At 52.0% G+C, this 57,671-nt stretch carries 46 protein-coding genes (2 of these 46 cut by a window edge); 25 read left to right on the top strand and 21 right to left on the bottom strand.

The features are described 5' to 3' along the window. From ACN06F_RS16675 to ovoA, 7 genes are all read left to right on the top strand, one after another. On the top strand, positions 1–1,147 hold the 3' portion of the coding sequence (locus ACN06F_RS16675; protein WP_433924358.1) for an enoyl-CoA hydratase/isomerase family protein. It extends 311 nt beyond the left edge of the window; the window shows 1,147 of its 1,458 coding nt (coding positions 312–1,458); its start codon lies beyond the left edge, outside the window; its stop codon occupies positions 1,145–1,147. A gap of 33 nt (positions 1,148–1,180) precedes the next feature. Further along, positions 1,181–2,731, top strand: coding sequence for a 3-hydroxyacyl-CoA dehydrogenase (locus ACN06F_RS16670; protein ID WP_433924357.1), 1,551 nt, complete (start codon positions 1,181–1,183; stop codon positions 2,729–2,731). Then, positions 2,728–3,936: a 3-oxoadipyl-CoA thiolase gene (locus tag ACN06F_RS16665; RefSeq protein ID WP_433924356.1), complete on the top strand. Its 1,209-nt coding sequence runs from the start codon at positions 2,728–2,730 to the stop codon at positions 3,934–3,936. Before ACN06F_RS16670 ends, ACN06F_RS16665 begins: the two co-directional genes overlap by 4 nt. Before the next feature lie 598 nt (positions 3,937–4,534). Further along, positions 4,535–5,053: an AmiS/UreI family transporter gene (locus tag ACN06F_RS16660; protein ID WP_095603580.1), complete on the top strand. Its 519-nt coding sequence runs from the start codon at positions 4,535–4,537 to the stop codon at positions 5,051–5,053. Positions 5,054–5,245: 192 nt separating this feature from the next. After that, positions 5,246–5,629: a histone-like nucleoid-structuring protein, MvaT/MvaU family gene (locus tag ACN06F_RS16655; RefSeq protein ID WP_038479048.1), complete on the top strand. Its 384-nt coding sequence runs from the start codon at positions 5,246–5,248 to the stop codon at positions 5,627–5,629. Positions 5,630–5,765: 136 nt separating this feature from the next. Continuing rightward, the gene (locus ACN06F_RS16650; protein WP_120386177.1) at positions 5,766–6,176 is read left to right on the top strand and encodes a DUF1090 domain-containing protein; all 411 of its coding nucleotides are present in this window, start codon (positions 5,766–5,768) and stop codon (positions 6,174–6,176) included. A 488-nt stretch (positions 6,177–6,664) separates the two neighbouring features. Further along, positions 6,665–8,812 (top strand): 5-histidylcysteine sulfoxide synthase, encoded by a 2,148-nt coding sequence (gene ovoA, locus ACN06F_RS16645; protein WP_120386178.1) that lies wholly within the window; start codon positions 6,665–6,667, stop codon positions 8,810–8,812. A 6-nt stretch (positions 8,813–8,818) separates the two neighbouring features. On the opposite strand, the gene ACN06F_RS16640 is transcribed toward ovoA, so the two are convergent. After that, a complete protein-coding gene (locus ACN06F_RS16640; RefSeq protein WP_231657878.1) occupies positions 8,819–9,898 on the bottom strand; it encodes an ADP-ribosylglycohydrolase family protein in 1,080 nt (359 codons plus the stop codon). A gap of 213 nt (positions 9,899–10,111) precedes the next feature. On the opposite strand from ACN06F_RS16640, the gene ACN06F_RS16635 reads away from it, so the two are divergent. After that, positions 10,112–10,465, top strand: a complete 354-nt coding sequence (locus ACN06F_RS16635; protein ID WP_433924355.1) for a hypothetical protein — start codon at positions 10,112–10,114, stop codon at positions 10,463–10,465. Between the two features lie 30 nt (positions 10,466–10,495). On the opposite strand, the gene ACN06F_RS16630 is transcribed toward ACN06F_RS16635, so the two are convergent. Together ACN06F_RS16630 and ACN06F_RS16625 are read right to left on the bottom strand one after the other, a co-directional pair. Beyond that, positions 10,496–10,972: an NYN domain-containing protein gene (locus ACN06F_RS16630; RefSeq protein WP_095603585.1), complete on the bottom strand. Its 477-nt coding sequence runs from the start codon at positions 10,970–10,972 to the stop codon at positions 10,496–10,498. Between the two features lie 33 nt (positions 10,973–11,005). After that, complete coding sequence (locus tag ACN06F_RS16625; RefSeq protein ID WP_120386180.1) at positions 11,006–11,887, bottom strand: LysR family transcriptional regulator; 882 nt, start codon at positions 11,885–11,887, stop codon at positions 11,006–11,008. A gap of 253 nt (positions 11,888–12,140) precedes the next feature. Between ACN06F_RS16625 and ACN06F_RS16620 the strand changes: the two genes are divergently transcribed. The 3 genes from ACN06F_RS16620 to ACN06F_RS16610 are packed head-to-tail and all read left to right on the top strand — an operon-like array spanning position 12,141 to position 15,864. Then, entirely contained in the window at positions 12,141–13,304 is a 1,164-nt protein-coding gene (locus ACN06F_RS16620) for a M20 metallopeptidase family protein (protein WP_038479028.1), read from the top strand. Positions 13,305–13,318: 14 nt separating this feature from the next. After that, on the top strand, positions 13,319–14,743 hold the full coding sequence (locus tag ACN06F_RS16615) for a YfcC family protein (RefSeq protein ID WP_095603588.1): 1,425 nt from the start codon (positions 13,319–13,321) through the stop codon (positions 14,741–14,743). 14 nt (positions 14,744–14,757) lie between these two features. Next, positions 14,758–15,864 carry a mandelate racemase/muconate lactonizing enzyme family protein gene (locus ACN06F_RS16610; protein ID WP_433924354.1) on the top strand — a complete coding sequence of 369 codons (1,107 nt, stop codon included), beginning with the start codon at positions 14,758–14,760 and terminating at the stop codon, positions 15,862–15,864. 240 nt (positions 15,865–16,104) lie between these two features. Here ACN06F_RS16610 and ACN06F_RS16605 read toward each other — a convergent pair whose 3' ends face one another. The 3 genes from ACN06F_RS16605 to ACN06F_RS16595 form a co-directional block, all read right to left on the bottom strand. After that, complete coding sequence (locus tag ACN06F_RS16605) at positions 16,105–16,992, bottom strand: LysR substrate-binding domain-containing protein (RefSeq protein ID WP_038479019.1); 888 nt, start codon at positions 16,990–16,992, stop codon at positions 16,105–16,107. Positions 16,993–17,066: 74 nt separating this feature from the next. Next, positions 17,067–18,923: a TRAP transporter permease gene (locus ACN06F_RS16600; protein ID WP_433925131.1), complete on the bottom strand. Its 1,857-nt coding sequence runs from the start codon at positions 18,921–18,923 to the stop codon at positions 17,067–17,069. 156 nt (positions 18,924–19,079) lie between these two features. Next, positions 19,080–20,090, bottom strand: coding sequence for a TAXI family TRAP transporter solute-binding subunit (locus ACN06F_RS16595; protein WP_433924353.1), 1,011 nt, complete (start codon positions 20,088–20,090; stop codon positions 19,080–19,082). Between the two features lie 456 nt (positions 20,091–20,546). Here ACN06F_RS16595 and ACN06F_RS16590 point away from each other — a divergent pair, with 456 nt between their 5' ends. The 3 genes from ACN06F_RS16590 to hglS are packed head-to-tail and all read left to right on the top strand — an operon-like array spanning position 20,547 to position 26,283. Beyond that, positions 20,547–21,800: a 2-aminoadipate transaminase gene (locus tag ACN06F_RS16590; protein WP_433924352.1), complete on the top strand. Its 1,254-nt coding sequence runs from the start codon at positions 20,547–20,549 to the stop codon at positions 21,798–21,800. After that, on the top strand, positions 21,797–24,925 hold the full coding sequence (gene ydiJ / locus ACN06F_RS16585) for a D-2-hydroxyglutarate dehydrogenase YdiJ (RefSeq protein ID WP_433924351.1): 3,129 nt from the start codon (positions 21,797–21,799) through the stop codon (positions 24,923–24,925). The genes ACN06F_RS16590 and ydiJ overlap by 4 nt, the downstream gene beginning before the upstream one ends. Beyond that, positions 24,922–26,283, top strand: a complete 1,362-nt coding sequence (hglS, locus tag ACN06F_RS16580) for a 2-oxoadipate dioxygenase/decarboxylase HglS (protein WP_433924350.1) — start codon at positions 24,922–24,924, stop codon at positions 26,281–26,283. The genes ydiJ and hglS overlap by 4 nt, the downstream gene beginning before the upstream one ends. 63 nt (positions 26,284–26,346) lie before the next feature. Here hglS and amaA read toward each other — a convergent pair whose 3' ends face one another. From amaA to amaB, 3 genes are all read right to left on the bottom strand, one after another. Beyond that, positions 26,347–27,639, bottom strand: a complete 1,293-nt coding sequence (amaA, locus tag ACN06F_RS16575) for an L-pipecolate oxidase (RefSeq protein WP_433924349.1) — start codon at positions 27,637–27,639, stop codon at positions 26,347–26,349. 55 nt (positions 27,640–27,694) lie between these two features. Then, a complete protein-coding gene (gene nhaC, locus ACN06F_RS16570) occupies positions 27,695–29,152 on the bottom strand; it encodes a Na+/H+ antiporter NhaC (RefSeq protein WP_433924348.1) in 1,458 nt (485 codons plus the stop codon). Positions 29,153–29,220: 68 nt separating this feature from the next. Beyond that, positions 29,221–30,714 carry an L-piperidine-6-carboxylate dehydrogenase gene (gene amaB / locus ACN06F_RS16565; protein WP_433924347.1) on the bottom strand — a complete coding sequence of 498 codons (1,494 nt, stop codon included), beginning with the start codon at positions 30,712–30,714 and terminating at the stop codon, positions 29,221–29,223. 124 nt (positions 30,715–30,838) lie between these two features. On the opposite strand from amaB, the gene ACN06F_RS16560 reads away from it, so the two are divergent. Continuing rightward, positions 30,839–31,726: a LysR substrate-binding domain-containing protein gene (locus tag ACN06F_RS16560; protein ID WP_433924346.1), complete on the top strand. Its 888-nt coding sequence runs from the start codon at positions 30,839–30,841 to the stop codon at positions 31,724–31,726. Positions 31,727–31,877: 151 nt separating this feature from the next. Here ACN06F_RS16560 and ACN06F_RS16555 read toward each other — a convergent pair whose 3' ends face one another. After that, the gene (locus ACN06F_RS16555; protein ID WP_231657893.1) at positions 31,878–32,024 is read right to left on the bottom strand and encodes a PAS domain S-box protein; all 147 of its coding nucleotides are present in this window, start codon (positions 32,022–32,024) and stop codon (positions 31,878–31,880) included. Between the two features lie 479 nt (positions 32,025–32,503). Here ACN06F_RS16555 and ACN06F_RS16550 point away from each other — a divergent pair, with 479 nt between their 5' ends. The 7 genes from ACN06F_RS16550 (at position 32,504) to ACN06F_RS16520 (ending at position 41,954) form a co-directional block, all read left to right on the top strand. Further along, entirely contained in the window at positions 32,504–35,608 is a 3,105-nt protein-coding gene (locus ACN06F_RS16550; protein WP_433924345.1) for a bifunctional diguanylate cyclase/phosphodiesterase, read from the top strand. Positions 35,609–35,877: 269 nt separating this feature from the next. Beyond that, positions 35,878–36,204 (top strand): hypothetical protein, encoded by a 327-nt coding sequence (locus tag ACN06F_RS16545; protein ID WP_198349294.1) that lies wholly within the window; start codon positions 35,878–35,880, stop codon positions 36,202–36,204. After that, complete coding sequence (locus tag ACN06F_RS16540; protein ID WP_433924344.1) at positions 36,204–39,074, top strand: DUF1761 domain-containing protein; 2,871 nt, start codon at positions 36,204–36,206, stop codon at positions 39,072–39,074. Before ACN06F_RS16545 ends, ACN06F_RS16540 begins: the two co-directional genes overlap by 1 nt. Further along, entirely contained in the window at positions 39,071–40,003 is a 933-nt protein-coding gene (locus ACN06F_RS16535) for a hypothetical protein (RefSeq protein ID WP_433924343.1), read from the top strand. Before ACN06F_RS16540 ends, ACN06F_RS16535 begins: the two co-directional genes overlap by 4 nt. Beyond that, positions 40,004–40,843 carry a hypothetical protein gene (locus tag ACN06F_RS16530; protein ID WP_433924342.1) on the top strand — a complete coding sequence of 280 codons (840 nt, stop codon included), beginning with the start codon at positions 40,004–40,006 and terminating at the stop codon, positions 40,841–40,843. 24 nt (positions 40,844–40,867) lie between these two features. Next, positions 40,868–41,395: a hypothetical protein gene (locus ACN06F_RS16525; protein WP_433924341.1), complete on the top strand. Its 528-nt coding sequence runs from the start codon at positions 40,868–40,870 to the stop codon at positions 41,393–41,395. A 352-nt stretch (positions 41,396–41,747) separates the two neighbouring features. Further along, the gene (locus ACN06F_RS16520; protein WP_038478993.1) at positions 41,748–41,954 is read left to right on the top strand and encodes a cold-shock protein; all 207 of its coding nucleotides are present in this window, start codon (positions 41,748–41,750) and stop codon (positions 41,952–41,954) included. 135 nt (positions 41,955–42,089) lie between these two features. Here ACN06F_RS16520 and ACN06F_RS16515 read toward each other — a convergent pair whose 3' ends face one another. Next, complete coding sequence (locus ACN06F_RS16515; protein ID WP_038486363.1) at positions 42,090–42,500, bottom strand: GNAT family N-acetyltransferase; 411 nt, start codon at positions 42,498–42,500, stop codon at positions 42,090–42,092. Between the two features lie 330 nt (positions 42,501–42,830). Between ACN06F_RS16515 and ACN06F_RS16510 the strand changes: the two genes are divergently transcribed. Further along, the gene (locus ACN06F_RS16510; protein ID WP_038478990.1) at positions 42,831–43,727 is read left to right on the top strand and encodes a LysR family transcriptional regulator; all 897 of its coding nucleotides are present in this window, start codon (positions 42,831–42,833) and stop codon (positions 43,725–43,727) included. Positions 43,728–43,739: 12 nt separating this feature from the next. Here the strand turns inward: ACN06F_RS16510 and ACN06F_RS16505 are convergent, their stop codons facing one another. Both ACN06F_RS16505 and ACN06F_RS16500 read right to left on the bottom strand, forming a co-directional pair. Next, positions 43,740–45,245: an AbgT family transporter gene (locus tag ACN06F_RS16505; RefSeq protein ID WP_433924340.1), complete on the bottom strand. Its 1,506-nt coding sequence runs from the start codon at positions 45,243–45,245 to the stop codon at positions 43,740–43,742. 60 nt (positions 45,246–45,305) lie between these two features. Then, a complete protein-coding gene (locus ACN06F_RS16500) occupies positions 45,306–46,460 on the bottom strand; it encodes a M20 metallopeptidase family protein (RefSeq protein ID WP_433924339.1) in 1,155 nt (384 codons plus the stop codon). 362 nt (positions 46,461–46,822) lie between these two features. Between ACN06F_RS16500 and ACN06F_RS16495 the strand changes: the two genes are divergently transcribed. Continuing rightward, positions 46,823–48,139, top strand: a complete 1,317-nt coding sequence (locus ACN06F_RS16495; RefSeq protein WP_433924338.1) for an MFS transporter — start codon at positions 46,823–46,825, stop codon at positions 48,137–48,139. A gap of 191 nt (positions 48,140–48,330) precedes the next feature. On the opposite strand, the gene gltS is transcribed toward ACN06F_RS16495, so the two are convergent. The 8 genes from gltS to mapR form a co-directional block, all read right to left on the bottom strand. After that, positions 48,331–49,497: a sodium/glutamate symporter gene (gltS, locus tag ACN06F_RS16490; RefSeq protein WP_433924337.1), complete on the bottom strand. Its 1,167-nt coding sequence runs from the start codon at positions 49,495–49,497 to the stop codon at positions 48,331–48,333. A gap of 130 nt (positions 49,498–49,627) precedes the next feature. Next, positions 49,628–50,548 carry a formimidoylglutamase gene (hutG, locus tag ACN06F_RS16485; protein ID WP_433925130.1) on the bottom strand — a complete coding sequence of 307 codons (921 nt, stop codon included), beginning with the start codon at positions 50,546–50,548 and terminating at the stop codon, positions 49,628–49,630. Positions 50,549–50,574: 26 nt separating this feature from the next. After that, a complete protein-coding gene (locus ACN06F_RS16480) occupies positions 50,575–51,285 on the bottom strand; it encodes an IclR family transcriptional regulator (protein WP_433924336.1) in 711 nt (236 codons plus the stop codon). A gap of 210 nt (positions 51,286–51,495) precedes the next feature. Then, positions 51,496–52,347 (bottom strand): diguanylate cyclase domain-containing protein, encoded by an 852-nt coding sequence (locus tag ACN06F_RS16475; protein ID WP_433924335.1) that lies wholly within the window; start codon positions 52,345–52,347, stop codon positions 51,496–51,498. 102 nt (positions 52,348–52,449) lie between these two features. Next, positions 52,450–52,572: a DUF2474 family protein gene (locus ACN06F_RS16470; protein ID WP_433924334.1), complete on the bottom strand. Its 123-nt coding sequence runs from the start codon at positions 52,570–52,572 to the stop codon at positions 52,450–52,452. A 44-nt stretch (positions 52,573–52,616) separates the two neighbouring features. Then, positions 52,617–53,624 (bottom strand): cytochrome d ubiquinol oxidase subunit II, encoded by a 1,008-nt coding sequence (gene cydB / locus ACN06F_RS16465; RefSeq protein WP_120386195.1) that lies wholly within the window; start codon positions 53,622–53,624, stop codon positions 52,617–52,619. Positions 53,625–53,641: 17 nt separating this feature from the next. Next, positions 53,642–55,054, bottom strand: coding sequence for a cytochrome ubiquinol oxidase subunit I (locus ACN06F_RS16460; protein WP_433924333.1), 1,413 nt, complete (start codon positions 55,052–55,054; stop codon positions 53,642–53,644). A gap of 273 nt (positions 55,055–55,327) precedes the next feature. Continuing rightward, a complete protein-coding gene (gene mapR / locus ACN06F_RS16455) occupies positions 55,328–56,737 on the bottom strand; it encodes a GntR family transcriptional regulator MpaR (protein ID WP_433925129.1) in 1,410 nt (469 codons plus the stop codon). A 309-nt stretch (positions 56,738–57,046) separates the two neighbouring features. Here mapR and ccoG point away from each other — a divergent pair, with 309 nt between their 5' ends. Next, positions 57,047–57,671 carry the 5' end (the start) of a cytochrome c oxidase accessory protein CcoG gene (gene ccoG, locus ACN06F_RS16450; RefSeq protein ID WP_433924332.1) on the top strand. The gene runs 836 nt beyond the window's last position, so the window shows 625 of its 1,461 coding nt (coding positions 1–625); its start codon is at positions 57,047–57,049; the stop codon falls past the right edge of the window.

Raw genomic sequence — 57,671 nt, 5'->3', positions numbered from 1 at the left:
GGAAGTTGCCCTGGGGTGTCACCTGCGTGTTGCGCTGCCCAACACGCGAGTAGGACTGCCTGAAGTCAAACTTGGTCTTATACCCGGTGCAGGGGGGACACAGCGGTTACCTAGGCTGGCAGGGGTTGAAACCGCATTGGATATGATGACACAAGGTCGCTTTCTTGATGCGCAAGAAGCCCTTGCCAGCGGTATTATCGATAGATTAAGTGAAACCACCGACGTGCTGGAAGCAGGCTTGCAGGCCGCACAACGGGTTATCAGAGAAGAGCAGGCAACCCGGGTAACGCGAAACTTGCCAGCGCCACAGCCCGCTCCTGGCCTGATCCGCGCAAAACGCGCTCAGTTGGAGGACGAGGCAGGTGAGTTATTTTCACCGCTGCGCATTGTGGAGGCGGTTGACTACTGCACAACTGCCGCCTCCTTCCAGAAGGGTGTTCGCCGTGAACGCGAGTTGTTTCTAGCCTGCATGAGCTCGCCACAGCGCGCTGCGTTGATACATCTGTTTCTTGCTGAGAGGCAGGCATCCCAGGTGCCTAAGTTGTCAGGCGATGTCGAGCCTCATCGCCATATTGCATTACTGGGTGAGCACCCTCTGTTTGAACATTGGGCACGCCGCGCTAACAAGGTGGGTATTGGCGTTGCAGACAGGATTCTGCCGGAAACAACTTTGTGTCTGATGGGTTGCTGTCACCTGGGAACTATATTGCCACCACAGATTACTGGGGTAGCAGTGCTGGATTTGAATGAACCCATTCCCGAAAGAGCTGATATGACGTTAATAACGTCGTCACTCAGCCACTTTGGTGAACTGGTGCGACAGCAAGCGTCAGCGCACGAGCAACAGCGCGCAGCACTTACCTTAAAAGCGTTAAAGCTCCCGCTGGTTGTCAGCTCTGGCGAGAGTCTTGTGCTTGCTATGCACGCGGCTATTCAGGCATCCCCGGATACTGACATCCAAAACGTATTGGAGCGATTCAACCACGATTCAAGGCTGCGTTCAGCGAGTTACCGCTCATCGGATATCGACCTTCTTGCCGTTGAATTCTTTGCTTACCCGCGCCATCTGGGTGGTCCTTGTTACCAAGCTTCACTCGCTGTTCAAGGCCTCGCCGACAGCAGCGCAGCCGATGAAGCCTGCTATTGAATAACAACTAACACGCTAGCGAAGAGAATGTTTATGGCCAATGACGCATCACTCCAACCGCTCAATAGAATCGGTGTGGTTGGTACGGGAACCATGGGGCGCGGTATTGCTCAACTCACAGCTGAAGCAGGGTTAAACGTGGTTTTGTTTGATGTCAACGCAGAGGCTACCAGAGATGCAGTTACGTTTATCAGTACGCGATGGCAGCGCCAGGTGGACAAAGGACGGCTGACTGAAGAGCAATGCCGGAAAAATGTGCAGCGCTTGATTCAAGCGACAGAACTGACCGACTTGGCGAATTGCGATGTTGTGATTGAGGCGGTCGCAGAAAAGCTCGCTCTCAAGCAGTCTCTGTTCCGTGAGCTAGAAGGTATTGTCGGCTCACAGACAGTGTTGGCCACCAATACCTCATCGCTTTCCGTCACCGAGATTGCCTCCGCCTGCCACTTGCCTGAACGCGTTATCGGTTTGCACTTCTTTAACCCGGTGCCCTTGATGAAACTCATTGAAGTCATCCCCGGGTTACGTACCGCCGTTGATGTTCTTGCCCGCTCGCTCACCCTAGGCAAGATGATGGGGCACTTTACCGCTCAAGCCACCGATACGCCGGGCTTTCTGGTCAATCATGCGGGGCGCGCTTTCAGCACCGAGGCGTTACGCATTATTGGCGAAGGAGTGGCAGACCACGCCACGATCGATCGCATCATGGTGGATCAAGGCGGCTTTCGCATGGGGCCTTTCATGCTGCTCGACCTGATCGGGCTCGATGTTTCTCATGCGGTCATGGAGTCTATCTACCAGCAGTTCTATCAAGAACCACGGTGCCGCCCTTCGCCGCTCACTCGTCAACGTCTGGCCGCTAACCTGCTGGGTCGTAAAACCCAAGAGGGGTTTTACCGCTATGGCGATTCGGGCGTAGAAGTGCCTCCTGAACCAGCTATTGACGACGCGCCACTTCGACCAGTGTGGGTCAGTCAGGACGACCTAGGTGGGGCTCGCGCTTTACAAACCCTGGTGGAAAAGGCCGGCTGGCCACTGGAAAAGGGGGCTACGCCTTCAGAACAAGCCTTGTGTCTGCTGACACCGCTTGGGGAAGACGCCACACACTGCGCTCATCGGCAAGGTTTGAATGCTCGCCAGTGCGTCGCTATCGATACCTTCGCTGGTTTAGACAAGCGCCGCAGCCTTATGGTGACACCGATTACCGACGCCGCTGTCGTTCAGGCAGCTCAGGCACTTCTCCATCACGATGGCACGCCGGTCAGCACGCTGAATGACAGTACCGGCTTTGTGTTACAGCGTATGGTGGCTTGCATCGTCAATATCGGTGCGGAAATTGCCCAGCAGCGTATAGCTGCCCCGGCCACCATTGATCGAGCAGTCGAATTAGGGCTCGGCTACCCGTTGGGCCCGCTGCGTTTAGGAGATCACTACGGTGGCGAGCGGGTACTGACGATCCTGAATAATCTCCAGTCCGCGACCGGTGACCCACGCTACCGGGCCAGCCTGTGGTTAAAGCGGCGGGTAATGCTGGGCGTCGATTTAACCACGGATGAAGGACTTAACTACGGAGAACAGCAATGAACGAGGCTTATATCTACGATGGCCTGCGAACACCGTTTGGCCGTCATGGAGGCTGCCTGGCGGCCGTCCGCCCTGATACGCTTTTGAGCCATGTCTTAAGCGTGCTGGTAGAACGCAACGCTTTCAAGCCAGAGCAATACGAAGATGTCCTGGCCGGATGCACCAATCAGGCAGGGGAAGATGCTCGTAATGTGGCGCGTCACAGCGCGTTGTTGGCAGGTTTGCCGATGGAGGTGGCCGGGCAAACGGTGAATCGCTTGTGTGGCAGCGGTTTGGCTGCAGTGATGGATGCCGCTCGCGCGTCAAGGCTAGGCGAAGGAGAGCTGTTCCTGGCAGGCGGTGTTGAGTCGATGTCGCGAGCGCCCTATGTGTTGGCTAAAGCTGAAAATGGCTACGCCCGTAATCAGCTCATGTTTGATTCGGTGATTGGCGCACGTTTCCCTAACCCGCAGATCGTGGAGCGGTTTGGCAATGAAAGCATGCCAGAAACCGCCGATAATATTGCGCATGAGCTAGCGATTAGTCGTGAAGCGAGTGATAGCTTCGCGGCGAACTCTCAGACGAAATACGCACGCGCTTTGAGTGAAGGGTTTTACCAACCGGAAATTATGGGGGGCAGTGTTCCTCAGGGGCGTAAACAACCTCCCCTCGAAGTCAATACTGATGAGCACCCTAGACCCAGCAGCGGCACCACGAAACTTGCCCAGATGCGCCCGCTGTTTGAACAGGGTGTAGTGACGGCTGGCAATGCATCAGGCATCAATGATGGCGCGGCAGCGCTGATTATTGGCAGTCTGGGAGCAGGTGAGCGTGCTGGAGTACGTCCGCGCGCTAGAATCGTTGGTGGCGCTGTGGCCGGTGTTGCACCTCGTATTATGGGGCTTGGGCCAGTACCCGCCAGCCACAAAGCGTTGGCCCGCGCAGGGCTGTCACTTGAACAGATGGATGTTATCGAAATCAACGAGGCCTTTGCGGTTCAGGTGCTTGGCTGTGCTAAGCAGCTTGGTTTAGCCGCTGATGACAGCCGATTGAATCCTAATGGCGGGGCGATTGCGATTGGGCATCCGCTGGGCGCGTCCGGCGCCCGACTTGCCTTGACAGCCATGCGCCAACTCGAAGTCGTCAATGGGCGCTATGCGCTGATTACGATGTGTATTGGCGTGGGGCAGGGTATCACCATGATTATTGAACGCTATCGTGACTAGTAATTTCTATCGCTTCTCGACGCGGCACGGTACAAACAAACTCGCCATAACGTAGGACTATCACGCTCAGTTGTTTCCCCCTCCACTCCTTCCCCCCCTACACGTCCCATAATGTGCTGTTCTGGCAGCTCTTGCAAAGGGGCGGTGGGGCTGGGCATAAAAGGCTTATATACCGTGCCTTTAAATCAAGTAAGGTGAAAGAGCACAAGCATCGGCAGTTGAAATGTGTTGTTGCGAATTATTATGAAGATATGACACTAATTTCAATGGTTGCTCACGTAACCCCTGCTATACTCCCCCGGTTTTAAAAATAGAGTTTCTTGGTGCCATTTCGGTCTTTCTTAGCTCGCATGATGTGCTGCTAGACCTTGGTTGTCGTTTGAATAAAAGTGAATCGTTCTATGAAAATAAAATAAAAAGAAGCAGTTACAGGATCACACGTCGACGACCATGTTAATTGGAAGTTACTTTCTTTTTTAAAACGCTGATGTGTCTGGCGAGGAGGTATGTAGATATTTATTAAATATGCAGTGGAGCAGTAGAAAAAGAAAACTAAAAACGCCAGAAAAATTAAAAAATAACTACAGGAATGGTTGTGATGATTTTAGGGCTTACCTTGCTATATGTCGGAGCAGTACTGTTTGTGAACGGAATATGGCTGCTAGGAAAGATTGGTGACAAAGAGGTATCTGTTATCAACATCATGGTTGGTGTGTTGAGCTTCATTATTGCTGTCTATTTGATTTTCCGAGAACCGGATAATTCTGCTGCAATTAGCACGGGGGCATTTACCTTGTTATTTGCTTTTACTTATCTTTGGGTTGGAGCTAACCAGTTTTTAAAGGCGGATGGAGCAGGTCTTGGATGGTTCTGCTTTTTTGTTAGTATTACAGCGGCGTTTGTTGGAGCAAGCTCTATCGCCGATATAGGAATTAACTTTGAGCTGTGGAATACATTTAGCTGGTTTGCATGGTCTGCTTTGTGGTTCAGCTTCTTTTGCTTGCTAGCATTAGCGAAAAAAATACAGCATTCAGTTGCAATTTATACACTATTTTGCGCAGTTTTTACGGGTTGGATTCCTGGCGTTCTGATATTATTAGGGATTATTAATGCATAGCTGTTCGTTACTAAACGTAAATAATACTTAAAATTTTTTGAGAACACCTATATTATGAAATCACACGGTATATAATCGTTTAATAATCACACCTGCTCGTGAGTACGCCTGCCATGCTGAAGTAGCACTCTTAACATGTTTTACTGTGCTATCAGTATATGGCAAAGAAATTAAAACTAAGGAGATGAATACATGGCATCAGTATTAAGCGACTACATCAAGAAAGAGCAGATGTTAAAGCAGCTACAGGAAGAGTTGCAAGCGCTTGAAAACAATAGTGAATTGAAAAAAGAGCTGGAGTTCAACGAGAAATTGCAAGCGCTTATGACAGAGCATGGCAAGCTAGCCCGCGATGTATGCGAAATGCTTGACCCATCATATCGCTCCGCATCTGTTAAAGGCACCAAAATAAGCAGTACCGATGGCCGCAAGAAGCGCCCTCTAAAAGTGTACAAGAACCCACACACGGGGGAGGTCGTTGAAACGCGTGGTGGCAACCATAACGTCATTAAAGAGTGGAAAGCTGAATTCGGCAATGAAGAAGTGGTTAGTTGGGTGGTAGAAGAACGCGCCTAATCTGTTCATTCGTCGCTCGCACGGTTCCACCGCGAGCGGCGTATATTTACTAGCTGGAAATGATCTCTATATCTTTATAAGGTCGATATTTTTTTACGCTTACCTTGTAAAGCACGTAGAGTGCTAGGAGCGAGTAATGAAAAAAACATGGCTTTGTTGTTTAAGTTTAGCTGCAACAGCAGGAGTTTTACTGCTGCCAGCAGCGCACGCAACAGAAAGGTTGTGTGAAGATAAAGCGACTGTCCTACGACAACAGCTGGAATACGCTCAAGCACACGATAATCAGCATCGTGTTAGAGGATTGCAGCGTGCATTGCACTCCATCGAAGAGAATTGCACAAATGAGCAAGTGATTACAGAGGCTGCCGAAGAGGTTCGAGAGAGCCAGGAAGAGGTACGTGAGCGTGAGTTAGCACTTGAGGAGGCTCTCAGAGAGGGCGACGAAGACGATATTCAGAAACGGCGTGAAAAATTAGCAGAAGAAGTACGTGAGCTTGAAGAGCACACACAAGAACTGAATTTGCTGCAGCAACGTATTAACGAATAGTCTGCATCAAGACTGAGTGTAAGCTGCAGCGATGCGCTTATTCCAAGCAGCCTCTTTTTACTACCGATGAAAGGAGGCTAACGTTTTTTCATCTGTAACATTACCTTGTATTTATCCCTCCTTCTCTCTCCCTGCATTTTGAATTCTGCATCAATGGCTCAGATCTCTGCATATTGATGCTGGATCAGACCTTGCCATTACTCTTCACGTTCTTAAACAAGCATCTGTTGAAGGCAGTGATGCTTCATTGATAGATGTGTCGCCACCCAGTGTAAAGCCTTCTTTTTATTGAAATGTAAATGTACAAAATGCGCTATGGCTAACTTTTTGTATAGCTAGACTAGCTTTTGTACAAGTTTATGGTTTTTAATGATCATAGGTATCTGCCTCGTGCAAATGCAATTCAGCGGTGGTGATAGAGAGTCCACCATACCTGGGCGGGGTGCGAGAAAACTTATGTTTTTAAAGATAAAAAGGTGCTCCAAGAGATGACTTCCACCAATTCCCAAGCTGGGCTGAAGGAATCGACATCATTCGGCCTTTTCCCCCGCACTGTGACGCTGGCTGGTAATGATCCTGACGCGACACGTCGGGATATTGAGACCTGTTTTACCGCGACGTTTGACCGCTATGAGTCACTTTTTACTACATTAGTGAGCGAGGAAGCGTACGTTCGGAAGTCCATCCCTCTTAGGCATCCACTGATTTTCTACCTCGGACATACCGCGACGTTTTTCGTCAACAAGCTAGTGCTGGCTAAACTCCTGCCCACTCGTATCGATCCCAACATGGAGTCTATTTTTGCTGTTGGCGTCGATGAGATGAGTTGGGATGACCTGAATGATGACCACTATGAGTGGCCGTCAGTCAGTGATGTTATGAGCTACCGCAACAAGGTTCGTGCGGCGGTACTCACCTTGATTCGAGAACTACCGCTTTCGTTGCCAATTGATTGGGACAGCCCGTTTTGGCCCATTGTCATGGGCATTGAGCATGAGCGGATTCACCTGGAAACGTCGTCAGTATTAATCCGTCAGCAGCAGCTTCATCTGGTGACTCCCCAGAGAGAATGGGAGCCGGTGAGCATTAGCGGAGAGCCACCGGAAAACAGCCTGATCACAGTGCCAGGGGGAGGGGTAACCTTAGGCAAGTCCTTTGACGACCCTTGGTACGGCTGGGATAACGAGTACGGCCATCACAAGGCTGAAGTGGATGAGTTCAAGGCTAGCCAGTTCTTGGTGAGTAACAGTGAGTTTCTTGAGTTTGTAGAAGCTGGCGGCTATTTGAGCGATACGTTTTGGTCTGAAGAAGGGTTGAGCTGGCGCAAATTTGCTAAAGCGACACACCCCACTTTTTGGGTGTGGAAAAACGAATGGTGTCTACGCTTGATGACAGAAGAAGTGGAGATGCCTTGGGATTGGCCTGTTGAAGTCAACTTCCATGAAGCCAAAGCCTTCTGCAACTGGAAAAGTGAGCAGATCGGCCAGCCTGTACGCATGCCAACAGAGGATGAATGGCATCGCTTGGTTGAAGAAGCCGGTGTCACCGAGCTAAATAGTGGTTCGCCCGCCAATGCCAACCTGCATCTGGATCATGGCGCTTCCTCCTGCCCAGTGACTCGTTTTCAGCACGGTCAGTGGTTTGATGTCGTGGGCAACGTCTGGCAATGGGTGGAGACCCCGACCTATCCATTCCCTGGGTTTGATGTTCATCCGCTGTACGATGATTTCACAACACCGACTTTCGACAATCAGCATAATCTGATTAAGGGCGGCTCATGGATATCGTGTGGTAACGAAACGCGCCTTAGTGCACGCTATGCGTTCCGGCGCCATTTTTTTCAGCATGCAGGTTTCCGCTATGTGGTGTCGGATGCAGAGGTTACGCTGCCCAGCGCCTATTATGAAAGCGATGCTCGCATGGCTGAGTATGCAGAGTTTCATTACGGCGATGACTGGTTTGGCGTTGCCAACTTCCCACAAGCATTGGCCAACCGTGCGTTGGTCAGCCTGTCGGGCAAGCAGAAGAAGCGCGCCCTCGATCTAGGGTGTGCCAGTGGGCGCTCCAGTTTTGAGCTGGCCCGCGAGTTTGAACACGTTGATGGCGTGGACTTCTCGGCTAACTTTATTCGCCAGGGCGTGGAGATGGCCGAGCAAAAAGTGTTGCGTTATACCCGTGTGGAAGAGGGCGAACTAGTCAGCTACCAGGAGCGTACGTTAGCGAGTCTGGGGCTGGAAGAGTCGGCGAGCCGCGTTAGCTTTCATCAAGGTGATGCGTGCAATCTCAAGCCGCAGTTCAGCAATTATGATCTTGTGCTGGCCGCCAACCTGATCGACCGACTTTACAAGCCTGCACAGTTTCTGCAAACGATCCATCAGCGCATCAATGTAGGCGGCATTTTGATGATCGCCTCGCCTTATACTTGGCTGGAAGAGTACACGCCCAAGGAAGAGTGGATTGGTGGGTTCAAGAAAGATGGTGAAAACGTTAGCACGTTGGATGGCCTTAAAGCGCTGCTTGAACCCAATTTCCGGATGATCAGCGCCCCTGAAAAAGTGCCCTTTGTGATCCGTGAGACCATGCATAAATACCAGCACAGCCTCTCGGAAGTCACGCTATGGGAGCGTCGTGCCTAGCGAGGTTTAAAAAAGACCCTCAATGGCCCGGTTAATCGACGCATGTTCGGTTAACCGGGCAAACAAATCTTCATCGGCTTCGCCGTTGATCAGCCCCAGTAATACACCTAGCACGGCACCTCTGTGCACGTTGTCACCGCCAATTTCTGCATTGATCTGTAAGGCCTTAAGGGGGGACTGTTGGTGTTTGCAGGCAAGATATAGCACCGCAGGCCAGGCGTCAGTAATATAACAGGCTGTGGATAAAATACTTCCGACGACTTCGCGTTCGCTATATTGGCTAGCAACGAGTTTTGTCAGATCACGTTTTGATAAGCCACGCGTGCCCTGTAGTAGCATTTCCTGAACCGAGCTTTCGTGTTCGCGGAATAGTAAACCGTCGATCAGTTCAACGTAGGCGTCGCAAACCTCGGCGAGAAAGTTGTCCGGGTGTGTCAGAGCGAGATGCTGTCGGCAAAGCTTACGTGTATCTGTCAGAGAGGTGCCCTTCATACGTTCGCCAATTACCAGCGGGGCAATTGTCACTAAGCCTCCAATGGAAGGCGTATCGTGAGTCACCGCACCACACTGTTTGGGCGGCAATCCCTTTTCAAGATTTGCAAAAAAGCCGCGGTGGTAAGATTCGGCATAGGTATCCGGGTGGGCTGGTGTCTCTGCCGTCATCATGCGGATATAAGCTTGAAGGAAGGTGTCACTATTATAGTGCTGCTCTGGCGCCGTCATGGTTTTCATTAGCGCTAACGCACAGTGTGCATTGAGCGTGTTATCTCCAGGAGCCATGCCCTGGTGATAATGTACATTTGGGCGATCCCAGTACGACTGCTTTCCTTTCAGAATGACACCGCCAACAATCTCAGGCTGTTGACTAATCGCTGCACGTTTGCGACCACCGCCACTGGTAGAGTGCATCGACATAATCGAGGAAGGGTGGAATTTAGGAGGCGCTTCAAATGTTTTTATCCCACCTGGAAAAGCGCTATCGATATCGTGAACGTTATAGAACCAGTGAACGGGCATGGCCAGTGCATCGCCAATAAATAGGTTTTTAAGCGCGGCAGTCGCTCTTGCTAACACAGTGTGGGTCATGGGCTGGCTCTTTAGCGTTATGTTTCGCTGTGAAAATGCAGTATTAAGCAACGCAAGACATAAATTGAGCGTTAACATTACCGCGAGCCATCGCGAATATAAAGTATGTACAAGAAATAGAGAGGATGGCGGGAGTACAGTCCGCCTGCGAAGCTAATACTGGCCACGCCTATAGAGATCAAAAAGACAAACAACAGTGAAGGGAGCATCGCAATGAAATCACTTCAAAAACGCCTTGGCCTTATGGTAGCTACGCTGCTGATGGTAACTCTTATCAGCGGATGTCGCGGGCAACTAACCGTAACGGTGCCATTGCCCATGCTGGTGAACAACCCAGCTGCCTTTGATGATAGGCAAATCGTGACCCAGGGCGTCGTGCGGCATTTCAATGACCCCCTTCATTATTGGATCGAAGACGAACAGCTTAATCGGGTTGAGATATTTCCCCACCAGGAAATAGCGCCCTATTTAGATGAAAGTGTGGAGGTAGAAGGCCAGTTTCACTTCTCTCCGAATGAGGGGCGGCGGCTTACCCTCACGCGGGTCGATCAGTTACTAGGCGAATAACCTCTGTAGTTAAGCGACGCTATTAGCAACCTAACGTAGCAAGAGCGAACGATCTATCGCTATAAACTCACTGGCCTCATTTATTAATGATGCTGCCGTAAGTTGGGGAACACCATAAACCTCAACTTTTTTACCATGCTTAACGCGTATTTTGTTGACTAAAAGATCAAAGTCTCCATCGCCGGACACTAATACAATAACATCTGCTTGTTCTGCATATTCCATTGCATCGAGAGCAATGCCAACATCCCAGTCACCTTTCGCAGAACCGTCTGAACGTTGGATGAACGGTTTCAGTTTTACATTAAAACCAATTGCTCTGAGTATATTTTGAAACTCCCGTTGCTTTTGGTCACCTCTGTCGATGGCATAGCAAAAAGCAGCCACAACGTCTCTTCCTGCGGTTACTTGTGCCCAAAATTTGTTGTAATCAAAGTTCTTACCATACGCTTCTCGCACGGTGTAATATACGTTTTGGATATCAACAAATATCGCAACTTTGGTCATTAGATATAATCTTTTTTGTCGTTAATGATGAAATCAATGTGATTCTTCGGCGAGCAGGCATAGTGTTTTTACTGCCGCTGGCTGACGCCCCTTTTGCCAAGCAAGCATGAGATCCGTGGCTATTGGCAAGTCGTCTAATTCATAGGCGACAATGTCTTCGTCCCCTAGTGCCATGATGCTCGGCATAATCGCATACCCCATTCCCGTTGCGACCAAACTGCGAATAGTGATGTCATCGCGACACTCCTGAACAGTATTGGGTACGAAGCCAACCTTCTGAAAGCACCTATCTAACCGGTCGAAGCTGCCAGGTGTTGAGGTTCGGCTAAATCGAATGAATGGCGCGTCGTGAAAATCCTTAAGCGAGGTCGGGGTAGTCGCTATGAGAGGGTGGCATCGACTGGTGAAGACCGCCATACGAAAACTGGCTAATGGATAGTAATCTAGCCGTGGCTCATCTTCTCGTTCAATGAATAGAATGCCTGCATCGAGCCGACCCGCCAGAATCGCCTCTGCCTGAGGACCTGACAACATTGATTCCAGCGTTAACTGCGTTGATGGATAGCGTGAGCGAAATCTGCTGATAAGTGCTGTGATGCTAGGAATATAGGGATGTATGGTGCTAATCCCGAGCGAGAGGCTTTCGCGATAGCCATTGGCAATATCGCGTGTTTTTTTCGCGACACTTTCGAGTTCTGACAGTAGACGCTGCCCGTTGGCATATAGGTAATGCCCCGCTTGGGTCAGAGATACCCCTTTGCGGTCACGATAAAACAGGACTGCCCCGATATCGGCTTCAAGTTGATGTATCTGTCGCGTCAAGGCGGGCTGAGCGATGGGTATCTGCTTGGCTGCAGACGATATCGAACCCGCTTCGACCACCGCCAGGAAGTACCTTAGTTTTTTTGTGTCCATATCCGCTCCCGGAGACGTCACGATGCGCGTCTCATTTCATACAGAAAATACAACTAAAGCCTCATCTCATAAAGGTATGACGCTATCGGGAAGAAGTATTTTATTCGTACTAAGCGTTACAACATACTCAAAAACAATCTGGCTAAGCGTATAGCGGCGTACGCGGCTCATGTTGGATAAGCATGTGTTATCGCAAACGCCAGATGGCGCATTTCTCCCAGGTTTACCACTTTACAACAAGGTTTTACCTCTCATGACGTTATCAGCCATTGAGCTTGAGAAAATGATCACGTTTCGTAGGGAGCTCCACCAGCACCCAGAGTTATCTGGTCAGGAGTCTATAACCGCTGAGCGTATTGCAATGATGCTACGTGACTTGGGGGTAGATGAGGTGCATGAGAAGATAGGCGGCCACGGTGTGGTCGGCGTCATCCAAGGCACCAGCAAGGGGGCAACCGTTGGGCTTCGAGCCGACTTCGATGCCTTGCCACTCGAGGAAGCTAATCAGTTTTCGCATCGTTCCAGCCAGTCAAATGTAATGCATGCATGTGGGCATGACGGACATACGGCAATGCTGATGGCCGCTGCTGCACAGTTGGTTAACCAGCGCCCAGCTCAGGGAAATATTGTGTTGATTTTTCAACCCGCCGAGGAAATTGGTACTGGTGCTGAAGCGATGCTTGCGGAGGGGCTTCAGGAGAGATTCTCTCTTGATGCAATATTTGGACTGCACAATTGGCCAGGTGTAGATGCCGGGCGTTTTGTTATCCATGACGTCCCTCACATGGCATCAAGCGACGACTTTGAGGTGACGTTCCACTCTACGGGTGGACATGGAGCGATGCCTCATCTCACAACAGACCCCATCGTCGCGGCCAGCCTATTTACAACCGCCATTCAACAGATTGTCAGTCGTAATATTGACCCCCAGGACATCGCTGTTATCAGTCTCGGCAGTCTGCAAAGCGGCCATGCTAGCAATATTATTCCGGCGACTGCTCGGCTGACGGGTACCGCGCGCTGCTTTAAACCCGAGCTACGCAAACGCCTTGAGAAGCGGATTAGCGACGTGGCAGAAGGGGTTTCCAAGGCAACAGGATGCGACGTCACACTCGATTACGTTCCTTCAACACCAGCGGTTGCCAATGACCGCGGTTGTGCCCAACTGTGCCGCGATGTGGTGGTGCAGCGTTGGGGGCATGAACAGCTGGTAGAGCACCCAGTCAGCATGGGAGCTGATGATATGGGAGCTTTTCTTACCCATATTCCTGGTGCCTATGCATGGATTGGCAATGGTTCAGGGCCACAAACACCGAAACTTCACCAGCCTGACTATGACTTTAACGATGCCATTCTGTCGATTGGAAGCGACTTCCTGACAAATGTGGCAATGCAGTTTCTCGATAACCATCAATAAACTGGGGACACCCCATGACACCTCTCGAAAAAACAATGACACACGAGAAGAGTTCACGACCAACATTTCGCTTCCCGCATATTTTTGTCGTGTTATTTAGCTTTATCTGTCTCGCTGCTTTATCAACCCACTTTCTTCAGGCGGGTAGCTATGAGCGTGTAACCAATGAGCAAGGGCGTACGGTTGTAGTGCCAGACAGTTATGCGGCGGTGGAAGCGCAAGAAGCTGGCTGGTTAAGTCCTTTCATGGCGGTCTTTGAGGGGATGGGGGAAGGCAGTAGCATCATCTTCTTTATTTTTATCTCGGGGGGCGCGTTTGGCGTTCTAAAAGCAACCGGGGTCTTACAAAAAGTTGTTGCCAGTATCAGTAATGCGCTTACTGGACGTGATCTCATTCTTATACCTTTACTGATGCTTTTATTTGCGATGGGAGGAGCAACCTTCGGGCTCGCAGAAGAAACAATTGCCTTTATCATTATCCTCGCACCGTTACTGCGTATGCTGGGGTATGACTCTATTACGGCCGCAGCGGTACCACTGGTAGGTGCTGGTGCTGGTTTCTCTGCAGCGTTTATGAATCCTTTTACCGTTGGCGTTGCTCAGGATATCGCTGAACTCCCGATGTTTTCTGGGATGACCCTGCGGGCCTGTTACTGGCTAATATTCGTCAGCGTCAGTATTGCTTTCGTCACTCGCTATGCGGCCAAAGTGAAAGCTCACCCCGAAGCGAGCCCTGTCTTTAATAGCGACCGCCGCCAATTTGGCAAACCGCAAGCCAATGAGGATCCAGGCGCGTTATCGGTTGCCGATAAACTCGTCCTCGCTACTTTTGTAGGCACTATTCTCGTTATTGCCTATGGGGTGATACGCCATGGCTGGTATATCGGTGAGATGTCCGGCGCCTTTCTCTTGATGGCTATTTTAATCGGCGCATTTGCGCGTATGAATCCGAATAAAATTGCCGACCACTTTGTTGAGGGCATTCAGGAGATTGCGATGGGGGCACTGGTAGTGGGCTTTGCCTTTGGCATCCTGGTGATTCTGAGAAATGGGGATATCCTGGATACGATTCTTTATCATCTCGAAGGGCTGCTGAGCGGAATGCCCGCAGTGGTTACTGCGGTATGTATGTTTTTTGTTCAACTTGTCCTGAACTTCTTAGTCCCTTCTGGCAGTGGCCAAGCAGCACTGACAATGCCTCTAATGGTACCTCTTGCAGATCTTGTGGGAGTGACCCGTCAGACAGCTGTTCTTGCGTTTCAGTTTGGTGATGGCATCTCCAATATACTTACTCCAACGTCGGGATATTTCATGGCAGGGCTTGCGGTAGCAGGTGTGTCGTGGAGTAAGTGGATCAAATGGATACTTCCATTAGCGATTCTTCAGCTGGGTATGGCAAGTCTGATGATTACTTTGGCTCAGATCTTTTCCTGGACATAAATAAGGCATCAATAATGCGTATTAACAAAATCACGGTATATGGTGTACGTCTTCCACTTAAGCAACCGTTTAAAATTGCCTATGACACTTATCACGATATCGCCAGCCTGATTGTCAGCATCGAAACTGCTTCTGGCCAGGTTGGCTGGGGTGAAGCCGTGGTAGATCAGCATGTGTCTGGAGAGACGTATCTTAGCGCCCGAGAAATCATCACCCGTGAGCTAGCGCCGTTACTAATGGGCGCCGACGCCAGTGATATTGCGCAATTCCATCATGTCGCCAACCGTAAAATTCGCCATAATCCCTCGGCTAAAGCATCTCTCGATATTGCGCTTCACGACCTGGTGGCGCGTGAGTGCGGAAAGCCGCTTTATGCGCTGCTAGGTGGGCGTAGCCATGCTAGATTGGAACTTCCATACGTTATCAGCATGTTAGCGCCGGAGGAGATGGCGCGTCAGGCGAAAGAGGCTGCTCGACGCGGTTATCAGTCCATCAAAATCAAACTGGGCGATACGCCGGAACATGATGTTGAGCGGATTGCACGGGTTAGAGAAGCACTAGATCGATCGATTGCGCTGCGTGTAGATGCCAATCAAGGATGGAGTGCAAAGCAAGCACTTCAGGTCATTCGGCATGCAGCGCCCTATCAAGTGGATTGGTTTGAACAGCCCGTCGCTATGGAGAATCTCGCAGCTATGGCACGTGTGACTCAGTCAACTGATGCGATGATTATGGCTGATGAGCCTATTCATGGTGTTAAAGAAATGCTGGATGTGATTCAACTGAACGCCGCTGACATGGTTAACATTAAGTTAATGAAATCCTCCGGCTTACGTCCTGCTATGGCGATGGCAGAGGCCGGAATGGCGGCTGATATACCCTGCCAGATCGGCTCTATGGTGGAGTCCTCGATCGCGACGCTCGCGGGTGCCCACCTAGCGCTGGCGCATCCCAATATTATTGCGAATGACTTGGTGGGGCCCGCCATGATTGGCGAAGATGTTGCCCAGATGCCGGGAGATGAAACGCATATTGTGTTGGACGAATCACCTGGACTTGGCGTGACTATCGACAGGAGTCGAGTGCGGGATCTCAGCGAATTTGTCGACACCATTGACTGAACCAAGATGTACGCTCGGGTGGGAGTGACGTAAGAAGATGTTCTCTTCTTTGGTGCTTCTGCCCGAGAGTTATCAATGCTGTTATAAAATCTCAAGCGTATGAATATATAAACATATTAATAGCGTTAAGCTTTTTATAGGCGTTAAGCTTTTAATAGGGATTAAATGAGGTAATTGTTTGGCAAAAAGCAATGGCTAGTTGTTTAGCTAAACATAGCAATGCGTAGTATTGTGCCAGTATCAATCACTAAACTGGGTAACATGCTCTACAAAGCGTCGCACTTTGGCGAGTTCCCCCAAGTGTTCAGGGTAAACAAGATAATAAGCACTCTCACTAAGCAACCGATATGGCCAAGCGACTGCCAGTCGGCCACCTTCCAGCTCTTCATCGACGGTAAAGTGAGGAACCAGGGCGACCCCACCGCCTGCCATTGCCGTTCGCACCAGCATAGGAAAGGTCTCGAAGCGGGTGCCATGATAGCTACGGTCAGTGATGATCTCTTGGTTTGCAAACCAATGGTGCCACGCGTCAGGGCGTGTTGAGAGATGCAGCAGCGGCAGTTGTGTTAAGTCATCGACTGACTGAATGGGGTGCCGAGCGAGCAGCTCTGGGGAAGCAACCGCGACCATATCCTCATCAATAAGCTTATGGCAAGCAAGGCTTGGCCAACTGCCATGCCCATAAAACAGAGCAATATCGATATCTTGCTGCTCAAGATCGAAATCTTTTACGCGGTCATGAAACTCCAAACTAATGCCTGGATTGGCGGCTAAAAAGGTGGGCAACTTATTGGCCAACCAGCGGCTACCGAAGCTAGGTAAGGTGGCGATTTTAAGAACCTCGCTATTACCGCTGTAGGTCATTATCGCTTGCGTCGACATCTCAATTTGAGTGAGCACTTTGCGTACGTCACTTAAAAAAATGGCCCCTTCTGGGGTTAGCAGCAGGCTGCGTCGCACGCGACGAAATAGCTTGTGTTGCAAGGTGGCTTCGAGGTGCGCGACTTGTTTGCTGACAGCACTTTGGGTGAGGTTTAGCTCGTCTGCTGCGCGAGTAAAACTCATATGGCGTGCGGCTGCTTCAAAGCATTGCATAGCCGCCGTAGAAGGAAGATTACGTGATGCCAAACCTGGCGCTCCTGATGACCTGAAAGCCGCCCCGGCGACTAAGCGCCGGGGGGAAGCTAGGTTTTTATAGTGGCTCATTGGGCGAGCGTTGCAGCCTCCTGGGATTTATCAGGTCGGCGCGATTGAAGCCAGCCCACTGTCACCATGGCAAGCAAGCCTAAGCCGCTGGTTAGCAACTCGGGAACCACCATGGCAAGCCCTGCGACTAACAGTACCAGACGCTCCCCGAAGAAGGAATCACGCACAAAGTAACCGAGTAGTGCGCTGCTGACGCCCATAATCCCTACGAGTGAAAAGAACAACGCGCTTAAAAGACCTAGCAGCGTAGGCTCGACTAATACCAGCACAGGATTATAAATGAAGGCATAAGGAATAATAAACGCACCAATCGCCAATTTAACTGCTGTAAAGCCGGTCTTCATGGGGTTGGCTTGTGCAATGCCCGCACCTGCAAACGCGGCTAAACACACGGGAGGTGTAATATCGGCGATAATGCCGAAATAAAAGACAAACAAATGCACTGCCATTGGCGGAAGGCCGAACTCATTAATCAGCGCTGGTGCGGCAATCGTAGCAGTGACCACATAGTTTGCTGTTGTGGGTAACCCCATGCCCAAGACAATACAGGCAATCATCGTGAACAACAGCGCAAGTATCAAAACGCCATCCGCTAAGCTAATAATGCCAGCAGCAAACTTTGACCCCATTCCTGTCATGCCTACCACGCCAGCGATAATGCCTGCGCAAGCGACCGCTGCGATCACTGGCAGTGCCACGCGCGCCCCTTTTTCAAAAATAACCAATATATCTTTTAACGAAGGGCGTGTTTCTTTGCGCGCCAAACTGACAGCAAACGCACATGCGATACCCAGTAGCGCTGCTCGTTGAGCGGTAAAGCCAACGCTAATAGTCGTAATAATGACGAGCAAAGGCAGCAACATGTAGCCTTTTGACAGTATGAGCTTACGTTTGCTGGGCAATTGATCTTTGGGAAGGCCGAGAATGCGATGACGTTTGGCTTCGAAATGCACCCCGATAAAAATACCCGCAAAATAGAGAATGGCGGGAATCAGCGCCGAGAACATGATTTCGCGGTAAGAGACGCCCACGTACTCCACCATGATAAAAGCCGCAGCACCCATTAAGGGCGGCATGATCTGCCCGCCGGTAGAGGCTGACGCTTCGACGGCTCCTGCTACTTCGGGCTTGAAGCGGGCATTTTTCATCATAGGAATGGTGAAAGAGCCAGAAGCCACGGTGTTGCCGATAGAGCTTCCCGAAATCATACCCTGAAGCGAACTTGCTATAACGGCGGCTTTGCCAGCCCCACCCGTAAAGCGCCCGGTTAACGCAAAGGCTAAGTCATTAAAGAATCGGCCGACGCCGGTATGCATCAGAACAACGCCGAAAAACAAGAACAAGAAGATAAAGCGCGCCGATATTTGCAGGGGCGTACCAAAAACACCGCTTTCCCTAAACCATAAGTAGGGAGACACCTGCTCAAGAGAGAAGCCCGGATGAGAAAGCAAAGGGCTGGGGATCAAGTTGCCAAACAGCGCATAGAGAATTGCCAACGTCGCCATGACAACAATTGGCATACCAACAGTACGGCGAGTTGCTTCTAGTACAAACAGCACGCCGAGTGCGGCAATCGTTAGGTCAACGGCTGAATAGCCCGTAATCCTGGCACGCAGGACTTCTTCATAAAACAGGATTTTATAGTAGGCGGCAAAGGTGGCTACGAAGGCGAGTATTACGTCGTACCACGGTACGCCATTACGCCTGCCCGCACCGCGCGTTGCAGGGAATAAGATAAAGATCATCCCCAAGGCAAGCCCTAAGTGGACGGCGCCTTGCTGCTGTGACGGTAGCGTACCAAAATAACCGGTATAGAGATGAAAGCACGTCAGTGATACACCCATGAGGGTGATCAGCCAGCCCCACTTGCCTAGCTGTAGTGCAGAACGTACTTGTGACTCACGATCATACTTTTCTAAAAGCGCCGCTTCGTCAGGAGTTTTTTTTTATCCACGATTAAACCTCATACATATAACGCCGCTGGCTTAGCCAGCGGCGAAAAGGGAACATCAATCAGTTAGATCACTTAGGCTGTCAATATTGGAGCGTTCACGGGTGATAATCTGAATGACTTCAGGGTAGATGTGCCCGATAAAGGCGACGTTATCAATCGCGCCACTTTCGAACTCTCCGCGTCCGGCAACGGCATCTTGTGCCGGTGCGTGTACGGTCATTCCGAGATCCATACCGTTATCACGAATGCTCACTAAGTTTTCGATTGAAGCGCCAGTTTCAATATTGGTGAAGTTATAGTTTTCCAGGTAACGGTTCCAAATGGTGGCCATCTCACCGCCTAGTGGGTAGTAAGTGCCGCCTTGGCTACCGGTACCTAAAATAAACTCTTCTTTGGCTTCAGTTTCGCCAAGCTCCGCAACCGGGTTATTTACGGTGAGGCCTTGCTCTTCGTAATATTTTTTAGCACCGGGGTGAATGGGGAGACCTTCTGAACCATTGAGTGCATTTTCAAGGGTAATGAACGCAGATTGGGAGTGCGTGTTTTCTTCAGCATGTTCATGCATTAAACGCGCTAGTTCATAACCCAGGTCTTCATCAATAGTATTTGTGTTACCAACTAAAATAGCATAGGCCGTAATAGTGTTTACATCTTCACTTTGAAAAGCATAGCTATTAGCGGGAATCGTAAAGCGCTTATAGGCACTGTTCTCTTCAATATAGTCAATAGCGTCATCGCTTAAACTAATTAGGCGCGCATCGCCGCTCGAGGCTTGTAAGTTCTCGATACTGCCAGAAGGTAAACCAAGAATACCGATAGAAATATCGATGTTGCCATCTTGCACACCATCGAGTGCAGCACCAAACCCTTCTTGATAGGTATTGTACTTATCGCTACCAATACCGTAGGCATCAAAAAGTAGTTGGGAAACGCCTTGAGTGGTACTGGCAGGGGGGCCAATAGCGATATTAGGTTTGCTGTCGCCACCACAACCCGCCAACAGAAGAGTCGCACCTACGCCACATAGCACTTTTGGTGATAGCACTTTAGAAGTAATGTTTTTCATGTTAACTCCTGCTAATTAAATTATTTATAATAAAATTCTGCTTAGCAATTCTCGCAAGCCGACCGTCTGGGGATCGATCAGTGAAAATGGCGCGAAAAAATAGCTGGCTATTGTTCACGTATGCAGCCTGACAGACAAAAGAAATTAAGTTGCGTACGCATTCCATTTTGTCATGCGATTCAGCATTAATAAATACTTTTCATAATCAATGGTTTGCAATTTATGTCAGTACGTTCGGCGTGATGCTATTTTTAATATTTTTTTATCTTTTTTAGTGTCATAGGTGCCAGCAACGCGTGCCTGTGCTAGGCGGCGACCGTTCCCGCTTTTAAATCAATCGGCTATTTTCTATGCATTCCTATTGGGCATGCATTTAGCGTTTTTTTTCGTTTGTGATCTGCTATTTGAACCTGTTTGATAAGGGAACATTTGGCAATTTCAGGAGCGTTTACGACGATGGACCTTCCCAACGTCAGCAGTGCATTAGGCATCCTCCATCCCGTTTGCATTACTAAAGGGCGTAATGCAGAGGTATGGGATGAAGCGGGACAGCGTTATATCGACTTTATTGGCGGTATTGGTGTGCTTAACTTGGGGCATGGCCATCCAGCGGTGGTCGAGGCCGTCAAGGCTCAGGTCGATACCCTTATGCATTCAGCGTTTAATGCCTTGCCGCACCGTGGCTACCTCTCTGTCGTAGAGCGACTTGATCAGTTTGTGCCGGTTTCTTATCCGCTGGGATGTATGTTGACGAACAGTGGTGCGGAAGCGACTGAAAATGCTCTGAAGGTTGCCCGTGGTGTCACGGGTCGCCAGGGCGTGATTGCCTTTGACGATGCTTTCCATGGCCGCACGTTGGCGGCGCTCAATTTGAACGGCAAAGTTAAGCCCTACAAAGCCGGTTTAGGCGCGCTACCTGGCCCGGTTTATCACCTGCCGTTTCCTAGCCAGGATAGTGGGATATCCGCTGAACAGTCGCTGGCGGCCCTAGAGCGTGTATTTGACGTAGAAATTGCCCCCAGTGAAGTGGCGTGTGTCGTCGTTGAACCCATTCAAGGGGAAGGCGGTTTTCGCTTACTTTGTCCCCAGTTTGCTAAAGCGCTGCGGGAAATCTGCGATCAGCACGGTATTTTATTGATTTGTGACGAAATCCAATCAGGCTTCGGACGAACCGGTAAACGCTTTGGTTTTAGTCACCTCGGCATCGAACCCGACCTGCTTTTACTAGGAAAAAGTATTGCCTCAGGTCTTCCGCTTGCCGCCCTAGTAGGGCGTAAAGAGTTAATGGATGCCTTACCCAAAGGCGCGTTGGGAGGCACCTATTCAGGTAATGCCGTGGCTTGTGCAGCTGCATTGGCAGTGATGGATATCATGCAAGACGAGGCGCTAAGTGCATGGGGTAATGCCCAAGAAGCGGCGATTGTGAGTGCTTACCAACGCTGGAAAGCAAGCGAGCGTTTTCCCATGCTAGGAGCCATGACCGGTGTTGGCGCGATGCGCGGTATCGTCTTTGAAGACACCGAAAACGCCACGGGGGGAGAGCACTTAGCTAACCTGTTGGTCGCGGGACGTAATGCTGGCGTTTTGTTAATGCCCAGTGGTCGCAAGCGTAATGTCTTACGCTTATTGCCGCCATTGACCACTGAACCAGACGTCATGGCAGAAGGGCTAGGGCTCATCGAGCAGGCGCTGGAGACGCTCAAGGCATGATCGCAATGGTCAGCGAAGTGGCAGTGCGAAGTGGCTATGTGGCGTTTCTCGACGCCTTGCGCGCCCGTGGCTTCGAAGGCGAGATTGCCCCTGACTATGCCAACCGCACGGTGCTGGCAACGGATAACTCGATTTACCAGCGCCTGCCCCAGGCGGCGGTGTTTCCTAAGCACGCGGAAGATCTTGAGCGCCTAGCTAAATTGGCTGCTGAGCTGCCCCACCGCGATATCGTGCTCACGCCTCGGGGCGGCGGTACTGGTACCAACGGCCAGTCGTTGACCGACGGTATCGTAGTGGACGTTTCCCGCCATATGAACCAGATCCTAGCGATTGATGTAGAAGCACGGCGAGTGCGCGTTCAGGCGGGCGTGGTGAAGGATCAACTCAACGCGGCGCTGAAGCCCCATGGGCTGTTTTTCGCCCCGGAACTGTCCACCTCTAACCGCGCCACCATCGGCGGCATGATCTCCACCGATGCCAGCGGCCAGGGCAGCTGCGAGTATGGCAAAACCCGTGATCACGTGCTGGAGCTGGATACGGTTCTGCTGGGAGGTCAACACCTGCATAGCCGCCCGCTTAGCGCTGACGAAGAGCAGGCTGAGTGCCAGCACGAAGGTATTTTAGGTCGCGTGCATACCACCGCGGCTGAAATTATCGACCAACAGCGTGAACTGATTGAGGCGAAATTTCCGCCGCTCAACCGCTGCTTAACCGGCTACGATCTGGCGCATCTGCGGGAAGCAGAAGGCCAGCTGAACCTGAACAGCCTACTGTGTGGCTCGGAAGGCACGCTGGGCTTTTTGAATGAAGCGGTGCTCAATGTGCTGCCGATTCCCAAGCACGCCACTTTGGTCAATGTACGTTACGCCAGCTTTATGGACGCGCTACGCGATGCCAAGGCATTGATGACGTCCAGCGCACGCCCCACCTCGATTGAAACCATTGACGACACCGTGCTGCAGCTGGCGATGGAGGACTTTGTCTGGGACAGCGTGGCGGCGTTTTTCCCCGCCACCGGCAGCACGCCAATTCGTGGCATTAACCTGATCGAGTTTAATGACGATGATCCTGAACGCTTGGCAGAACGGGTGCGGGCGTTCACGGACCATTTGAGCCAAGACCCCACGGTAGAGCGTTTAGGCTACACCCTGGCGGAAGGCCGTCCGCAGATCCAAAAAGTTTACGCCATGCGCAAACGCTCGGTGGGCTTGCTGGGCAATGTGCAGGGCGAAAAGCGCCCAATTGCGTTTGTCGAAGATACCGCCGTACCACCAGAGCACCTGGCTGACTTTATTAGTGAGTTTCGCGCCGCACTGGATGCCCGCAAGCTCTCCTACGGTATGTTTGGCCATGTCGATGCGGGGGTGCTGCACGTGCGCCCGGCACTGGATATGAAAGATCCCGAACAGGAAAAACTGATTCGTGAGATTTCTGATCAAGTGGCTGACCTGACCCAGAAGTACGGCGGGTTGTTATGGGGCGAGCACGGCAAAGGCGTGCGCTCGGAGTACGGCCCCAAATTCTTTGGTGAGCTCTACCCCAGCCTGCAGCGCGTTAAAGCCGCGTTTGATCCGCATAACCAGCTAAACCCCGGCAAGATTGCGTCGCCCGCTGAAGGCAGCGAATTAATCGCCAAAGACAGTGACCCAGAGCTATTAACGATTGATGGCGTCACCCTGCGCGGTCAGTTGGATCGCACCATTGATGAGCGGACGTGGCAGGCCTACGACGCAGCGGTGTACTGCAATGGCAATGGCGCCTGCTATAACTATGATGTTGATGACCCCATGTGCCCTTCCTGGAAGGCTACCCGCGACCGTGTGCATTCGCCTAAAGGCCGTGCCAGCTTAATGCGTGAGTGGTTGCGTCTGCAGTCCCAGGCTGGGATCGATGTAGTGGAAGAGTCGCGCAAAAAGAAAGCCGAAAACGGCTGGGGCTTTATGAAAAGCTTTCCGCTGCGCGTCGCCAATACGCTCAGCCGCAAACAGCACCACGACTATTCTCACCAAGTTTACGACGCCATGGCGGGCTGCTTGGCGTGTAAATCCTGTGCCGGCCAGTGCCCGATTAAGGTCAACGTGCCACAGTTCCGTTCGCAGTTTTTAGAGGTCTACCACGGCCGCTATTTACGCCCGCTGCGCGATTACATCATCGGTGGCACTGAGTTTATGCTGCCCACGCTTGCCAAGGTAGCGCCGCTGTATAACACCCTACTCAGCCAGCGCTGGGTCGATAGCCTGATGCGTAAAGGGCTGGGAATGAGCGACTCCCCGCAGCTTTCCCGCGCTAGCGTCAAAAAGCAGCTGCGTGCCTGGGGCGTTGCCGAAGCCACGCCCACCTCGCTGGCACTTTTGACCGAGCAGCAGCGTGCCAACAGCGTGATAATTGTCCAGGATGCCTTCACCAGCCACTTTGAAGCCAAGCTGGTGATGGACGTGGTGGAATTGCTGTCGCGGCTGAACCTGCGGGTGTTTGTGATGCCGTTTTCTGCCAACGGCAAACCGCTGCAAGTGCAGGGCTTTTTAGGCGCCTTCGAGCGTACGGCGGAAAAACAGGCCAAGCGCCTGCGGGCGTTGGCAGAGTTCGACGTACCGATGGTGGGCATCGACCCGGCGATGACGCTGACCTACCGCCAAGAGTACGTGAAAGTCTTAGGTGCCGAGCAGGTCCCCGAGGTGTTCATGCTGCAAGAGTGGTTGGCCACGCGTATGAACACGCTAGCGCCTCGCCCACTGAACCTAACCGATCCTGGCTTTAAGCTGCTTTCCCACTGCACCGAAAAGACCAACGCTCCAGGCAGCCCCAAAGCTTGGCAGCAGGTGTTTGCGGCATTTGGTTTAGAGCTTGAGTTAGCCACCACAGGGTGTTGCGGCATGTCGGGCACTTACGGGCATGAAACCCGTAATGTCGAAACCTCCAAAACCATTTATGCCCAATCCTGGCAGCCCCAGGTGGAAGCCGAGGAAAACGCGGACAAGCTGCTCGCCACCGGCTACTCCTGTCGCAGCCAGGTGAAGCGCTACTCAGCGCAAACTTTGCTACATCCGCTTCAAGCGCTATTGGCGCAATTGAGGTCGGTATCTCATCCTTATCCCAACAATATGCAAGAGAGAGCAACGAAATGACTCAGCCGAGCCTTCTTTCAACCAATGAAGTGCGTGACCGTTTCTCTAAGGCAATGTCGGCCATGTATCAAGCCGAAGTGCCGCAGTACGGCACGCTGCTTGAACTTGTCGAGCGCGTTAACCAAGAAACACTTAGTCAACAGCCTGAACTGCATCGCCGCCTGGAAGCGCAGGGCGAATTGGCCCGTTTGAGCGTAGAGCGCCACGGGGCTATTCGCGTGGGAACTGCTGCAGAGCTTTCCATGCTGCGCCGCCTGTTTGCTGTGATGGGTATGTATCCGGTGGGCTATTACGACCTTTCAGAAGCGGGCGTACCGGTTCACTCAACCGCCTTCCGGCCTATCGACGATGATGCGCTGGCGATGAACCCTTTCCGTGTTTTTACCTCGCTGCTGCGTTTAGAGCTTATTGAAAGCGAAGCGCTGCGCCAGCGTTCGGAAGAAATTCTGGCTAAGCGCGATATCTTTACCCCAGGGGCGCGCGAACTTATTGAGCGTCATGAAACCCAGGGTGGGTTAACCAGCGAAGAAGCCGACCAGTTCGTCAAAGAAGCGCTGGAAACCTTCCGTTGGCACCAGGATGCGACGGTCGATCTGGAGACTTACCAAGCGCTACATGATGAGCACCGTTTGATTGCCGATGTGGTGTGCTTCCGTGGGCCGCATATCAATCACCTGACGCCACGCACCCTGGATATCGACGAAGTACAGCGCCGCATGCCGGAGATGGGCATGAATCCCAAAGCCGTCATTGAAGGACCGCCACGTCGTGAGTGCCCCATTTTGCTGCGCCAGACCAGCTTTAAAGCATTGGAAGAATCAATCCGCTTTGCCGGTGACGCGCAAGGTACTCACACCGCTCGCTTTGGCGAAATTGAGCAGCGTGGAGTAGCGCTAACACCGAAAGGCCGTGCGCTTTATGACCAGTTGCTTACGGAAGGCCGCAAGCAAACCACAGGGTTGGATAACGACGCACACCAAACGGTTATGCAAAACGTCTTTGCCAAGCTCCCTGATAACGACGAGGCCATGCGGCGTGAGGGGTTAGCGTATTTTCAGTATCATCTGACCGAGAAAGGTCAGGCCGCCAAAGACGTTGGCAATGCCGATATTGAGGCGTTAATCGCCCAAGGGCTGGTGGAAGCACAGCCGATTACCTATGAAGACTTTCTACCAGTGAGTGCGGCGGGTATTTTCCAGTCGAACCTGGGTGGTGCAGAGAGCGAAGCCTATGCTGGGAATGCCAATCGCGATGCCTTTGAAGAGGCATTGGGTGCCCAGGTGACCGATGAGCTATCGCTCTATGCAGAGCGTGAAAATGCCTCTAAAGCGAAGGTACTGGCAAGTTTAAAAAGCTAATCTTTCGTTTATAAAGAACGGCAGCACAGGAATGTGCTGCCGTTTTGTTACGTAGTAATGCCCCTAGATCAGCACCCGTAGACACTGACCCGCATGATATAGCGAGAAACCGCCTTCATAGGCACAGCTCCAAAGCGGGCGGGCTTTGATGGGTTTGGGCTGCGACAGCGGCAGCGGCAGCAGGCTGTCATCATCGTTTGCAATGTAATGGGCAAAACCTTGGCCGACCACCGTGCCGGTAGTGATGCCGCGTCCGTTATAGCCAGTGGCTGACAATATCCCAGGGGCCGGTTCAAAAATACGTAAGGTGTGGTCCGGTGTGAACGCGACCTTACCTGTCCAGGTATATTCCCAGCGAACGTTGCCGAGCCCAGGGAAGTAATGATCTTTTATGGTATCGGCCCAGCGGGTTAAGTAAGCCAGCGGTTTGCCTTCACCTTTCCCCAGGCTGCCCAACAGCAAGCGGCCTGCCTTATCTCGCCGAATGCTGCTAAGTACCGTGCGAGTGTCCCAAGCGCCTTGCTTCTCTGGCAGTATCGCATCGGCGGCTTCGCCCGTCAGGGGTTCTGACGCCAGTTGATAATAGTGGCCGGTAAAGAAGTGTTGTCGAACTTGATTCCAGTCGTCTTCGGTATACGCATTGGTCGCCATGACGACTTTGCTCGCGGTCACGCTGCCATCTTGAGTTAATACCCGCCAGCGGTCTTCCTGTCGCTCGATGCCTGTTACGGGACTTTGGCAGTAGAGAGTGGCCCCAAGATCCGCTGCCGCACGTGCGAGGCCTCGCGTATAGGCGCAGGGGTTGATAGTGCCCGCGCGCTTATCAAGCAGCGCGGTATGTATCTGAGAGGTTCCCGTCATCCGCTCGCATGCCTCTCCTTCGATTAACGTCACCGGCGCCCCACGGTTTTGTAACTGGTCCCGGCGGCGTGCGAGCTCTTGGCAGCCTTTGGTGTTATGGCCAAGGTGCAGGGTGCCTGTGCGCGTTGCATCGCATTTAATGGCATAGCGCTCAATAATGTCGAATACTTTTGCTGGGGCGCCGCCCAGAATAGTATTAACGCGTTCGCCTTTTTCTTCACCTAGCGCGGCCACGATGTCATCGGGTGGAATCCAAAGTCCGGCATTAACCAGGCCAACGTTGCGGCCTGAACCACCCGTGGGGATATCTCCCGCCTCCAGCAAAATTACCTTGATGCCTTTTTCGGCCAAATGTAACGCGGTGGACAGACCCGTAATACCGCCACCAACAACACAGACCTCGGCCTCTTCCTGGTTCGCTAACGCAGGATAGTGTACTGGGGTTTCCGCGCTCGTTTGCAGCCAAAGGCAGCGCTCGGAGAGGGTCGTTTGCATCTTATAGTACCTCCTGAAAAGAAGCGCAGGTCGGCCATAGGCCGACCCTGTATGGCTATGAAGTAGGTTGGGAGGAGTAGTTGTTTTGAGGTGTATGGGGCGAGTTTTCAGCCGCGCTCTCGGGGGATTCACGAGGAATAAAGCGGCCAGTTAGCGCCCACAGCAGGCCGAATAAAGGGGATAGCCAGCAAGCAAATGCAAAGGGCGCATATGCTAACGTGGGTACGCCAATCGTCGAGGACACAAATCCACCGCCCATGTTCCAGGGAATCAACGGCGAGGAGAGCGTGCCATTGTCTTCAATGGTGCGTGACAACGTCGAGGTCTTATAGCCCATGGCTTGATACTGGCCTTTCAGCAAGCGACCGGGCAGCACCAGCGTTGTATAAACATCGCCAATAATAGTGCTTACCGCCAGCGTTGTGCCGGAGCTTGTTGCCACTAAGCTGAAGCGACCTTTAATGAGCCGCATGAGCTGCTTAATAATCGCGTCAACGGTGCCATAGGCTTCTAACATGCCAGCAAAACCCAGCGCGAAGAACGTTAGCGTTACCACCCAGGTCATGGAGAGCACACCGCCACTGCTGAGTAGAGCATCAATCGCCGGATTGCCAGTATCGCTGCTAAAGCCATTTTGCATGGCATCAAACACGGCATGAACGGTTTCGCCCTGAACGCCGATAGCCACTAAGCCGCCTATCGCAGCGCCGGTGAAAATAGTCGGGAAAGGTGGGAATTTGGCAAGCGCTAAACCGATCACAACAAAAGGCGGAATCAGCGTTACCCAGGAGAGCGTAAAGGTGTCATCAAGAGCCCGACGAAACGTTGCAATATCGGTACTTCGTTCAAGCTGGCCGCCATAGCTAGTGCCGAGCCATAAATAAAGCACCAGCGCGACAATCATAGCGGGCACCGTGGTGGCCATCATGCTGCGTATATGGCTCCATAAATCGGTTTCACATACGGCAGGGGTTAGGTTGGTAGTCTCTGATAAGGGCGACATTTTATCGCCAAAGAACGCACCGGATACCAGCGCCCCGCCCGTTAGATACATAGGAATGCCCAGCCCTTCGCCGATGCCCATTAGGGCAAGCCCGAGCGTTCCTACTGTGCCCCAGGACGTGCCTGTGGCAAGGGATACCAAAGCACTAATGACGCAGGTCGCGACAAGGAAGTAAGAGGGTGAAACCAGCTGAAAACCGTAATACATCAGCGTGGGAACGGTGCCGGAAAGAATCCAGGTGCCAATCACCATACCGACCGCTAATAGAATAAAAATAGCGGGCATCCCCAGCTTAACCACCTCAAGCATTGAGGCTTCCATTTTTTGCCAGGGTACGCCACGGATGCGTCCGCACAGGGCACAAATCATTATCCCGAAGGCTAAAGGAATATGCGGGGTAAAGTCAGAGAAGATAAAAAATTGCAGAATTAGAATGGCGGTAGTGGCCAGCAGCGGTAATAGCGCCATCGCGAGGCCCGGCGTCGGGCCGATTTGGACATCGTCACGCATACATCACCTTCATTTTTTATGTTTTTAGTAAGGGCCCTGCAGGGAAGGGCCCTTATAGAGGGGAAGGGTTAGTCGAACTTAATGCCTTGGGCCAGTGGGAGTTCACGAGAGTAGTTCACGGTGTTAGTTTGGCGACGCATATAGCTCTTCCAAACGTCGGAGCCGGACTCGCGACCGCCGCCGGTTTCCTTCTCGCCCCCAAACGCACCGCCAATTTCAGCCCCGCTAGGGCCGATGTTGACGTTGGCGATGCCGCAGTCACTGCCAACCGCGGAGATGAAGGTTTCGGCTTCGCGAACATCGGTGGTGAAAATACACGATGACAGGCCCTGGGGAACGTCATTATTGGTAGCAATGGCCTCATCCAGCTCTTTGTAGGTGAGGACATAGAGAATGGGCGCAAAAGTTTCGTGCTTGACCAGATCGTTTTGCTCGGTCACTTCAACAATGGCAGGCTCGACGTAGTAGCCTTCGTTGCTGTTGGCGATCTCTACACGGTTGCCACCGAACACCTTCGCACCTTGTTCACGCGCTTTAGCCAGCACGCTTTGCATCGCATCAAAGGCTTGATGGTCAATTAGTGGACCAACCAAGTTACCTTCAAGCGGGTTGCCGATAGACACCGCGCTATAGGACTTCTTAAGACGCGCTAAGATTTCGTCTTTAATGGATTCATGAACGACTAAGCGGCGCAGTGTCGTGCAGCGTTGCCCAGCCGTACCTACCGCAGAGAAGAGAATGGCGCGAGTCGCCATATCAAGATCTGCGCTCGGCGCTAAGATCATGGCGTTGTTGCCACCCAGCTCAAGAATGCTGCGACCGAAGCGCGCTGCCACTTGTGGGCCTACTTCGCGACCCATGCGGGTGCTGCCGGTAGCGCTGATCAGCGCAACGCGAGTGTCATTGACCAACTGCTCGCCAGCGGCACGCTCACCAATAACCACTTGGCTCAGGTGCTCGGGGGCTTCATCGCCGAACTCTTCAATAGCACGCTCTAACAGTGCTTGGCAGGCCAGCGCCGTTAACGGTGTTTTTTCGGAAGGTTTCCAAAGCAAGCTATTGCCGCATACCAGCGCTAAGGCTGAATTCCATGCCCAAGGGGCGACGGGAAAGTTAAACGCTGTAATTAGGCCAATCGGGCCTAACGGATGCCAGCTTTCACGCATATGGTGACCGGGGCGCTCGGAAGCGATGGTCAGCCCAAAAAGCTGGCGAGATTGACCAACGGCAAGGTCGCAAATGTCGATCATTTCCTGAACTTCGCCAAGCCCTTCCTGGAGAATCTTGCCACACTCCCAGGTGACCAGCTCGCCGAGTGATTCCTTGTGCTGGCGCAGTTGATCCCCAAACAGGCGCACCAATTCACCACGACGGGGGGCAGGCACGCTTTTCCAGGCTTGAAAGGCTTTTTCTGAGTTCGCAATAGCAGTTTCAATATCGCTGTTAGAAGCCGTTGTAAGACGACCAATTTCGCTACCATCAATCGGCGTTGTAACAATCAGGTCGCCGCCTTGATACTGTTCTTTTGCGACGCCCATTTTTTCCATCAGGGAATGAATCATTGCTTCACCAAATATTAAGTTGTGAGTAAATTGGTTACAGGGCCAGTATTGCCAAGCTTGCGGTAGCTCATCAAACGATGTTTGTGAAAAACATCATTCCTTAATTTCACCAAGTGGGATTGCCATGCGTCGTCGAAACTTACCTTCTTTGACCAGCTTGAATTGCTTTGAGGCAGCGGCGAGGCACCTCAGTTTTACGCGGGCCGCGGATGAGCTGAGCCTGACGCAAAGTGCGGTGAGCAAGCAGGTGTCACAATTGGAAGTAACGCTGCAACATCCGTTATTCAGGCGGGTGAGAAAGCGCCTGCACCTGACGCCAGAGGGGGCGGTCTATCTTGGCGAAGCGCGTAAAATACTAGCCCAAGTCGAAATGTCTACGCGTTATATGCAGTCTTATGGCGTAGAGGCAGATGTACTGAATATCGCCACGTTACCCACCTTTGGGGCGCGTTGGCTTATCCCCAGACTCAACGGGTTCCGCTTTAAACATCCCAATATTAATCTCAATATTTCTAACCGTACCGAACCGTTTGATATGCAAAAAGAGCGCATAGAGGCGGCGTTCTTTTTTGGCCATGGTGTATGGCCGCGGGCTGAGTGTATAAAGTTGCTGGATGAAGAGGTGGTGCCTGTCTGCGCGCCTTCCGCCATGGAGCAGACAACCGTTCGCGACCCATTAGACTTAACAGGCATGGTGTTGTTACAGGTTTCTACTCGGCCCGAGGGGTGGCATGACTGGTTTGAAGCACAAGATCTATATACGGAGCACAGCTACCATGGGCCAAGATTCGATACGTTCTATATGGCGTTAAGATCTGCCCGCGCGGGCTGTGGCGTCGCCCTAGTGCCAAAATTCCTTGCTCAGGAAGAGCTTGATGAGGGGAAGTTAATCATTCCTTGGCAGTTCTCGCTTAAAAGCCAGGATGCTTACTACATGGCCTACCCAGAGCATATGGTCGACGTTTATAAGCTGCGCGTTTTTATTGAGTGGATACGAGCTCGTTTGGATTAGTTGTTAGTTGTTAGTTGTTAGTTGTTAGGGCGACGGGTAAATAGTCGGGCAGGCGCTTTAGTTCTTCTAAGGGCATGGGGCGTGCGAATAGGTACCCTTGGAGTAGGTCACAGTGGCGGCGAGTGAGGTCTTCTTGCTGTTGCTGGGTAGGTTATTGAAAGGAGTGCGCAATAAACGGGTTAAAATGTGCCCCTATTAAATGAGATGCTGGGTATCCTGTGATACTTTCAAGTGCTTTATTGCAGCGTTGAAAGTGTCCGTTAAGGTCAAATTCATAAACGCCACCAGGGTGATTCACAAACAGGGAGCGGTGCCACTCAGAAAGTGTGCGCCGGATCGAAGCGCATAATGTAAACCAGCGCGTCAGGCAGCATCAATTTTGCCTATTCAATTAGCGCGACCAGCGTTGTGGTGAGTGGCGCTCCGGCGGCGGTCAGCTCGTGGATTTCCTGCTGGGCCTTCTAGTAGCGGAAATTCATGGTGCATAACGCGCCCTTTTCATGCATGAGGCTCAAGGGCCGTATGACTGTATTTATGTTTAATTCTGACGCGTAGCTATTCAACTCGTACCATGTAACTAAACATAAGTGATAGCAACGTAAAATTGCTCCTCCTTTATGCTAATTCTCGCGATATCCGACTAAAGCTATTGCATTGCTTGCCGATACTAAAAGACGCCAAAAAAAATGTAAGGAAGTCTCCCATGCGTCATGAGTTCAGGCCGTCATTATTTTGCCCCTTAGCAAACCTTCAGCTCTGTTTCATTGAGGAGTGTTAATGGTTGCACCATTGCCACCGAATGAAGCAGACCGTTTGCGTGCGATGTGGCGCTATATCCGTCATAACCAGGCTCCTGACGCTGTTTTAGATGCTATTACTCGTTCTGCCGCCAAGTTTTTTGACGTTCCAATTGTGCTGATCGGCTTGGTTGAAGAAGAGTGTCAGTGGTTCAAGAGCCAAGTGGGCCCCGAAATTGCCAATATCCCCCGTGACGTCTCGTTCTGCGCTTATACTATTTTGGAAAACGAGCTTTTGGAGGTGGTGGATGCCACTGTGGATGCCCGTTTCCAGAATAATCCCTTAGTCACCGGCCCGCCTTATATTCGCTACTACCTGGGAGCGCCGCTAGTGACGCCCGACGGGTTTTCTATTGGCACGCTGTGCCTGATAGATCACCGCCTAAGGGCCATAGGTGACGAGCATAAGCGTCATTTGCAGACCTTAGCCCACCAGGTCATGAGTCATCTGGAATTGCAGCGGCTTCAGCGTCTTGAGCGACTTATTAATCACGCGGGGCTGGGTGTTTGGGAGCTCGATGTAAGCTCCAATACGATATGGAGTAATGAGGCGTTTCTACGCTTGCATGGCGCTTCGCCGTTAACACCTAGTAGCCGCTTTGAGCTCGCAAGTCACTATTTGCCTGAAGATCGCGACACACTGGAAAGCGGGTTGGGGAGAATCATTCATCAGGGCACTCCTTTTGACGCCTGCCTACGTTTGAAAGCCCCCGGCGAAACGGCGATTACCTGGGTACAGTTAACGGGTGCCTCTATCGACGATACGGTGCCTGCCCGTCATATTGCCGGTACCCTGCAGGACATTACGCTCCTTCAGCGGAACAAACACGAACTTGAGTGGCGTCACCGTATCGACGATCTAATCACTCGCCTGCAAGCGAGCATTATTGCTGGAGATAATATTTCTGATACGTTTTCAGGTGCGCTAGAGGCGCTGCTGTCGCTAACAGAGAGTGAATACGGGTTTATTGGTGAGGTGTTTAAGGATGAGAGCGGAGAGCCGTTTCTTAAGACCCACGCCATTACTGATATTAGTTGGGACGACGCTTCACGGACACTTTACCGTAAGGCACAAGCGCACGGTTTAGTGTTCTCTCAGTTAGACTCACTCTATGGTCATGTTCTGCGTACTGGCAAGCCGCTGATTAGCAATCGGCCTTCCCATGATCCAAGGCGTGGCGGACTGCCTAAAGGGCATCCTTCCCTCGATACGCTGTTGTGTCTGCCTGTCTCGGTGGAAGGCGAGATGGTTGCTATGCTGGGACTTGCCAACTGTGCTAAGGGGTATAGCAATGAAACGCTTACGTTGCTTGAGCCTTTGCTCCGGCCACTTGGTCAACTGATTCACGGCTTACGCTTGCGCCGTCAGAACGACGAAGCCTGGAAGCGCCTGGAGCTATCCTCCAAGGTGTTTTCTAGCAGTCGTGAAGCGATCATGATCTCGGATAGCGATAACCGCATTATTGAGGTTAATGAAGCATTTGAACGAATTACCGGCTATACCCGTGACGAAGTGCTTGGCAAGAACCCTCGGGTCTTATCGTCAGGGCGCCAAACGCCTAGCTTCTATCGGTCACTGTGGGCATCGCTGAACGAGAAGGGATATTGGCAGGGTGAGGTGATTAATCGACGCAAAAACGGCGATCCATTGCCAGAGATGCTGTCAATTTCAGTGGTACGCAATGAAACTGGTGACACTACCCATCATGTTGCCGTTTTTTCCGACCTGACGCGCATCAAGCAGCATGCGGATGAGCTGTTTCGAGCGGGGTATGTGGATCGCCTGACCGCGCTGCCTAATCGCCGCCACATGATTGAGCTTATGCATGAGGCACTTGATAGCAGCAAGCCAGATGAAACCCTGGCAATAGCGGTACTCGACTTAGACGGGTTTCAGGAACTCAATTTGAGATTTGGTCGAGCGGGGGCTGATCGAATCCTGGTGGTTTTGGCTGGACAATTAGTCGATGCGCTAGGGTCAGGTGATCTTATCGCTCGTATTGGGGGGGATGAGTTTGCTTTTCTGCTGCACCGATTTGAGGGTGGTGTTGAGCGTTTAAATCTTATACTTCAACAGGTTACGAAACCATTGACGATGCCTGAACTAGGGGGTACAGATAAGGCGCCGCTGAGACTGACTGGCAGCCTAGGCGTTACTCTCTTTCCTGCTGATCACAATGATCCTGACACCCTGTTACGTCACGCCGACCAAGCGATGTATCGCGCCAAAATGGCCGGTGGTAATCGTTTCGTCCTATTCGATCCTGAGCGCGAACAAGAGCTTAAGGACCTTCAGATCCGGCGCGGACAAATTGCACGTGCACTTGATGCAGATGAGTTTGTGCTCTTTTACCAGCCGCAGTTTGACCCAGTCTTTCAGCAGGTCACCGGTGTGGAGGCGCTGATCCGCTGGCAGCACCCCGAGCGCGGGCTGCTGGCCCCCGGTCAGTTTCTACCCGCGATTTCTGGTAGCGAACTAGAACTGAGCTTTGATGCATGGGTGCTCGAAACAGCGCTGAAGCAGATGGAGGAGTGGCATGCCAGCGACATCATGCTGGAGGTATGCATTAACCTAAGCCCCCAGTCACTCACTCGAGCCGATTTCTTCGATACGCTGCAGGGTGCGTTGGCCGCACACCCAGATGTGTCGCCAGCACTGCTATGCCTTGAGGTACTGGAGTCTGCTGCGCTGGACGATTTGCAAGCCGCGACACAGGTCATGCGTGCCTGTCGCTCGCTAGGGGTGAACGTTGCCTTGGATGATTTTGGTACGGGGTATTCGTCGCTGACCTATCTACGTGATCTGCCTGTGGATGTGGTTAAAGTAGATCGCAGCTTCGTTATCAACATGTTGGAGCGCGATCATGATTTGGCCATTGTTGAGAGCGTTGTGTATCTGGCTAAACGATTCAATAAAAAAGTCGTCGCGGAAGGGGTTGAGAGTAACGCTCACGTCAAACGACTGACAGAAATGGGCTGCCATTTGTTGCAAGGATTCGGTATCGCCCGTCCCATGCCGGCAAAGGCGTTGCAGACGTGGTACGAACATCCCTCAAAAATGCTCAAAGAACTCAACCTTACCTGATAGCTAGCGGCCAGAAGACAGCGCTACGACAGGATATAAACGTCCATCAGAATGAATTAGCAAAAGGAAATAAAATGTTAATTTAACTGAAAAGTAGCGTTGACTTATACAGGGCGGGTCTGTGATTATAAATAATAATTAATATTTCAAAAAACTCGATAGCGGGAGTGAGCGTGTTTTCATGCCGAAATACAGCCGTCATTTTCGGCATATTAGCCAGTTTTTCCTGCGTTCAAAGCTATTATAGCCAGCCAGTTTATGCAGATAGCTTGGATGATTTCGCTGCACAGCTGTTATGTCGTGATGAAGCTGATTGTCCCTCCTCGCAAAGCGCAGTACCCCGCACTCCCTTAGTCATCGAAGGCACCGTTCTGCCTGATGATGCTGCCCGTGGCGTTGATGAAGAACAGGCCTTTTTTATTCAACAGGGCGCTTATTTGAATCAAACGGGCGCCCTGGTATCGCTTGAAGGCAGCGCTATCGTTGTAACGCTGCCAGAGCGCGGTCAATTAAAAACAGGTAGCGGAACGACAGTGGTAACAGCGCCTCGAACAGCCCCCGTCATTATCACGATACCAAGCGAACAAAGAGAATAATGCGTCATTACTTAAAAAATGGGAGGGCTTGGCTTTGGCTGCTCTTCACACTCAATATTGCCTATTTAGTTTATGAATTGGCGTTTAACAGCCGCTTGGTAGATGCATCGGTTGCCCGCTTATCGAACGGCGACATTAGAGCGTTAGAGCTAGAGGGGCGGATACTGTCGGGTATCGGACTTAGCTTGCTGCTACTACGCCTGATCACATTAAAAAATAAGCCAACCAAGTTGTTTATAAAGCAGGTGACGCTGGCGATTGCCATTGGCTTCCCTGTTATGTTTTTTGGCCAGCGCATCTTAGTTGATGTATTGATTGATCGCACTTCTGCCGAGCAGCGCATGGATGCTCAGCATCTTCTGCTGATGAAACGGGGTCTTGCCACTAACTCACTGCAGTTGGAAGGTATTGCGTTTGATGAAGAAGATCTCGATTCACCTCATACGCGTAGCTTTCTTTCTGTATTAGGGCTGATGACGTTTGTCTCTCCCGCCTTTGTTGATGATCTCAAGGCAGAGGCAGAGCGTATTATCCATCAAGTGGCGACAAATGAAGCGAGTAAGGAGCTACCTGAAAGCTACCAAGGCTATGAAACGCTACAAGAGTCTACTCGTGGTGCATGGGACGCGTATAAAACGATTTCGGATAATTATTGGGCGGCCCAGCAAGAGATCTCCAGCTACGCTGAGCAAGCGTGGCTAGATGTGCAAGAAGACCTGTTAAGTCAATGGCGAAATAACCAAGTAGAAGGAAGCGAAGAGGCTTTCACTCGCCAGGTGCTAACACTACAGCGCAGTTTGGCAACCTATTTTAATGCTCGGCAGCAGTGTGAAACTGGCCGTTTCAGAAATGAGTGTATTGTCCGAATTGAAGAGATCTATCGCGAAGAAGTCGTTAATAACCTGGGACAGTATATTGCCCCGACGGACTGGTGTTATGCACCCGAAGTCGCGACCCAAAATGTTCGTCGTGGTAACCGCTTCGTTACGGAACAACGAACCGTTCAGCGCTGTGAAGACCTCTCTTACGAGCATTTGAATGGGAAGCTAGCCACCGTTTTAGGTGCGCCTGCTTCTTACGAACACTTCGTGGCGAGTGATGACGTTGCTGCTCAGGTAAGGCAAGCAATGCTGGCACAGGGTATTGAGCTACCCAGTGATTGGCGCGCGAATGACCGGGAGGGATTTCTTGAGGCGATTATTGCAGAGCAGTCTCACGAGATAGGCGAGCAAGCAGATCAGTCCATGCAACAACATTTAGGTGCATCGCTACCACTTGATTTGAATGCCGACGCCTTTATTGCCTCTCAGCCAATTCAGGATCAACTACACGAGGCGTTACAACCGCGTGATGAGCAGATGGTCATCACGTTAGACCTGACGCCAGAGCAGTTCAGAGACCAGGTGCTGTTACCGCACTATTTAGCGTATGCCGAGGCGGAGCGTCAGCGGTTATATGATGACGCTCAACTGCTCGCGAATGGTCAGTCTAGAGAAGAAGAGGGTAAACAGTACGTTCGAGCACTTATTGTGCCACCTATTGCGATGGGCTTTTCACTGTTTTTTGCGTTAGTGAATGCGATTGGTTTGGCCGCAAGTATTCCTGTTCTCATGGGTTCCAGACATCGCTGGTTACCCCACGCGATCAAAGTGGGTGGGTTGGTGATTGTTGTAACGGTGCCTATGTTGAGTAGTGCGGCGGTGACGCAAACCCCAACGTACCGTTATTTTAACGAAGAATTTCAGCGCTCAATGACTACGGGGGGCGCGTTATTTGCCACCTGGGTAATCCACACCCAGCCAGTGATCTATTCGTTAGGGCGCTTCGCTGCTTACCTTGCGCCTCCATTGGTAAGCGGGCATTCCAACGCGATAGAGCGTCTTGAAAGTGATAACCAGGAAAGTGAAGCAACAACATCTGGCTCTGTTGAACAAGCTGCGGTGGAGAGGCCAGCTGAGCCATCGGCTTCTCCCTATTCTCCCTCTGCCGCCGAAGAAAACAGCACTCATGTGGCGTTGCCAGAGAACGGGAGGCCGTTAGGTGTGATGCATCTAGACGTCTCCACATCGCTAGAGAGCCAGCTATCAACACTACGCAACAACTCGCCCCATCACGCGGCACTTATTGATGTCCAGCAGCTCAGTGACGGCAACTGGGCGATCCATCGTTCTCCGGTGATCACTGGCGAAGGTACCTGCCTCACCAATTTCTCAAGAGCGATGGATATTAGTCGAGTAAATAGTCTTCAGTGGCGAGCCGCCAGGCATGGCGACTGTGGTAGCAACGCGATTGCGAAACGCCCCGTTAGTATTCCTCTTGCAGCTGATTTTGCTCGTGTTATCCAGCGAAATGAAGATGGCATCGCGTTATGGGTGCATTTCCAACCTACGCTCTTGGGCGAAGTTAATTGTCATGCAGTACGTCGTGAGGCCGACCAAATTGCCGATGTGCTAGGGGCCCATCGGTTTACCGCTGCCGCCAGTACGCCACAGGTACTTAGCTGTTTTGCGCGGAATGAACGTCAGTATGGCCTTGCTTATTTCGGGCCTGAGTATGGCGAGCCCCAAGCAGAAGGGGATAGCCAGCTTCGTCGTATGAGCTTGGCAGACGTTCAGCGCCTGCGTGAGCGCGCCAGGGGTGTCGGCTATCGTCCTCAAGCCTTAACGCTATCGGAAGCTGCGTTGGAGGGCATTCAGGGCGTGCTGACCAAGGGAGACTGGCTAGTGGTTCATCACAGCCATACCAATACCGACGTATCCACCTTTTCACAAACTCACGACTTACGCTATGGCGTTTTTGGAGCGGGACAATTGCCAGCCAGTGGGGCGGGCCAAACGCTAGACGTGATAGTGACAAGGAACCATGAATGATCATGAAAAAAGCGCTGACATGGGCAGGAGCCATCGCGGTCGGAGTTACAACACTCTCTGCTGCGCATGCTAACGATTTGGTGGTCGAGCCCTTCGCACAATCAGCATTAACGGAAGAGCAAAAGCAAGCCTGGCAATATTACATTGCCCAGGAAAGTGCCCAATATGGTTGCCAATACGGCGATGATATTCGCTTACAGGAAGACCCCCGGGGAACCTTGCAGGCATTAGCCAATGGCGACGATATGGACCCTCTCCAGGTGACATTACGCACATTTCTATTTGCCGGTGAGAACGTTCAAACGCTGTTAGCACGCAATATGGTGATTGCGAGCATGGAATGTAACCCTGTTTATTACTTTGATGGGGAGCTAATTGGCCATCCGGTACTGCCCTTTGAAGAGCATCTCGACATCTTGCTTTCTAAGTTAAGGCAAACACCAGAGTTAAGCGCGCACATGGAATTTTTGCGCGGTACCAAAGCAGCGGCGATTGATGCGCGTTGGTTCTGGGCGTTTTATCTATTAGATGGCGACCACTATCGGTTATTAGGCCAGAACGTTGACACTATTCAACAAGTCGCGCGCATGTTTGTCGGCAGCTTAGGCAACGTGATGGAAGAAAACGCGTTTTGGTTGATATACGACAATGTGTTTAGCCAAGGTATTTACGTTGAAAATACCAACGAGTGCCAAGGTGAACAAGCCGAGCCTAATGCCAACATTGTGGTTGATAAAAACATTGCCTGGGAAATGGTTGAAGCCTTTTACCGAGAAGAAGGTATTTCAAGCCGAGGCAGTTGGCGGCCAGTCGTTCAGCAGGAGGGAGATGGCTATCAATTGGCTGAATCAACCACCATTGAAGACCCCATCAACCCCTATTTTAATGTCAGTCGCCGCGTCACTATACAGCCACAGGAGTGCCAGTAAATGTATTTTAAGGCCCTATTTACCGCCGGGGTAATATCGCTGTTTTCACTGCCCACCAGTGCATTCGCCCAGGTTGCTTGCCAAGACGATGAGCGGCTCTATTCATTTGCTGACTATGTCGATGAACGGCAGGCAGGCACGTCTGAGCCTTTGCAGTTAACTGTGGCAACATTTTTAAACCTGACGCCCAGGGCGAGAGACGTGATCGGTGACAATTTACGCTTACTCGATAGTGAGTGTCGCCCGCTGCAGGTCAGCCAAGGTGAGCCGCCATTTCGAATCGAAATGCCTTTCTCGACGCTGTATATGGGCTTTTACGATGCTGTCCTAAGAGGGGATGAAAGAACACAGCAAATCCTGCTCAATAGCTTCCGTGCTGAACCTGTCGACCCTATGGAGTTCATTAGTTACTTTACGGTGATTGATAGCGGCAACGAAGAGCTGATGGAACGCTTGGCAAGAAGTGCGGGAATTAATATTCATACGGCTTCTTGTGACGCTGAAACAAAGTACTTGCACTTCGCTGATCTGTTTGTACGTTTTGGTGGAAGCGTTTACGGCGAACATGGCAAAGCGTGGTTTGTTTCTGGAGGTAGAGGCCTAATCTCATCTGTAGATACTGAACTATCTCAGATTTTTACACCGCTGGAAGGAAGTTATTGTAAAGTATCAAAAAATTCTGTTCTGTCAGTGGCTGAAGCTGCTGGTGCTATAACGTTTAATATTGGCACTCACAATGAAGATATCTTGAGTAGACGCGGTAGTCACTTTATTCAAAAGCATCAAGAATGGCTTGAGCTAGGAGCCCCCGACGCCGTGCCTGCCAGTCTGTTCGATTAAATATAAATTAAAAAAGGGAACCGAATGAAACGTACCTATAAGCCACTGCTTGCAACAGTTCTAGGGTGCGCGCTTTTCTACGGCGGCACTGCGGCAGGCTCAACAGTAGATTGGACGCCCTTACTTGCGTCGTGGGAAGACGGTTGTGCCCAATCTGAGGAGTGGAGCGAACTACGCCGTAATCTGGTGACTTACCCAGATGGCTCTCTCTACCCGGAGGTTAACGAGATTGTTCTGCCGACTGTTTATAAAGAAGCTCTTGGAGAAATAGATTTCTTTGAGCGCAACCGAGATTATAGCGGCTACCGTTTAGCAGCAAAAAACGGTGAGTACTACGGCCTGCCAGTTGAAAGCTTCGTTTTTTATCTTGGAAACTCAAACGGCATTAGCGTGCTTTTGGTTGAGTTTTCAGCGCCTATTGACGAAGTGCAGGAAAGGCTTTCAAGCGTTGATTATTCCTTGGTGAACCATGACAGCGGCCCCTATCAGGCGCAGTTGATTACTGACGAAGAAGTGGGAAAAGCCATGCTGATGTGCGATTTAAGCGTTTGAAGAAAATTTTTTAAAATTGTTTTAAAAGAATGGCTGGCTATATGCCAGCCAATAAGTTTGTAAGTTGCTGTAATGCATGTTTTAAATCCTCAATATATGATTAAGCTTTATTTTATGTTCAGGATAAACACCTCAATATAGAGGCTGTTGTTACCTTATTTAGCTCTTTTTGGTATTAGCTGTTGACGTAAGTAATATAGAAGCGCAGACTGATTGCAGTTGGTTAGCAAGTCGAACGTTGTCAGCAGTATCGAAGCATTTTAGCGTTGAGCCTGGTGAAAGTCTCTTGTTCTACCCTCTGTAACTCGGGTATTTCCCCGGCATTAATTTCGCTAAATCGAGGATTTCGATCATGGCAACTGGTACCGTAAAGTGGTTTAACGACACTAAAGGCTTCGGCTTTATTTCTCCTGAAGTTAGCGGCGACGATCTGTTCGCACACTTCTCCGAAATTCAAGCAGAAGGCTTTAAATCCCTGCAAGACGGTCAGAAGGTTTCTTTTGACGTAACTCAGGGCCAAAAAGGCCTTCAAGCTTCTAATATCAAGGTTGTGGAATAAACTCCCTACCGAGATATTAGCTACCGGCTAAGTCGGTAAGCTTAAAAACCCCGCCGTGTGCGGGGTTTTCGCGTTTGTTTATAGAGTAGTCTAAAAAGAATATGCTGAGTTATTAACCGTTATCTTATGAGGGGGCTAAAATTCCAGGCTTAGTCTAAGCATATCTTTGTGCTGAATTCCATTTTCAATGATAGGCTCAGGGTAGTTCTTCAAGAAAAAATCTTTATCAATACAATTAACCCTAAAGCCCTGCCGTTGGTAGAAGGTCAGTTGATAGCCGAATGTACCCGTTCCTACCTCTAAGCGTTGCGCACCAGATGCCTTTACTTTTTCGATAACATGCCTGAGAAGTTGTGTACCAACACCGTTCTGTTGAACCGATGGTGAAACGGCAATGTTCATCAATTCCAGTGCTCCCTCAGAAATCGGCTTGATAACACAAACTCCAACTACCGAACCCTTGGCACAGGCGATGAAGCATCTTGATTGATATAGGTAGCTTTTGATGGCTTCTTCGCAGGGATCCGCTAAAAGAAGTAGCTCCATTGGCACCTCAGAGGGTGTTATCTCAGCTATTTGCAACGATGCATGCTCCTATCGCATTCAGAGTAATTTTCATTCTACTCTTTGTGTCCATGTTCCATGTCTTTATGTGAGCGTGTGGGTGATTTTTTGACTTAATAAGGTTTTAGGGCACACGTTCTGGCTTAGATAGGCACGCATGGTCTGCCACTATAAAATCACATTATTTATATTTCGAAAGTAGCATAAAAAAGATGGGAGCAAGCTGCCTTAGATAGGGGCATTTTGTTGCTATTGGTTTGAAAAAGCTGGTGTGCGAGCTCATCGGCACGAGGTTATTCACACGAGATCATCATGACCCTACTGGATAAACGTGCGTTTTACTTATTTGAGGTAAGCAGTTGCGGTGGCATTCGTGCGGCGGCGGAGCATCTGCATATCAATCCCTCTGTGGTAAGCCGCCAAGTACGTGGGTTGGAGAGAGAATTGGGCATGGCGTTGTTGGAGCGTCAAGGGCGGCATGTGACGTTGACCGAAGCAGGCCAATTGGTAGTGGAAGGATTTCTTGCTCAGCGGCGGTTGAATTCAGAGCTGGGAGATACGCTGTCTCGGTTACGCAATTTACAGTCGGGGAAGGTGGTAGTCTCGGTAGGTGATGGCTTTGTGGATAGCTTTATCAACCACGTGATGCGCCGTGTTTCCGAGCATTATCCCGACGTGCTGATCGAGATTAAAACAGGGATTTATTACCCCCGAGAACCCCATGAGATGGTGGCCAGCGACGAGGTGGATATTGCTATTACCTACGGCCCCATTTCAGACCCACGGTTAGTAGTGCACTCTTTTGAGCGGGGGCCGTTGTGCGCGCTGGTAGCACCATCCCACCGGCTTGCCCGCCAAGATAGCGTGTCGGTCACGGAGTTATTACAGCACAAATTGATTTTTTTACCGGATGCCTCGGGCTCGCAGCAGTTCGTGAATGCGCTATTTGGTGCTGCCGGGCAGTTGGCTACGCCTGCCTATCGTTGCAACCTGCATTCGGTGTCTCGAAGGTTGGCATGTGCGGGGATTGGCGTGTCGTTTATGACGGCTGCTGCTGCACGCAGCGAAGTAAACGCTGGTTTGCTGAAGGCGATTCCCATTGACCACCCTATGGCCGCTAGTAGCCAAGGCAATTTGGTGCGTAGAGTCGGCAGAAGGCTTTCGCCCGCTGCCGACTATTTGTGGAAGTTAATGATGGCGATGCAGTGACGTACTGAAGTATCAGTTAGCCATCATGTATACGCCTGGGCCAATTGGCCAGCCCATGGCCAGCCAGAACATCAAAAACGCTGACCAGGCGAGCAAAAAGCCTATGGCTAACGGCAGCATGGTGGCTATCAACGTGCCTAGCCCCATATCTGGCTTATAGCGCTGCATATACACCAGTGCTACCGAAAAATATGGGCTCATAGGGGAGATGATGTTCGTGCTGGAATCGCCTATGCGGAACATTGCCAATACAAAAGCTGGATCGAAGTCGATCATCATCAGCATCGGCACGAATACCGGGGCCATTAATGCCCACTGAGCGGAGCCGCTGGTCATAAAGACGTTCAGCACTGCGCTCATCGCAATAAACGCGCCTACTAGCGGTAGCCCGGTAAATCCGGTGCTTTGCAGAATATTGGAGCCTTCAATAGCAATAAATTGCCCCAATTCTGACCAGCGGAAATAAGCAATAAACTGCGAAATGGCAAAGAACAGTACTAGGGTAGGTGCTAAGTCACTGGCAGACTCCGCCATGCGTTGTGGTACATCACGGCTGCTGGTGATCTTGTCGGTGGTGATGCCGTATACCAAGCCAATAGTGACGAAGTAGCCAAACATCAGTGGCACGAGTGAGCGCAAAAAGGGCGAGGGGATCAAGCCGCCCTCTTCATTGCGCAGTGGTGATGCCTCGGGCACCACGGCAATTAAGATCAGCGCTAGGTAAATCAGTGTGGCAATACCTACCCGCTTTAGGCCGCGCTTTTCTGCGTCGGTTAATGCCGGTTTTATAATGTCAGTTTTAAAGTCTTTGCTTATCGGTAGGGTGCGTTGCAGCCTCGGCTCTACGATCTTATCGATGACTAACGTGCCAACAATTGCCAGCACAAACACTGAGCAGGCCACAAAGTAGTAGTTATCAACAGGTGAGACGTAGGCGTCTGGGTCTACCAAGCGTGCGGCCTCCGTGGTTATGCCAGCAAACAGCGCATCCCCGACGGTAATGAACAGGCTGGCATCAAACCCGGCGCCTGCCGCTGCGTAGGCGGCAGCTGCACCGGCGATTGGGTGACGGCCCACCGAGTAGTACACCATGGCGGCTAGCGGGATCAGGATCAGGTAGTTGGCATCGGAGGCAATACTGCCGCAAATACCTGCCATAAAAACGCAGAAAGTGAGCAGAGCGGGTGGTGCTTTCGCCACGCTCACCTGCATCAAGGTCGACATTAAGCCCACTTTATCGGCCAAACCAATGCCAAACATCACCACCAAAATAAGGCCGAGGGGAGGGAAGTTAACGAAGTTACTGACCACGCTGGTCAGCATAAACTCAATGCCATCAGCCGATAGTAGACTGCGTACCTGCACCACTGCGTCGGTTTGCGGGTTAACCGCTGAAACGCCGAGTGCGGCAAGCAGGGCTGAGACGAACACAACTACGCCAGCCAAAATGACAAAGAGAATAAACGGGTGTGGGAGCTTATTACCCACACGCTCAATAGATGAAAGAACACCTTGCATCGTATAAATCCTTTTTACTTAACGTTATTTTTTTAATCGTAATAAGAGGCCTGCAGAGAATTACGCTCGTGCTAACAGCTCTTTTGCCAGCGCCACAAACATCCCGCCTGCGACCGGCAGAACAGCATCGTTAAAGTCGTAGTGCTCGTTGTGCAGATAGGCGCTATCGCCATTACCGACAAAGAAGAAACACCCCGGTACTTCCTGCAGGTAGAACGCGAAATCTTCGGCACCCATAGTGGGCATATAGTCCAGCTGCTGAATGTCGTGGCTTACTGCGTGTTTGTAGGCAACCGCTAACACACGTTCTGACCACGCAGGGTCGTTAACCAGGGGGGGCACCTGGTGTAGGTGTTCCAGATGAAACTGCGCACTGTGGGCTGCGCATACGCCAGCGGTTACCTGCTCAAGCTTGCCTGCAAGCGCTTCGCGTGAAGAGGGGCGGTCGCTGCGGATATTCACTAGCAGCTCGGCTTGGCCAGGAATCACATTGGCGGCATCGCCCGCATGGAAAGCAGCTACAGTGATCACGCCTGCTTCCAGCGGCGATTTGTGGCGGCCCACTAACCCTTGCAACTGCTGTACCAGCGATGCCCCGACATAAATAGGATCTACCGCCAAGTGCGGCATGGCGGCATGGCCGGAAATACCTTCGATAGTGATTTTATAAGTGTCGTTACCGCCCATAGCCGGCCCGGGTTTAACAAACAGTTGGCCTGTTGGGAAACCAGGGCGGTTGTGGTAGCCAAATATCGCGTCCACCTTGGGGTTTTCCAATACCCCTGCCTTGACCATGATGTCGGCACCATTGCCACCTTCCTCGCCAGGCTGAAATAGCAGTTTAATGTGTCCACATAGCTCATCACGCCGCGCCATGATGGCTTCGGCAGCCAACAACAGCGTGGCGGTATGCCCATCGTGACCACAGGCATGCATCAAGCCTTGCCGTTGGGAGCGATGCTCAAACGTATTGACTTCCTCGATGGGTAACGCATCCATATCAGCGCGAAAGGCAATCACTGGGCCTTCGCGACCGGTCGCTAGCTCAGCCATAACGCCTGTAGTAGCAATACCTTCGGTCACGCGATAGCCGAGCGCTTTTAGCCGCTCGGCGACCAGTGCGGCAGTATTATTTTCTTGAAATTTAAGCTCAGGGTGCTGGTGTAGTCGATGCCGCAAAGCGGTGGCTTCACCAACTTGTTTATCTGAAAACATTTCCTATCCCACTGTTGTCGGTATCTTTATTTGGCTTTTTTAAGCTAAGCGACTTGGCGGGTAGATAAGAGTCGTTTTAATGACAAATTTGTTGCTTTCAAAGCAACGGTGATGGGTTGATACAACCGAAGCGACTTCTTAGCGATGTTATCAACCCCCTTGGCAGCTAGCGGTGAGATTGTCAGTGTCGCCTTCTTTCATGCTTATTTTTAACTTAAGCATTCTGTATATCGACTAGATCATACCTCTTTGCGGCAGCCGCACAGCAGGAGATTGCAATCACCCAGCGAAGTAGGCTATTGGTGGCGCAGTTGATAGATCAGCTTGATGCACAAGACACACACGGCCGTGGAGTGCTCGGTATGAAGACCTTGTCGAACATGGGGTTTGCCCTATTTGGTGCAGCGCTGGTCGCGATTAGTTATGGACTTGCGCGCTTTGCGTTTGGTTTGTTTGTACCTTCCATTAGCGCCGAACTAGAACTGACTGCGTACTTAGTTGGTATTATCGGGGCGCTGCCGTTTATTAGTTTTGTCTTGGCGACGTTGTTTGCACCGCTTGCAGCCGATCGGCTTGGTGCGCGTAATTTAGCAGTGTTATCCGGTGGATTCGGTGTGGCCGGGCTGGTCTTTATCAGCCAGTCGTCTGGTGCCTTCTCGCTCGGCGTAGGTGTGTTTGTCTGCGGCATTTGTACTGGCTTGATGATGCCCGCTCTGACGGCTGCTATGCAGGCGTTGGTGAGCAGAACAATGCATGGCCGCGTTAGCTCTATCATGAATGCTGGCACCAGTATTGGCATTATCGTAGCAGTGCCGACGGTCGTGTTCCTGGCCGACGCTTGGCGCTTTACCTACACTAGCTTTGCTGTTTTGGCGGGTTTAGGGGTGATTGCTGCCTGGTACTTTATTCCTTCGGTCTCTCGGGTTGTGCCAGCCAATGCGGCACCGCCACCGCCAATCACGCGGCTACAGTGGTCGCGCCTTACCCGGCTATCGCTCTTTGCTTTCGCGATGGGGTTTGTGTCTTCGCCGTTCTGGCTTTTTGCGCCTGATTTGGCCGTTACCCTTGGTGGGTTGCCTCCTAATCAAACTGGCTGGCTTTGGTTTGCCGTAGGACTTGCTGGGCTTGGAGGTGCCGTAGTGAGTGATTTGGCTGACCGTAATAACCCTCCTATTACGCAGGCACTAATGCTAATGATGCTGTCTTCAAGCTTGGCGTTGCTTGCTGCCAGTCCCAGCCAGTTAGCATTGGCGATATTTTCCGCTATGGTATTTGGACTTGCTTACATGAGCTTAACGGGACTGTATCTGATGACGGGTATTCGGCTATTGCCGGGGCGGCTTTCCATGGGGCCCGTCTTACCTTTCATGGCTTGTGCGCTTGGGCAAGCAGTAGGCTCGCCGGTTGTCGGTATGCTGGTGGACAGCTATGGGTATGCCTATGCATTTTCGCTATTTTCGGTCGTCGGCATTGTGGTGGCGATTATATCGCCAGCTTATCCCGGCCACATTGATTACTGGGCAGACCTGGTGGAAGAATCCGTGGAAGAAGAACCACTGCAAGAGGAGCTGCCCGCTGCTGAAGAAACGGGTCTCCAGGCGGCGTACGACCACCAATTGCTGGATGAGAATGGCGAGCCCATCGAAGAGCCCGTTACGAAAGAGGATAACGTAGCCTAATGCGTTTCTGATTAGCGTTATACGGTCGAAAGCCATGGAGGAATTGGAGAAGATGCCAGGAGGGCGATTTGCCAGGGTTTGCTATCACCGGTAGCAGAGGGGGCTAGAGGCAACGGATACCTAGCGGCATCGGCGATAAAAACGACAACGCCAGCTGAACCCAGAGGCTAGCGTTGTCGGACGAACAGCGATCAGGCGAAGGCGTTCAGGCACCAAGTAATGGCGGGGATGGCGACAATATCGATCAGCACGGCGCCGCACAGCGGGACGATAATGAAGGCCTTATGCGACACCACACGATAGTGCTCGCACACCGCACTCATATTCGCCACCGCATTGGGAGTCGCGCCTAGGCCGTGGCCAATAAAGCCCGCGGTAAGCACTGCGGCGTCGTAGTTGCGGCCCAGCAGACGGAACATTACCACCACGGCCAGGAAGACGATGGCCAAGGTCTGCACCAGCAGGATCAACAGCAGTGAGCCGCCCATCTCCTGGAGCTGCCAGATCTTGAGATTCATCATTGCCATGGTCAGGAACACGCCCAAGGCCACGTCGCCCAGAGTGGCGAGGGCGTTGTCTGGCATGCTGGCCCAGTGGAAGCGATCATTAAGATTGCGTAGCAGGATGGCGACAAACATGGCGCCCACATAACTCGGCAGGATGCCCCCTAGGTGAGTTGACAGGGCCTCTTTGAACCACACTCCCAGTACCATGATCGGTACTACGACGGCCAGCACGCGCAGCAGGGTACGGCTGTCGATGGGCGCTTGGGTGGGGCGCTCCTCGGCTTGCAGTTTCTCCAGATCATGCACGTCCTCGGCGACAACCGGAATCTGCCGACGATCGATGATCCAGCGGGCGATGGGCGCGCCGATCACACCGCCGACGATCATGCCGAAGGTGGCAGAGGCAATGGCGGCAGTAGTGGCACCCTGGGCACCCAGGGCTTCCGCCTCAGGGCCAAAGGCCGCTGCTGCGCCAAAGCCGCCCTCTAAGGAGGTGGCTCCGGCCATCAGGCCGATCAGCGGGTCGAGGCCAAGCAGGCTGGCCATGCCAATGCCCACGCCGTTCTGCATCAGCGCCAGCAGCCAGCAGGCCACTAGATAGATGCCCAGCGCCTTACCGCCCTTCTTGAGCAGCGCCAGGCTTCCACCCAGGCCCACGGTGGTGAAGAAGGCGATCATCAATGGACTCTGCATCGCCGTGTCAAGCTCGAAGGTAACCAAGCCAAGATCGCGCAGCAGCCAGGCCAGCAGGGCGAAGCCGAAACCGCCGATCACTGGGGTAGGGACGCAGAAGTGTTCCAGCCAGTTGAGCCGGCGCTTAAGCCCGGCGCTTAAGCCCGGCGCCAAATGCAAGCAATATCAGCGCCAGTGCCGTGGTGGACACGGCATCCAGAGTAAAGTGCATGTTGATGCTCCATGAGTTGTTGTGTGCCGCTCAGGGCGGTCGGGTAGGGGTGGCCGTTGACGACCGGTTAATCGTTGGTTAGCGCGCCAGGCGCTCGACCAGACGGGCCGCTACACGGGCCGTTCGCGCGTCTATATCCAGGCTTGGATTGAACTCGGCTACGTCCACTACTGGCAGCGCAACGCGTGCGGCTAGATGATCAATGACATCCTCAACCAGGGACAGCTCGATGCCCCGGGCGGAAGGGGCGCTGATGCCCGGGGCAATCCAGGCTGGTAAGGCGTCTAAGCAGATGGTGAGGTAGAGCCAGTCGACCTGTGTCAGCAGCCGCTCCAGAGCGGCTTTCATCGCGGGGCTGTCCAGCGAGCGACACTGCTCGTCGAGCACCCACTCCACTCCCAACGACTCGGCGCGGGCGAAAAGCGCTGGCGTATTGCCGCCACGACTCACGCCAAGGCAGGTGTAGTGGAAGTCGATGCCCGCCTCTTGGCACAGCTCGGCGCACTGCCGAAAGGGCGTGCCGGAGCTGGCGCGCTCGGCCTGGCGCAGATCGAGATGGGCATCCAGATTGAGGATGCCTAGGCGTGGCATCGTCGCCTGACGTTGGGCGTGAGCCAGCAGTCCCGAGAAGCTAGCGAAGGCGATCTCGTGGCCGCCGCCTAAGCCGATGACCCGGTGGCCCTGTTCGAGCAGCTCGGACACCCGCCCGGCGAAGGCTTGCTGAGCGTCCTCTAAGTTGTCGCCCTGGCAGACCACATCGCCGGCATCATACAGCGGTGTCGTCAGGTGATACGCCTGGTTGGCTAGCTGGCGACGCAACACCAGGGGCCCTTCACTGGCCCCCGTCCGCCCTTGGTTGCGGGCTACGCCAGCATCAGAGCAGAACCCTAACAAAGCGCGCCCCGGCGCCTCGGCCCGAAAGGCCGGACGCATCACCTGATGCCAGCGCCGTGCGTCACCTGCCTCTGTGCTATCGACCCGGCCTTGCCAGGGCGCCATCAGCGCCGCCTCATTATCTGCTTGTGTCACTGCAGGAGTTCTCCCAATCGTTGTGCACTGAGGCGCGTGGCCTCGCTCAGAGTCTCGGCTCGGTCTTGAGCCCGAGCGCTGGGGGCCATCACACTGATCACCGCCTTGAGACGACCGCGGCCGTTGAACACTGGGGCACTGGCGCCCCATACTCCTTGATCGATTTCGCCCACGCTGACCGCCACGCCCCGTAGGCGAATGGTCTCGAGATCGATCAGGGCATCGTCCCGCTCCGCCTCCGAGCGAAGCATCAGCGCCATCTGGCGCTCTTCATCGCTCATCCAGGCCAGCAGCGCCCGAGCGCTGGCGCCCTTGAGTAGCGGTTGCACCTGGCCACGGTGGTAGCAGCAGCGCAGCGGCTGTGGACTATCGATCATCTCTACGCAAAGGGCGTGGTCACGCACCGCCACCAGTAGCGCCGAGCTCTCCTGAGTGGTCTCAGTCAATTCGGTCAGCACTGGGCGAGCCCAGCGAAGCAGCTCGTTGTGGTGTTCGAAACCTTGGTGCAGACGCACCGCCTGAGGGCCCGGCGCATAGGTGCCGCCCTCGCGTTCGCTGACTAGGCCCCAGGCCAAAAGTTGGCGCAGGTGGCGATATGCGTTCGAGACTGGCTGAGCGGTCAGCTCGGCCAGCGACTTCACCGTCATTGCTTCCCCTTGATTAGCTAGGCAGCACAGTAGCGCTAGCATCCGGTCGGATGGCCCCATCGCAATTACCTCAAATTTTGATAAACGATACGCAGCAAAATAGATAAAAGAAAAAAAAGTTATCAATTTTTGATAATTAAAATTCTTAGACTTTAGTCTTGATATGGGAAGGCGGGGTATTGTCGGCGTGAAATAGCAAGGGGTAACGCGATGTTCCAGCGGCATCAGCAACGTCGGATTTTTTAAAACGCCTAACGCAATGGTTGTGCTTTACCGATGCATTTTCACTCTGTACATCGCGCTATCAGCATGCCTGAGCAGCGTATCCGCATCGTCCCCATCGGCGGGATAACAGGCTGTACCAATACTGCAAGACGGCATGTTGATCGCTCCAAATTCTGCGCCCAGCGGCTCGGCCATGATGGCGAGAATCTGATTTACCTTGTGTGTAACGGCCTCCATTGATTGGATGCCCGTCAGTAGAATAGTAAATTCATCACCGCCCATGCGCGCGGCCGTGTCTGTTTGACGTAGACAGCTTTCCAGTCGCCGAGCCACTGTACAGAGCACTTCATCTCCTATGGCATGTCCATAGGTATCGTTAATCAGCTTGAAGTCATTAATATCCAGAAACAGCAGCGCAAGGCCGCTCTGGTGGCGATGAGCCGCGCCCAAGCCTGAAACGAGCCGATCATAGAAGAGTGATCTATTCGTCAGCTTTGTTAGTGGATCGTGATGGGCAAGGAAGCGTAATTCTTCTTCGGCTTGTATTAGGGCTGTTACGTCTCGAGCAACGCCGATGCGAACTTCTTCGTCTTCATACCAGCGAGCAGACCATAGAATGTGCACAGTGCTGCCATCCTTGCGGAGGTAGCGGTTGCGGAAATCGATGTGTTGTTGACCGCTCATGACCCGCACAATGGAAGCTTGCGTGAGCGCGAGATCGTCAGGATGCATGTAATGGGTGATTAAAGTGCCGATCAGTTCATCAGCACGGTAACCAAGCAGTGACTCACAGGCATCACTCACAAACAGGATCTGATGGTCTTTATCGACCACGAAGACCGTGTCCAGCATCAGATGCACTAGTTTGGGATAGAGCGCTTGCAGGTCAATGGGCATAGGCTAATCCGGTTGACATTGTTCAATGGCAGGCAAGTTGCCAAAGAGCGATCATAACCTATGACCCAATGTCTAATACGTTGACCAGACAACGTAAGTCGTTTAGCTGGTTAAGCCCGCGAGCCCCATCATGAGCTTAATTCCCAGTGAAAGCAGTAACAGAACACCAGCACTCGACAACCAAAGAATCATTAACCAGCCTAAGCGCTTAGCGAGTGATTTCATTGCATTGCTCCTGTACGTTCGTACGTTTATCAACGTCAGCTTGCTCAATGGTAGGCATCACCTGGCTTCACTTTGCCGCGGAAGACGTAGTAGCTCCATGCGGTGTACATCAAAATAATTGGTAAAATAAACAGTGTTCCCACTAGGGCAAAGCCTTGGCTTTGGGGCGGAGCGGCAACCTGCCAGATAGACGCATTCGGTGGAATAATCGTTGGCCACAAGCTAATTCCCAAACCGCTGTAGCCCAGAAAAACGAGCCCTAGTACCAAAACAAACGGTAGCGCGTTGTGCTGATAAGCAATGGCACGCCACAGCCACCAGCCGGTGATTGCCACTAATAGCGGCACCGGTAAGAACCACAGTAGGTTGGGTAACGAAAACCAGCGTGACGCAATGTTTGGATAGGCCAGCGGCGTCCAGACACTTATCAGGGCGATCATTATGAGTAGCCCGATGATTAACGGCTTGGTGATCTGATACATCCGCTGCTGCAAGGGGCCTTCAGTTTTCATAATCAGCCAGGTACTGCCAAGCAGTGCATAAGCAAACAGCAGGCCGATGCCGCAAAATAGCGAGAATGGCGTTAGCCAATCTAGTGCGCCTCCGCTGTAGTGAACGCCATCGAAAGCGATACCTTGAATATAAGCACCTAATGCAATGCCTTGAGCCGTCGTTGCCAGCAGCGAGCCGCCAATAAAGGCTTTATCCCATACATGCCGTCGCTTGGGGGATGCTTTGAAGCGAAACTCAAAGGCGACGCCGCGAAAAATCAGCCCTAGTAACATCACGATTAGCGGAATAGCGAGCGCTTCCAACACGACTGCATAGGCGAGGGGAAATGCAGCAAACAACCCTGCTCCGCCTAGCACCAACCATGTTTCGTTACCGTCCCACACTGGCGCAACGGTGTTCATCATAATGTCTCGGTCTTGCTCGTTATGAACATGCAGAAAGAGCAAACCAATGCCCAAGTCAAACCCATCCATGACCACATACATCATCAATCCAAACAGAATGATAATGGCCCAGGTGAGTGATAGATCAATTCCCATGGTGCACCCCGTTCTAATTAGTGAGTCGTGTTGCTCAGCGTTTCATTGGCTGCCGAGAGAGGCCGAGCAGGCGTGCGATGATGGCCCGGGCCGCCTAACGTAGGTGCGGAGGGCTCGCTTGGGCCTTTGTTTACCAGGTGCAACATGTACATAGCGCCGGTGCCAAAAACCGCCAGATACACCACCACAAAAATGGTCAAGCTAATACTGAGGTGAACAGCACTGTGCGCTGAAGCTGCATCGGCGGTTCTTAATAATCCGTAAACCACCCAGGGTTGTCGGCCTACTTCTGTGGTAAACCAGCCCGCTAGCAGTGCCACTAATCCTGCTGGCCCCATGCATAGGGTGCAGATAAGAAATCTACGGGACTCATAAAGTTGGCCTTTGAGGCGCAGGGTGTTGCCCACGATGGCAAGCAAAATCATTAATACGCCCAACCCCACCATCAGCCGAAAGCTCCAAAACACGATGGTCGAATTGGGTCTGTCTTGTGGGGCGAACTCGTTAAGGGCGGGCACCTGCTCGGTCAAACTATGTTGCAACAGCAGGCTTCCCAGCACGGGTATTTCCAGTTTGAAGCGGGTTTCTTCACGTGCCATATCGGGCCAGCCGAATAGAATGAGTGGGGTGGGTTCGCCGCTGCTGTTATCCCAGTGTCCTTCGATGGCGGCGATTTTGGCAGGCTGATGCTTAAGTGTATTGAGGCCATGAAAGTCGCCCACCACTGCCTGAAGCGGAGCGGTGATCGCCAGCATAATCAGCGCCATGGAGAGCATAGTGCGCACCTCGGCGGATTGCTTGCCCCGCAGCAGCAGCCAAGCGCCAGAGGCTGCGACGAATAAGGCTGTACTCAAAAAGGCGGCTAGCGCCATATGGGCAAGTCGGTAGGGGAACGAGGGATTAAAGACAATCTTCATCCAGTCAACTGGAATCACAGCACCATTAACGATTTCGTGCCCTTGAGGCGTCTGCATCCAGCTGTTGGAGGAGAGAATCCAAAACATCGACACGATGGTGCCGAGTGCGACCATGCAGGTAGTGAAAAAGTGTAAGCCTCGGCCAACACGCTCCCAGCCAAATAGCATTACGCCTAAAAATCCGGCTTCAAGGAAGAAGGCTGTAAGCACTTCATAGGTGAGCAAAGGCCCTGTGACGCTGCCTGCAAAGGCGGAAAATCCGCTCCAGTGGGTCCCAAACTGGTACGCCATCACAATGCCGGATACCACACCCATCGCAAAATTAACGGCGAATATTTTTGACCAGAAATGGTAAAGGAGGCGATAGGTATCCTGCTGGGTTTTTAGCCATAGCCCCTCTAATACCGCTAAGTAACTGGCTAGCCCGATGGTGATGGCGGGAAAGATGATATGAAAGGAAATAGTAAAGGCAAACTGAACTCTGGCCAGGTCTATGGCCTCAATTCCGAGCATGGCGCTTCCTCCGGTGGCAGCCACTCTCTTTAACTCAATAGTGGGCCGGTATAGCCGCTGTGTGGCTTCATCGGAATAGTCTATTACCTGCTGTATTTCACAACAGACTCAGTTTTTCATTAAAAAACCATATCAGTTGAGAGGTGTCACGAAGTAAGCAACATAACAGCAATGAGTTAGAATCGGTTTGCTAGAACCGAGTTGTTAAAACATAGTTGCTACAGAAGAGTTATTGAAAATAGTTATTAAAATAGGGTTATTAAAACAAGGGTGTTAAAACAGAGTTAATAGCTGTCCTAGGGTTTCCATGCCCCGCTCGCTGCGTGCTGTCCACGGGTGGCCATAGCTTAAGCGTACGCAATGCCGGAACTGCTGAGTTGCGGAAAAAATGGGGCCTGGCGCCAAGCTAACACCATGGTCGAGCGCCATGTTGAATAAGCGTAGTGAATCAACTTTTTCAGGAAACTCTACCCACAAAAAGTAGCCGCCATCAGGCCGAGTGATACGTGTTTGGGTGGGAAAGTAGCGGTCTGCAGACGCCAGCATACTGCCTTGTTGGGCTTCTAGAGTGTGGCGGAGCTTACGTAAGTGACGGTCATAGCCGCCGTGCTGTAAATAGTCGGCAATGGCTGCTTGCGCGGGAATGGAAGGCGAAATAGTCGTCATTAACTTCAGTCGTGAAATAGCTTCGGCGTAGCGCCCTCCCGCTACCCAGCCAACGCGATAGCCAGGCGCCAAACATTTCGAGAAAGAGCTGCAGTGAATGACTAACCCCTCATCATCAAACGCTTTCACTGGGGCAGGCGGTGTGCTGCCAAAGTACAGCTCGGCATACACATCATCCTCTAGCATGGGGACTTGGTGCTGCTTTAATAGTTGATAAAGGGTTTGCTTTCGTTCATTGCTTAGGCTGGCGCCGAGCGGGTTTTGCAGATGGCTCATAAACCAGCAGGCTTTGATAGGTAGCGACGCCAATCGCTCTGCTAACACATCAAGGTCGATACCCTCGCGTGGATGCACTGGAATCTCCACTGCACGCAGTTTTAGCCGCTCCAATACTTGCAGGCTGGCATAAAACGCCGGGGACTCAACCGCCACCAAATCGCCAGGTTGGGTCACGCATTGCAGTGCTAAGTTGAGCGCTTCCATCGCGCCATTGGTAATCACCAGCTCTTCCATTGGCAGCTGAATGCCTCCCAGCATATAGCGGAGAGCGATTTGTCGGCACAGGTCGACATGCCCGGTGGTCATGTCGGCCACTACCTGCTGAGGAGAAAGCTCGCGCAGACCACGTGTCATGCTGGTGCTCAGCCGCGAAAGTGGGAAAAGCTCAGGGCTTGGGAAAGCTGACCCAAAAGGCACCGTTCGATCATCCTGCAGTGAGTCGAGCACCGAGAACACTAGCTCACTGACTTCTACTTCCGCGGGGTCGGTGGGCTGCAACGTCACACGTGGCTCGCCCAGCAAGCGCCGAGCATGTTCACGAACAAAATAGCCTGAGCGTGCTCGTGCTGTGATGAGACCGCGGTTTTCGAGTAAGTAGTACGCCTGAAACACCGTGGATGGGCTGATCCCATGGTGACGACTGGCCTGGCGAACAGACGGAATTCGCTCCCCAGGACCAAGCACGCCCTGACGAATTAGCGTGGCTATCTCATCGGCAAATTGTTCGTAACGTTTCATGGGATAAACCGTCGGTGCGTTGAGGGTAGCGCCAGGATACTCCATCACAGTTTTAGGCGGCACAGGTGAGACTCTCTGCTAGAGGGAAATGCCACTGTGACGCATGTGGGAAATTTAAAACAGGCTCAAATCCATTAATAAAAAGCATATCAGAAGGTAAATTTATAAGCTGTTTAGGTTCAACTGATACGCAATATTTCTCTAAAACTGCGCCTGTTTGTTAGTCAGCGTAGTGGGGATAGTGGTGGTTAATAATCGGCGACGCCCCTCGACCGTATGACCTCCATTCCCTCTTTTCTGGATATCGGTATGACGCAACGCATTCCATTGCAAAACCTAACCACTGAGGCAGCGGTTGAACACCACTCGCCTGCATCTAATGATTCCCGTCACCAGCCTTCTAGTAGCAACCCGTCCAATAATAAGCCACCCAAGCTTGGGCATATTTATGTGCGAGAAATTGGTGGTTTTTTTCAGCGCATCCGGCGCAGCTCAAACTGGTTGTTAATGACGCTGTATTTTGGCTTGCCATGGGTTAATTGGGGGGACCGGCCGTTGGTGTGGTTTGATCTTGCTGCGCAAGAGTTCCATATTTTTGCGGCGACGTTTTATCCACAAGACTTTATCTTGCTCACCTGGATCTTGGTATTGTGCGCGTTTGGCCTGTTTTTGATCACAGTAGCGGCGGGGCGCGTGTGGTGTGGCTATAGCTGCCCGCAAAGCGTCTGGACCTTTCTGTTTATCTGGTTTGAGCATCGCTTGGAAGGGCCACGGCACCGTCGCATACGTCGTGATAACGCATCACGTACCTTTGACACGCTTTGGCGCAAAACCGCTAAACATACGGCTTGGTTGCTAATCGCGCTGGCAACGGGGATCGCCTTTGTCGGTTACTTCACGCCGATTAGAGCGTTGGTAGTAGATTTTGTCAGCT

It is taken from the genome of Vreelandella sp. 21, from assembly GCF_050995515.1.
In the GTDB taxonomy this organism is placed as follows: domain Bacteria; phylum Pseudomonadota; class Gammaproteobacteria; order Pseudomonadales; family Halomonadaceae; genus Vreelandella; species Vreelandella alkaliphila.
The sequence above is the reverse complement of the archived record's forward strand: the minus strand, read 5'-3'. Positions and strand labels throughout refer to the sequence as shown.

Excerpts from the sequence above, each read along its gene's own strand:
- ACN06F_RS16525 (WP_433924341.1), top strand. The coding sequence starts at position 40,868 with ATGAAACGTACCTATAAGCCACTGCTTGCAACAGTTCTAGGGTGCGCG.
- hutG (WP_433925130.1), bottom strand. The coding sequence starts at position 50,548 with ATGGCGCCCTGGCAAGGCCGGGTCGATAGCACAGAGGCAGGTGACGCA.
- ydiJ (WP_433924351.1), top strand. The coding sequence starts at position 21,797 with ATGATCGCAATGGTCAGCGAAGTGGCAGTGCGAAGTGGCTATGTGGCG.
- ACN06F_RS16500 (WP_433924339.1), bottom strand. The coding sequence starts at position 46,460 with ATGTTTTCAGATAAACAAGTTGGTGAAGCCACCGCTTTGCGGCATCGA.
- ACN06F_RS16655 (WP_038479048.1), top strand. The coding sequence starts at position 5,246 with ATGGCATCAGTATTAAGCGACTACATCAAGAAAGAGCAGATGTTAAAG.
- mapR (WP_433925129.1), bottom strand. The coding sequence starts at position 56,737 with ATGAAACGTTACGAACAATTTGCCGATGAGATAGCCACGCTAATTCGT.
- ACN06F_RS16510 (WP_038478990.1), top strand. The coding sequence starts at position 42,831 with ATGACCCTACTGGATAAACGTGCGTTTTACTTATTTGAGGTAAGCAGT.
- ACN06F_RS16560 (WP_433924346.1), top strand. The coding sequence starts at position 30,839 with ATGCGTCGTCGAAACTTACCTTCTTTGACCAGCTTGAATTGCTTTGAG.
- ACN06F_RS16650 (WP_120386177.1), top strand. The coding sequence starts at position 5,766 with ATGAAAAAAACATGGCTTTGTTGTTTAAGTTTAGCTGCAACAGCAGGA.
- amaA (WP_433924349.1), bottom strand. The coding sequence starts at position 27,639 with ATGCAAACGACCCTCTCCGAGCGCTGCCTTTGGCTGCAAACGAGCGCG.
- ACN06F_RS16590 (WP_433924352.1), top strand. The coding sequence starts at position 20,547 with ATGGACCTTCCCAACGTCAGCAGTGCATTAGGCATCCTCCATCCCGTT.
- ACN06F_RS16520 (WP_038478993.1), top strand. The coding sequence starts at position 41,748 with ATGGCAACTGGTACCGTAAAGTGGTTTAACGACACTAAAGGCTTCGGC.
- nhaC (WP_433924348.1), bottom strand. The coding sequence starts at position 29,152 with ATGCGTGACGATGTCCAAATCGGCCCGACGCCGGGCCTCGCGATGGCG.
- ACN06F_RS16480 (WP_433924336.1), bottom strand. The coding sequence starts at position 51,285 with ATGGGGCCATCCGACCGGATGCTAGCGCTACTGTGCTGCCTAGCTAAT.
- ACN06F_RS16550 (WP_433924345.1), top strand. The coding sequence starts at position 32,504 with ATGGTTGCACCATTGCCACCGAATGAAGCAGACCGTTTGCGTGCGATG.
- hglS (WP_433924350.1), top strand. The coding sequence starts at position 24,922 with ATGACTCAGCCGAGCCTTCTTTCAACCAATGAAGTGCGTGACCGTTTC.
- ACN06F_RS16660 (WP_095603580.1), top strand. The coding sequence starts at position 4,535 with ATGATTTTAGGGCTTACCTTGCTATATGTCGGAGCAGTACTGTTTGTG.
- ACN06F_RS16595 (WP_433924353.1), bottom strand. The coding sequence starts at position 20,090 with ATGAAAAACATTACTTCTAAAGTGCTATCACCAAAAGTGCTATGTGGC.
- cydB (WP_120386195.1), bottom strand. The coding sequence starts at position 53,624 with ATGGGAATTGATCTATCACTCACCTGGGCCATTATCATTCTGTTTGGA.
- ACN06F_RS16625 (WP_120386180.1), bottom strand. The coding sequence starts at position 11,887 with ATGGACACAAAAAAACTAAGGTACTTCCTGGCGGTGGTCGAAGCGGGT.
- ACN06F_RS16535 (WP_433924343.1), top strand. The coding sequence starts at position 39,071 with ATGATCATGAAAAAAGCGCTGACATGGGCAGGAGCCATCGCGGTCGGA.
- ACN06F_RS16615 (WP_095603588.1), top strand. The coding sequence starts at position 13,319 with ATGACACCTCTCGAAAAAACAATGACACACGAGAAGAGTTCACGACCA.
- ACN06F_RS16530 (WP_433924342.1), top strand. The coding sequence starts at position 40,004 with ATGTATTTTAAGGCCCTATTTACCGCCGGGGTAATATCGCTGTTTTCA.
- ACN06F_RS16460 (WP_433924333.1), bottom strand. The coding sequence starts at position 55,054 with ATGCTCGGAATTGAGGCCATAGACCTGGCCAGAGTTCAGTTTGCCTTT.
- ACN06F_RS16610 (WP_433924354.1), top strand. The coding sequence starts at position 14,758 with ATGCGTATTAACAAAATCACGGTATATGGTGTACGTCTTCCACTTAAG.
- ACN06F_RS16495 (WP_433924338.1), top strand. The coding sequence starts at position 46,823 with ATGAAGACCTTGTCGAACATGGGGTTTGCCCTATTTGGTGCAGCGCTG.
- ACN06F_RS16670 (WP_433924357.1), top strand. The coding sequence starts at position 1,181 with ATGGCCAATGACGCATCACTCCAACCGCTCAATAGAATCGGTGTGGTT.
- ACN06F_RS16475 (WP_433924335.1), bottom strand. The coding sequence starts at position 52,347 with ATGCCCATTGACCTGCAAGCGCTCTATCCCAAACTAGTGCATCTGATG.
- ACN06F_RS16640 (WP_231657878.1), bottom strand. The coding sequence starts at position 9,898 with ATGACCCACACTGTGTTAGCAAGAGCGACTGCCGCGCTTAAAAACCTA.
- ovoA (WP_120386178.1), top strand. The coding sequence starts at position 6,665 with ATGACTTCCACCAATTCCCAAGCTGGGCTGAAGGAATCGACATCATTC.
- ACN06F_RS16515 (WP_038486363.1), bottom strand. The coding sequence starts at position 42,500 with ATGGAGCTACTTCTTTTAGCGGATCCCTGCGAAGAAGCCATCAAAAGC.
- ACN06F_RS16630 (WP_095603585.1), bottom strand. The coding sequence starts at position 10,972 with ATGACCAAAGTTGCGATATTTGTTGATATCCAAAACGTATATTACACC.
- ACN06F_RS16635 (WP_433924355.1), top strand. The coding sequence starts at position 10,112 with ATGAAATCACTTCAAAAACGCCTTGGCCTTATGGTAGCTACGCTGCTG.
- amaB (WP_433924347.1), bottom strand. The coding sequence starts at position 30,714 with ATGATTCATTCCCTGATGGAAAAAATGGGCGTCGCAAAAGAACAGTAT.
- ACN06F_RS16505 (WP_433924340.1), bottom strand. The coding sequence starts at position 45,245 with ATGCAAGGTGTTCTTTCATCTATTGAGCGTGTGGGTAATAAGCTCCCA.
- ACN06F_RS16540 (WP_433924344.1), top strand. The coding sequence starts at position 36,204 with ATGCGTCATTACTTAAAAAATGGGAGGGCTTGGCTTTGGCTGCTCTTC.
- ACN06F_RS16665 (WP_433924356.1), top strand. The coding sequence starts at position 2,728 with ATGAACGAGGCTTATATCTACGATGGCCTGCGAACACCGTTTGGCCGT.
- ACN06F_RS16470 (WP_433924334.1), bottom strand. The coding sequence starts at position 52,572 with ATGAAATCACTCGCTAAGCGCTTAGGCTGGTTAATGATTCTTTGGTTG.
- ACN06F_RS16620 (WP_038479028.1), top strand. The coding sequence starts at position 12,141 with ATGACGTTATCAGCCATTGAGCTTGAGAAAATGATCACGTTTCGTAGG.